Below are 57,193 nucleotides of genomic sequence, written 5' to 3' on the forward strand. Positions count from 1 at the left end.
CGAACAATCAGGCAGTTAGCGGCGGCGCCGTGGGCCCAGACGGCTTCCGGCCGCTCGACTTCCGGTGCCCGATTCGATTATAAGGCATTGTTCTTGCGATTGAAAACGACTTTCCGTCCAGGCACTACTGTAAGGTACTGCACAATCCCATGTAGTCCAAGGGCTTGTTCTTGCCTCGTCGAGGACGAGGGGTATGGCGGGGCCTCCTTGCCCCGCGCGGGTGACTTGAATCTTTCAAGGTGCCCTGCGATTCGCCTCGGGCAACCACACCGATGGACTGGTGCCCCTCTGGGCGCTGGGCCGTGGCGCCGACGCATTCCTGACCGTTGCCCGTCATGACGAAGTCGCGGGCCGTCTGTGGGGTCGCGGGGCACCCTACGATTGGGATGGCGCCGATGTGGACAACACTCCGGAATGCCAACCGCTGGAGTTCCGACCAACCGACGATCGATTCGGTCCGCTAGCTGGTCGAGCACGACGAGCTGGCGCTGGTCTCCGCCACCCCGAATCGCGATGGCCGCGACCTCGACGAGGCGGGGCTGGCCTGGGTCGAGGAACGGGGTGGGTCAGCCCCTGGGCGGCCGGTGGCGAGGCCTGGGCCCGCGAGTTCACGATCGAGGACGAGCCGAGTCCGCCGCGCGTGGGCCTCGGGGCCAGCGCCGGGGAGTCGCGGCGCAATGCGCGTCTCCATCCGCTTGAATCTTGATTTGCGGCTGCCTACGCTAGGGGCTCGTGTCAGATTCGGCCAACGCGGATGAAGCACAGACTCCAACGCAGGTGGCGGACCATTTCGGCGGGGGGCGGGCAGGCGCGGGCCATCGTGGCCGCACCGCGGCCGCCGCTCGGCTGGACGCCGGGGCAGCGCGGCGACTCCGGCTCGGCCCTGCCGCCGGGCGACGTGCGAGAGGCCCCCAACCCTGTCGCCATCCTCGACCATGGCCAGCGCCGGTCGGCGGCGACTGAAGTCCCTTCTGGTTCCGTATGACACTCGCCTTCATCGCCGTGGTGCTTGGCTTGGCGCTCCTCGTCTGGAGCGCCGACCGCTTCGTCGAGGGGTCGGCGTCCACGGCCCGCCACTTCGGCATGCCGCCGCTGCTGATCGGCATGGTGGTCGTCGGCTTCGGCACCTCGGCGCCGGAGATGGTGGTCTCGGCGCTGGCCGCATCCCAGGGCAACCCGGGGATCGCGTTGGGCAACGCCTACGGCTCGAACATCGCCAACATCGCCCTGATCCTGGGGGTGACGGCGCTCATCAGCCCCATCGCGGTCCATTCCCAGGTGCTGCGCAAGGAGCTGCCGATCCTCGTGGGGGCGACCGCGTTGGCGGCCTGGCAAGTCTGGGATGGCGAGGTCACGCGGCTCGACGCCCTGGTCCTGCTCGCGGTCTTCGGCGGGCTGATGGGCTGGACCATCTGGCAGGGCCTGCGAACGAAAGGGGACGCGCTGGGGGGCGAGGTCGCGCACGAACTGGAAGCGCACGCGATGCCGATCCGCCGGGCCGTCTTCTGGCTGCTGGTGGGCCTGATACTGCTCATCGCAAGCTCGCGCATCCTGGTCTGGGGCGCGGTGGAGATCGCTCGCGGCATCGGAGTCAGCGACCTGATCATCGGCCTGACCATCGTCGCGGTGGGCACCTCGCTGCCGGAACTGGCCTCCTCGGTGATCGCCGCCCGCAAGGGGGAACACGACATCGCGCTGGGCAACATCCTGGGTTCCAACCTGTTCAATACCCTGGCGGTGGTCGGCATCGCCGGGGCGATCCACCCGATGGCCGTGGGGCCGGAAGTCTTCAACCGGGACATGCTGGTGATGGCCACCCTGACCCTGTCGCTGTTCGTCATCGGCTACGGCGTCCGGGGGCTGGGCCGTATCAACCGCATCGAAGGCGCGGCGCTGCTCGCCTGTTATCTGGGCTACACGGCCTATCTGGTCAGCACCCTCTTCGGGCAACCGACCTAGGGCCTCGCTCCAGAAATCCCGAGGCCGCTTTCATGTCGCCCTATGATGCGAGCACCGTAGGAGCCCGCTTGCGGGCGACTACGACGCGCTCGTGGCGGCCAAGGAAAGGGTCAGAAACAAACGACACAAGCGCGAAGACGACAAGAAACCACGAAATACACGAAAGTCGCGAAAAAACGGCAGATTCTTGTGTGTCAGTTCGGCCCTTTCGCGTGTTTCGCGTGTTTCGTAGTTCCCAGAAGATGTACCGGCTATTCTTGAATCGTCACTCAGATCGCCCGCAAGCGGGCTCCTACCACGCGCCACGCGGGGATTGCAGGCAGCGACGCTGCGGTCTCGAGAATTCCGCGGTCTTGCACTAGCCCCCGATGTCGGGGCACGCGCGCCGTCACCCGACAGGCGGCGGATCGATCGTTCGCAAAGCCGGTAGATGAAACGGGATACGACGATGAATGACATCCAGCTGCTCGTCGACCTCCACCGCCATGCCGTCCGGCAAGGACCGGGCGGAGAGGCCGAAACGAAGCGGGCCATGGCGCTCGCCGGACTCGACCGATCACGCCCGTTGAAGATTGCCGATATCGGCTGCGGCACGGGTGCCTCGACCATCCTCCTCGCCGAGGAGTTGGATGCCGACATCACTGCCGTGGACTTCCTGCCGGAATTTCTCGACGAGCTCCGATCCAGGGCGCACGACCATGGTGTGGCCGACAGGATCGCCACGCTGAACTGCTCCATGGATGCCCTGCCGTTCGCCGACGGGGAGCTGGACCTGATCTGGTCCGAGGGGGCCATCTACAACCTGGGCTTCGAGGCCGGGGTCTCCGCGTGGCGCCGGTTTCTGAAGCCGGGGGGAAGGCTCGTCGTTTCCGAAATCACCTGGCTCACGGCCACGAGACCGCCGGAACTCCAATCCCATTGGGAGCAGGAGTACCCGGAGGTGGACGTCGCCTCGGCGAAGATCGCGATCCTCGAGCGACATGGCTACAGCCCCGAGGCCTACTTCGTCCTGCCAACCCATTGTTGGCTCGATAATTACTACCGGCCCCTGCAGGGGCGCTTCGACGCCTTCCTCGAACGGCATGGCCGCAGCGAACAGGCCAAGGCGATCGTCGAAGCGGAACAGCACGAGATCGACCTCTACGAACGATACGGCGACTACTTCAGCTACGGCGTCTACGTGGCCAAGAGGCAGGCCGACGGCGGCGCGCTCGACCCATAGTCGGCGCGGCGCCCAGGCGGCGGCCGATGTGCGCAGTGCACGCCGCTGCGAGACGGTCCCGGGCGCGCCGCCATCGGCATTCTCCCTGCTGTGTCAGCGGCCCTTGGCCGTGAACCTGGGCAGGCCGATCTCCCACTGGATGGCCGCCATGCGGAGCAGAAAGATGGTCGAGCCGGCGACCGACGCGGCGACCCAGCCCACCACGTCGAGGGCCATCAGACCGAGCAGGATCAGCGCCCCGGCCCAGGCGGCGGTCGCGTAGAGGGTGCCCTTGAAGACCAAGGGGTCTTCATTGCACAGGACATCCCGCAGGATGCCGCCCATCACGCCGGTGATCACACCCATGAAGCTCGCGACGAGCCATGGGGTACCCCAGGCCATGGCGGCCTTGGTGCCGATGATGGTGAAGAGCGCGAGGCCGGCGGCGTCGGCGACCAGGAAGAATCGGGCCGGCAAGACGACGAAGCGCGCCAGGAAAAAGGTGGCGCAGGCGCTCAGCAGGGCACCGATCAGATAGGTCTGATCGATCACCCAGAACACCGGCCTGTCCAGCAGCAGGTCCCGCACCGAGCCGCCGCCGAGGGCGGCGGCCAGCGCGACGATGACCATGCCGAACAGGTCGTAGCGCTTGCGCCCAGCCTCCAGCACCCCGGCCGCCGCCATCAGGGCCACGGCGCTCTGGCCGATCCAATACATCAGCTCGTCGATGGGGGGCGACACGCGGGGTTCCACGGGGCATCGAGGTGAACCGAGCATACAGGAGGCGTGAAGCGAAGCGGAAATCGCATTTTCGCTTCGCGTCTTGAAAATTGCCCGGATGGCAATTCTTCAAGCTCCACGAAAAAAGGGCAACGCCAAGGCATCGGACCGCATCGGTCTCCCGCGTCTCGCTCACGCAGGCCACGCGGTGCTGATGACGGGCTCGGATCGTCGGTGCCCGGCACTCGACAGGGATGCGCCGCGGCAGGCACACTCGCGGCCGACCCTGCAACAGCGGCGGTGACGAAGGCCCACCAGACCGCTTCGAGCCCCTCGCCACCGCAACCTGCCGGGGCGCGACCATGGCGCCAGATGCGGACCGATTCGCTCGCAACGATGGACCACACGACCCTCGCCACCCTGCGTGACCGACATCCGGCCTGGCGGCTGCTGGCCTCGCCGCACGCGCCGCTGATCGCGAGCTTCCTGCACCGCGTGTTCGTCGCGCCCAACGTGCGGATCATGAGCGAGGCGGACCTGACCGAGGCGCTGGAGGATGCGCTCTTCGCGTTGCGCGAGCAGCTCGGCGCCGAGGCCTACCCCAAGGGGGCATCGGAGTACCTCAACGACTGGGCGGCGCCGGACAAGGGCTGGCTGCGCAAGTTCTACCGGCCGGGCACGGATGAGGCGCAGTTCGACCTGACGCCGGCCACCGAGAAGGCCATCGCCTGGCTCGCGTCGCTGACCGAGCGGCCCTTCGTCGGCACCGAGTCGCGGCTGCTGACCCTCTTCGCGCTGCTCGAGCAGATCGGTGCCGGCACAGAGGTCGATCCCGCCAAGCGCGTCGAGGATCTGCGCCGCAAGCGCGACGCGCTCGATGCCGAGATCGCCCGCGTGCTGGCGGGCGACGTGCCGCTGCTCGACGACACGGCGGTCAAGGACCGCTTCCTGCAATTCCAGCAATTGGCCCGCGAGCTGCTGGCCGACTTCCGCGAGGTCGAGCACAACTTCCGCGGCCTCGACCGCAAGGTGCGCGAGAAGATCGCGCTCTGGGAGGGGGCCAAGGGCGCCCTGCTCGACGAGATCATGGGCGAGCGCGATGCCATCGGCGACTCGGACCAGGGCCGCAGCTTCCGCGCCTTCTGGGACTTCCTGATGTCCAGCCGCCGCCAGGAGGAGCTCTCCGAGCGGCTCGATCAGGTGCTGGCCCTGCCCGCGGTGGCCGCGCTGAACCCCGACCCACGCACCCGCCGCGTACACCACGATTGGCTCGAGGCCGGCGAGCACACCCAGCGCACCGTGGCCCAGCTCTCGCAGCAGCTGCGCCGCTTCTTGGACGATCGGGCCTTCTTGGAGAACCGTCGCATCCTGGAGCTCCTGCACGGCATCGAGGGCAAGGCGCTGGCGCTGCGCGAGGCCATGCCGAGCGGAACAGTGACGCACATCGATGCGATGGGCGCCGACATCGAGCTGCCGCTGGAGAGACCGCTGCACACGCCGAGCGCGAAGCCGCACCTCACCGAGTTGGTCCTCGAGGCCGGCGACGACGAGATCGACACCGCGCGCCTCTTCGACCAGTTTGTCGTCGACAAGGCGCGCCTGCGGGCCGGCGTGCAGCGCGCCCTGCGCGGCGCCGGGCAGGTCACGCTGCGCGACCTGCTGGAGGCCGAGCCCCTGCAACAGGGCCTGGCCGAGCTGGTCGCCTATCTGGAGCTCGCCCACGCCGGCGATGCCGGCGACGGCCTGCGGGCGGTCGTCGATGACAGGGTCGAGGAGCCGATCCGCTGGCAGGGGCGAGCCGCCGACGGGGAGCCGGTCGAGCGCTGCGCCCGCCTGCCGAGGGTGATCTTCGTGCGCTGAGCGTGGCGACCACGGGGGAGACGGAGCGGCCTCGACGGGCACCGCATCGTCGGCCGTCGGGTTACGCCCCTAGGGGGCTAACCCGACCTACGGCGCTACGGCGCCGGCGACATCGGCACGGCCCGTAGGTCGGGTTAGGCACGCCGGCACGGCGGTCGCCGACAAGGAACGGGCCAGCGCGCGCCGTAACCCGACGCGACCTCGGCGAGCGCCACATCGCCGGCCGTCGGGTTACGCCCCGAGGGGCTAACCCGACAAGCGGCCTCGACGGGCGGCCGGTTGTCCGCCAGCAAGCTCATGCCGCGATCAGGATCGCGTGATCGGTCTGGATGGCCGCGTAATCGAGAGCGGCAAGGATGTCCTCCTCTTCGAGAAAGGGATAATCCCCGAGAATTTCCGCATGGGAAGCACCGGCACCAAGCAGGCTCAGAATGTCGCTGACGCGGATGCGATAGCCCCGGATACAGGGACGCCCCCCGCATTTGCCGGGCTCCAGGGTAATGCGTTCAAGCCTGCTCTGGTTCATCATCAACTCCAGTCGATTGGAACGCCGCCCGAAATGTAGAACCTTCTCTCTGCGCTGACCGGGCCGCGCCATCGCTCAGCGATGCGGAAGACAATCGGCTCGAATGCCGGGCGCGTCTCGCGCGGGATGACGGGCCGGCAGCGCCTCTCCCGGCGATTGGCGGAACGACACGGACTCACCGATCCGTCATTCGCCGAGCCTGGCACGACCCGGTTACGGCGAGCGAAAGCGGCACGCCGCCCCGGCAGATCCGTCACCCTGTGTTCTGGGGAGCGACCGGCATCCGCAAGACTCCGCAACGCAACGCGACCGGGTGCCGATGTGGCGGACCAACCAGTCCGAGCGCCACCCCAGCAGGTTGATCGTGAAGAAATAGGTCCCGCCCGGGCCCCGGAAGCGTCGGTAGTCCGGCTACCCGCAGGTTAGCCGATTTCCCGTAGGGAGGATGCCCGCCAGGGCGATCCGCCATTCTGGCGCCGACCAGGATGCCGGAGCCTTCGGGCACATGCCCGAGCGAACGGCCGGCGCCGTGGCTCCCGACACGTGGCGGAACCTCCTCTCGGAGTTCCGCCTTACGTTACGCGTTACGCGTTTATGCGGGTTGCACGCGATCCCGCCAATATCCAGGAAGACGGCGCTGATGCGCGATCGCAAGGATTCGAACTCCACCGTGACGCTCATAATAGACGACATTGTAGGGGAATTTTCGCATGGGCAGCTTCCGCGTCCCTGCGTGCCAGGGTATACCGAGCCCAGGCCGCTCGCGCAATAGCTCGACGGCCCGGTCGAATTCGGCCAGAAAGCGCTCTGCAACCGGTTTGCCCGCATTCTTAGCGTAATAGACGGCTGCCGCTGACAACTCGGCATCCGCATCCGGGTGGAGAGAGACCCTCATTCGATAGCCGTACGAGCGCGGGCGATAGCCTCGGCGTAGGACACGGGCGTGACGTCGCCAGACTCGAGCGCCGCCAAGCGCCGCTCTATCTCCACGGACCAGGCCTCATCCACCGCCGAATCGTCGGCGAGGCTGGTCAACAGGCGATCGGCGAGGCGCACACGCTCCTCTGGCGCCAGCGCAAGGGCTTGAACCTCAAGATTCGTAATCGAAACGGACATCCAACGATCCTCCAGTAGGAAATATCTTGGGAAACATAGTCCAGTGACGCGCGCGTCTCAACAACTGCGGGACCGCTTGCACCCCGCCTCGCGCGGTAAGCCGGTTGGTGGAACCGGTCCATGGTTCGGCCTTACCCATTCCCCGCGCGAAGCCACTCCGAGGGCGGATGCCCGAAGGGCGATCCGCCATTCCGCCCGCCGACCGGGGTGATGCCGGGGCCTGCCGACAGACGCCAGATCAACCGGCCGGCGTCGTGGCTCGCGGCACGTGGCGGAACCTCCTCTCGGAGTTCCGCCTTACGCGGGTTTTGCGCTCCGCCTGTGAGATTCCATGGTCGCCGGAGGACTGGAAGATGCCTCTGGAGATTGCCAGAATGGCGGGGCTACAGGGAGACGGAGATGAACGATACGGCGCACGACGCCGACGCCCGACCGATGGACAGCCCCGCCGGCGCCCTGCCGGCCGTGCCCGAGCTGTCACAGCTGATGGTGCAGTTGCTCAAGGGGGTCATCTATCGCGAAGACGACGAACGCCTGTGGGCGTACCTCCTGCGCTTGCAGGCGCGGGTGCGGGAGCAGGCGGCGGTGCTGCTGCTCGACCTGGTGCTCGACGAGGCCGAGGGCTATGCCTTCCTCAAGGGCCGCCCGGATCCGGATCAGGCCGAAGGCGCGCCCCGCCTGCCGCGGCTCGTCGTGCGCCGGCCCCTGTCCTACCCGGTCAGCCTGATGCTGGCCCTGCTGCGCAAGCGCCTCGCGGAATTCGACGCCGGCGGCGCGGACACCCGGCTCGTGCTCTCGCGCGATGAGATCGCCGAGCTGATCCGGGTCTTCCTGCCCGACGGCACGAACGAGGCGCGGCTGATCGATCAGGTGGACGCGACCGTCTCCAAGGTCGTCGATCTGGGGTTCCTGCGCCGGCTCAAGCCCGCCGCCGGCGGCCAGGACAGGGGGCACTTCGAGGTGCGCCGGATCCTGAAGGCCTTCGTCGATGCCCAGTGGCTGGCCGATCTCGATGCGCGCCTGGAGGGGTACCGCACGGCGTTCTCCGACGGCTCCCCGGCCAAGGGGCCCGATCGTGATTGAGATGCCGAGCCTCGCGCTGGACTTCGTCGGCGATGACAGCCGGGTCGGCTTTCGCTTGGCCACGCTGGAGGTGCTCAACTGGGGCACCTTCGACAAGCGGGTCTGGCGCCTCCAGCTCGACGGGCGCAACGGCCTGCTGACCGGCGACATCGGCTCGGGCAAGTCCACGCTGGTCGACGCCCTCACGACCTTGCTGGTGCCGGCGCAGCGCGTCGCCTACAACAAGGCCGCCGGGGCCGAGGCGCGCGAGCGCAGCCTGCGCTCTTACGTCCTCGGCCACTACAAGAGCGAGCGCAACGAGGTGACGGGCAGCGCCCGCCCGGTGGCGCTGCGCGACGCCTCCTGCTACTCGGTGATCCTGGGTGTCTTTCGCAACGAGGGCTACGACCAGGCGGTGACGCTCGCCCAGGTGTTCTGGCTGAAGGACCCCCAGGGCCAGCCGGCGCGTCTGTTCGTCGCGGCCGAGCGGGCCATGGCCATCGCCGAGGACTTCAGCGGCTTCGGCCCGGACATCGGCGCCCTGCGCAAGCGCCTGCGCGCCTCGGGCTGCGACCTGTTCGACAGCTTCCCACCCTACGGGGCCTGGTTTCGGCGGCGCTTCGGCATCGAGCACGAGCAGGCGCTGGAGCTCTTCCACCAGACGGTCTCGATGAAGTCGGTCGGCAACCTCACCGACTTCGTACGCAGCCACATGCTGGAGCCCTTCGACGTGGGCAGCCGGATCCTGGCGCTGATCCATCACTTCGACGACCTGGACCGCGCCCACCAGGCCGTCCTCAAGGCGAAGCGGCAGATCGAGCTGCTCGCGCCGCTCGTCGCCGACGGCCAGCGCCACGCCGCGCTCACGGCCGAGATTGCGGCATTTCGCGACGGGCGCGACGCGCTGCGGCCCTATTTCGCCCGGCTGAAGGGCGAGCTGCTGGAGCGGCGCCTCGCCCTGCTCGGGCAAGAGGCCGAACGGCTCGATGCCCAGATCGAGCGGCTCGGGGCGCAGCGCGACGGCGAGCGCGGCGCGGTGACCGAGCTGGAGCGTGCGTTGCGCGACAACGGCGGCGACCGGCTCGAGCGGCTCGCCGACGAGATCCGGCGCCAGGAGCAGGAGCAGGCGCAACGCCGGCAGCGGGCCGAACGCTACGGAGACCTGCTGGCCCGCATCGACGAGGCGCCGCCGGGCGACGAGGCGGCCTTTCTCGCCCAGCGGCAATCGATCGGCGCGCGCGCCGAGTCCCTGCGCGGGCGCATTGCCGACCTCACCAACCGCGAGCGCGAAGAAGACTTCGCCTTCCGCAAGGGACGGGAAGCACGCGACGCCTTGGCGGAGGAGATCGACAGCCTCCAGCGCCGCAAGAGCAACATCGACGCCGCCCAGATCCGCATCCGCGAGGCGCTCTGCGGGGCCCTCTCGATCGCCGAGGACGAGCTGCCGTTCGCCGGCGAGCTCATCCAGGTACGCGAGGACGAGCGCGATTGGGAAGGCGCCGCCGAGCGGCTGCTGCGCGGCTTCGGCCTGTCGCTGCTGGTCCCCGATGCGCACTACCGGGCGGTGGCCGACTGGGTGGACCGCGAGCACCTGAGGGCACGGCTCGTCTACTTCCAGGTGCGACCGAAGAGGCGCCCCCAGGGCGCCGGCCTGCACCCGCAGTCGCTGGTGCGCAAGCTCGCGATCAAGCCGGATTCCCCGCACTACGAATGGCTCGATCAGGAACTGCGCAGCCGCTTCGACGTCGCCTGCTGCGACAGCGCCGAACAGTTCCGCCGCGAGGCGCGCGCGATCACCCGCGCCGGGCAGATCAAGGACCCGACCGGCCGCCACGAGAAGGACGACCGCAGCCGGATCGACGACCGCAGCCGCTACGTGCTCGGCTGGAGCAACGCCGACAAGCTCCGCGCACTGCGCGACCGGCTCGCGTCCTTGGAGACCGATCTGGCCGCGACGGGACGGCGCATGTCCGAGATCCAGCAGGCGCGTCAGCAGCTCCAGGACCGGCTCGAGGCCCTGGCCAGGCTCGAGGAGTTCACGCGCTACGCGGAGATCGACTGGCAGAGCCTCGCGCGCGAGATCGCGGCGCTCGCCGAGGAACGGGCGCGCCTGGAGGCCGCGTCCGACACCTTGCAGGAACTGGGTCGGCAGTTGCAGGCGGCGCGCGAGCGGCTGACAGAACTGGAGTCCCACCTGACCGACGCGGTCGGCAGACGGGGCGGGGTCAAGACCAAGATCGAGACGGCCCAAGAGCAGCGGGGGCAGGCGCGGGCCATCAGCGATTCGGTGCCGCTCGATGAGGCGCAGACGGCCCGGCTCGAGGGTTGGCGCCGCGAGGCGCTGGGCGAACATCAGCTCTCGGTCGAGTCTTGCGACAACCGCGAGCAGGAGGTGCGCAAGTGGCTCCAGGACCGCATCGACGCCGAGGATCACAGACTCAAGCGGCTGAATGAGCGGCTCATCCGGGCGATGGCCGCCTTCAAGGACGAGTTCAAGGCCGAGACCGTCGAGATGGACGTGAGCCTGGCGGCCCTCGGCGAGTACGAGCGGTTGCTCGACGGCCTACAGCAGGACGACCTGCCACGCTTCGAGGCCCGCTTCAAGGAGCTGCTCAACGTCAACACGATCAACGAGATCGCCAACTTCAACGCCCAGCTCGCCCGCGAGCGCGAGACGATCAAGGAGCGCGTCGAGCGCATCAACCAGTCCCTGCAGGCGATCGACTACGACCCGGGGCGCTTCATCAAGCTGGTCGCCCAGCCGAGCCCCGACGCCGAGATCCGCGACTTCCAGCAGGACCTGCGCGCCTGCACCGAGGGCGCGGTGACCGGCTCGGGAGACGAGCAGTATTCGGAGACCAAGTTCCTCCAGGTCAAGGCCATCATCGACCGCTTTCGGGGCCGTGACGGGCTGACGGAGGCCGATCGGCGCTGGACGGCCAAGGTCACCGACGTGCGCAACTGGTTCCTCTTCTCGGCGAGCGAGCGCTGGCGGGCCGACGACGCCGAGTACGAACACTATTCGGACTCCGGCGGCAAGTCCGGCGGCCAGAAGGAGAAGCTCGCCTACACGGTGCTGGCCGCGAGCCTCGCCTACCAGTTCGGCCTGGAATGGGGCGCGGTGCGCTCGCGCTCGTTCCGCTTCGTCGTCATCGACGAGGCCTTCGGGCGCGGCTCGGACGAATCCGCCCAATACGGCCTGCGCCTCTTCCAGCAGCTCAACCTGCAACTGCTGATCGTCACGCCGCTGCAGAAGATCCACATCATCGAGCCCTTCGTCGCGAGCGTCGGCTTCGTGCACAACGAGGGCGGGCAGGACTCGCGGCTGCGCTGCCTCACCATCGAGGAGTATCGGGCGCAGAAGGCCGGCAGCGGCGAGGCGGCGCGATGACCTGGACCAGGCCCGCCGACCTGCGCGCCCAGGTCCAGCGCCTGTGGGAGCGCGGCGAGCTGCTGCGGGCCAGCGTGACCGAGACCATCGAATGGCCGCTGCGCCTAACGCTGAAGGCGCCCGCGGCGGCCGACCTGGCCGAGCGCTTCGAGGCGGTCCGCGACTGGGTGCAGGCCCTGACCGCGACACCCCAGGTGCGGATCGAGTGGCGCGAGCGCACCCATCGGGTGCAAGGCCGGCAGCGACTGCCGGCCGCCGTCTGGGTCGATTCGCTCGAGGCGGCCCTGGCCCTCGTCGGCAAGACGCGGCAGGTCGAGCACTACCGGCACCTCTGGCAATGGACGGGCACCGCGCAGCCGGCGCTCCTGCCCTGGCTGACCCGGCGACCGCTCCAGGCCCTGGAGCTGGCCGAGCGCTGGGAGCGGCTGCTCGCCGTCGTCGCCTGGCTGCAGGCCCACCCACGCCCGGGCCTGTACCTGCGTCAGGTCGACCTGCCCGGGGTCGACAGCAAGTTCATCGAGGCCCATCGCGGGGTCCTCGCCGAGTGGCTGGACCTGGCCCTGCCGCCCGAGGCGATCGACGCCGCGGCGACCGGGGTCGCACAGTTCACGCGTCGCTACGGCTTCCTGGACAGGCCCATCCGGATCCGCTTCCGGCTGCTCGACCCGGCGCTGCCCAGTCTGCCCGGCTGCCGAGGCCTCACCGACATTAGCCTCGATGCGGCGAGCTTCGCCGCCCTCGCGCTGCCCATCGAGCGGGTCTTCATCACCGAGAACGAGACCAACTTCCTCGCGTTCCCGCCGGTGCCACGCGCGCTCGTCCTCTTCGGTGCCGGCTACGGCTGGGAGGCCCTGGCACGCGCCGCCTGGCTGCAGCGCTGCGTCCTCCACTACTGGGGCGACATCGACACCCACGGCTTCGCGATCCTCGACCAGCTGCGCGGCCACTTTCCCCAGGCCGCCTCGTTTCTGATGGACCGCGAGACCCTGCTCGCCCATCGCCCGCTCTGGGGCGAGGAACCGCAGCCCGCGCGCCACGACCTGCCGCGCCTCACCCCAGAGGAGGCGGCGCTCTACGACGACCTGCGCCTCGATCGGATTCGCCCCGGTCTGCGGCTCGAGCAGGAACGTGTGGGATTCGGCTGGCTGATGGAGCGACTTGGCCCTTCGTCGCGATGAGACCAGGATGACGGCATGGCGATCGCCCGTCCACAGCCAGGCACCTGGATGAAACCCCGCGGCCCTCGCGCCCACGCGCTCAAACCCGCCAATACCGGCGAGGTCTGTCGCGCAGGCCCTCCTCATCGGCAGGGAGAGAACCGCCGTCCACTGCGATCTCTGCGTTGGCGATACGAGAGGACGCACAGCACGCACCGCTGAAATTGCTGGCGCCAGCCCAAACAGAGGAGGGTCATCGCCAAGCGAACCAGAAAAGGGGGGCTCTCCATCATGCTGTCACGGTCCAAGGCCGCCTGGAGCGCATGTGCCTCCCTCGTGTTACTGGTCTGCACCGCTTGTGGATCCAACGAGCAGGCGACCGCAAGCACACCCGATACGGAGACGAATTTCAGCTTCATCGGCGATTGGGCGGGGCTCATCGGGTGCCGGGGGCGCGACTTTCCGATCGACATCGCGATCCGCGATTCCGGGGGCAGCGGCCTCTCTGCGGCGGCGACGATCGCGCCCGCCCTCTCGCACGCGCGCGTGGCATCGCCCTGGAATCGCGCTGTCGACGGTGCGCCCTTCGCGGTCACCGCGGATGATGGGCTGCGACTCATCTCTCTGGTGGAGGAAGGGGGTGGACGACGCGGAATTCGCCTCGACGTCATGGCGTCGGAGGACGGAGCACAGGCCGTCCTCGCCTCAACGGACTGCGAAGATGGTGTGCTGTTCGGCGGGACGAACGCGGCCGCCGCCTTGGCCGAACTGCGCGCCGAGTTCACCGCGATCCGCGAGCCGCTTGTCATCACGCAGGACGATCAGGCGAAGGCATGCCCCGACCACCTGCGGCGCTGGATCGACGTCGGGATGGCCGCACCGCTCGACGACTGGGGCCGCGGCGACGCCACGAGCCTCTGGAAGGACGACACGACGACCCAGGTGTTCGGCAAACCGCTCGATCGACTTTCGGCCGAGGAGCGCCGGGCGGCCCGCCTCGCCCTGACGGCGTCCTGCGGCGAACGGGGGAATCGGAAGCAGCTCGCAATCATCAATCTCCTGAGCCGCATAACCGACGAGCGGAGTTTTCGGGCGCAGCACTACGATCGCGTCAAGCGCGCCGTAGTGAACGAATGGGTCCGGCACGTCGACGGGATGCTCGCCGCCGATGCGCCGCTGAACGGCGACGCTGCGAGCGCCGCGATGCGCGCACCGCTGCGCTTCGACTTCGTGGCCCTGGGTCCGCTGGACAACGGCGAGGTCTTCGATGGGCAGGCCTTCGCTGAGCGGCTGAAACCGGCCCTCGACGCGGCACACGCGCGCGCCCATGAGGCGTCTTTCCTTGACCTGATGGCCAGCCGTGCAGGGCGTTTCCGCGAGCTGGTCGCCAACTACGAGGACGCGCGACGCGATGAACGGATTGCCGACGACAAGGCGCGGGCGATCTTCGAGGCGAACATCGTCGCCGCGGCCGAGTCGTTTGCCACAGCCGCCGACGACCTTCGCAATGCTGCCGAGATGCGCGACTGGATCGCCGGCGTCGATGCAGGTCTCGCCTGCGGCCGCCCCCCGTCCGCGGCCTGCACCCGCGCCCGCAGGGTCTTCGACGACCGTCTGACGCGGCTGGCGAGCGAGTTCGCCGCGCGCCTGACCGACGAGCTCGGACAGTTCGACGACACGCCCCCAAGCCTGGACCTGCTCTCGCACACCGTCGAGCGCAGCCGGGCGATCGATGCGCAATACGCCGGCCTGTTCGACTACGGCAAACTCGGTGCGGCGAAGGCGGCCTGGGATCGCAAGCGCTGGTCGCTCCAGGACCGGCTCGCGCGGCAGATCCGCGAAGAATTCGAACCACTCGCGCTCTCGAGCGAGATCACCGGGCTTCGGCAGGCCTATTATTCAGACACGGACCTCGATCGACGCAAGGCACGGCCCGTCGCTGCGCTGATCTCGGAGAAGATGCGGGATACGACGCCCTTCAACGGGACAGGGGCAGACGACTACCTCAACGCCCTCTACAACCAGGACTTCCCGACGCTCGCCGCGCTCGACCAGCAGGCAACGGCCGGCCTGCGCCCCACCTTCGCCTTCCTCGCCCGGCAGATCGCGGCGTACGACGCCATCGCTGACGCGATGCTAGGCCGACCCACCGGGGTATTCGCACCGATCGTCGGCGAGCTGATGAATCCCTCTGCCGTCACGCCGGTCGCCATGACCTATCTGCTGGCGTTCGAAGAGGCGTTCCCGGATTGTCTGGGGGCAGATGCAGTGACCTTCACCTTCTCGGAGCGCACCGACACGGTGAAGCGCAACGCCTTCGGGACGGAGCTCTACCGCATCCAGGGCGTGACGACAACGGAGCACTACCGGGTCAAGCGCGAGCTGGCACCACTATTCCGCGCGGTCTTTTCCAAACCCGACGACAGCGGGGTCGGCACCGCATTCGACCGCATGTTCAACGACGGCGGCATCACCCGATTGACGGGCGGCGTGCGGACGATGATGAAGAGCGCCGATTGCCGATCGCCCGAGATTGCCCGCCTCGAGTCGGGACTGCGCGCCTACTACGGGAACAGACAAGACGCCTGGTCGCGACGATCACGCTGACGGGAGGCCTATCCGGGATGAGTGGACACGGCCCCCTCGTCCCCGGGCGACTCGGCAAGTCCCGCAGCTATCCACATCGCACACCTGGGGCACTTGTCCGATCCGGTGGACGATGGGTTCGCACCCGTGATCCGCGCCGGCACGATGCCCATCGCGCGTCTCGGGCTTGGGCGAGCAGGGCACGAGGGGGCCAAAGGCGGACGATCACGCAAGGCCGACATCGCTTTTCCGCGCGGCGTCTTGGAAAATCGTCCTGAGGAAAATCCTTCGAGGTCCCAGAGGTGTCGGCGAACGGCACGGACGAATCCGGTGGCGGAACATGGTCCCCCCGAACAATGACCCGGCGCTGAACAGGAAGGAGGAATTGCGGCGGCTGCGCGAGGAGAACGCCCGCCTCAAGGCGCTCCTGACCCGGCACGGCATCCCCTGGGAAGGACCCGGCACCCCGGAGCCCGTGTCCACGAGCCCGACGCTCGCCTCGGCGCGAACCCGCTTCACCCCGGATGCGAAGATCGCGCTGTTTCGCCGCCTGTTCCGCGGCCGCGAGGATGTCTATCCGCAGCGCTGGGAGTCGGCCAAAGGGACCTCGGGCTGGTCACCGGCCTGCGGCAACGAATGGCGACCCGGCGTCTGCCACAAACCGCGAGTCAAATGTGGCGACTGCCAACAGCGCCAGTTGCTGGCGGTGACCGATCAGCTGATCTACGACCACCTGGCCGGCAAACGGACCATCGGCGTCTATCCACTCCTCACCGATGACAGCTGTCGTTTCCTGGCGGCCGACCTCGACGAGGCCGACTGGCGGGAGGATGCCAAGGCCGTCATCCAATCCTGCCGGGCGCTTGGCATCCCGGCGGCGCTGGAGATCTCCCGCTCCGGCAATGGCGCGCACGTCTGGATCTTCTTTGCCGAGCCGGTGCCGGCCCGCGAAGCCCGGCAACTCGGTGCGGCGCTGATCAGCCACACCTGCGAGCGCACCCGGCAATTGTCCCTGGCCAGCTACGACCGCCTGTTTCCGAACCAGGACACCATGCCCAAGGGCGGCTTCGGCAATCTGATCGCACTGCCGTTGCAGCGACGGCCAAGGCAACAGGGCCGCACCGTCTTCGTCGATGAGCAACTGCGGCCCTTGCCGGATCAGTGGGCCTTACTTGCCTCGATTCGTCCCCTGTCCCGGCAGGACCTGGATGACGCCATCCTGCGCGCCTGCGGCGGCCGCCATCCACTGGATGTGACCTTCGCCCTGGAAGAGGACGACGGCAGACCCTGGCAACGCCCGTCGCCGGAACCGCCACGGCTGACCGGCCCCCTCCCGGCCTCGCTGACGCTGGTGTTGGCCAACCAGATCTTCATCGCCAAGGCCGATCTGCCGCAGCCGTTGAGCAATCGCCTGATCCGGCTCGCCGCCTTCCAGAATCCCGAATTCTACAAGGCCCAAGCCATGCGTCTGCCGGTTTGGGACAAGCCGCGCATCATCGGCTGCGCGGAGAACCATCCGCGGCACATCGGCCTGCCGCGCGGCTGCCTCGACGCGGTGCTGGACCTGTTGCACGCCCACGCGATTCGCCCGCAACTCCAGGACGAACGCGCACCAGGACAGCCGGTGTCGGCCAAGTTCACCGCCACCCTGCGCCGGGACCAGAGGTCGGCCGTCCAGGCGATGCTCAGGCACGATACGGGCGTACTCTGCGCCCCGACGGCCTTCGGCAAGACGGTCGTCGCCGCGGCCCTGATCGCCCGGCGCAAGGTGAGCACCCTGGTGCTCGTACACCGCACCGAGTTGCTGCGCCAATGGCAGGAGCGATTGACCGGATTTCTGGAGCTGCAACAAGGCGATCTGGGCCTCCTCGGGGGCGGCGAGAAGCGGCCTGCCGGGAAGATCGATATCGCAGTCATGCAATCGCTGTCACGGCGGGAGGATCTGGGCGAGTTCCTCGACCGATACGGGCAGATCATCGCCGACGAGTGCCATCACCTGTCCGCCTTTTCCTTCGAGAGCCTCCTCAAGCAGGCCACGGCCAGATACGTCGTGGGCCTCACCGCCACACCGACCCGCCGGGATGGTCATCAGCCGATCATCTTCATGCAGTGCGGACCGATCCGCCACAGCGCCGCCACGCCCGAGACCGCCCCGGCGCGATTGAAGGTCTGTCCGAAGCGCTGGCCGGCGCCGGCGGTCCCACCGGACATCCCGATTCAGGACCTGTTTCGCATGCTGGCCAACGATGGCGAGCGTAACCGGCGCATCGCCAGCGACGTGCTGGGGGCCTACCGGGAAGGGCGCAAGGTGCTGGTATTGACCGAACGGACGGATCATCTGACGCTGTTGCGGGCGGCACTCGCGGATGAGGTCGAGCACTGCTTCGTCCTCCATGGCCGCCTGACGAAACGACAGCGCACAGCCCTGTTCGCAGAACTGGAGGCCCTGGATGGCGCCGCCCCGAGGGTGCTGCTGGCCACCGGTCGCCTGATCGGCGAAGGTTTCGACCATCCGCCGTTGGACACGCTCGTGCTGGCCATGCCGATCTCCTGGAAGGGGACCCTGCAACAGTATGCCGGGCGCCTGCACCGGGGACACGCGACCAAGCAGGATGTGCGCATCTACGATTACGCGGAGACCGATCAGCCCCAACTCGCCCGCATGTGGGAGAAACGCCAGCGCGGCTTCCGGGCGATGGGATATGCGATCCAGGCGCTGGAGCCCGCGCCCCCGACCCTTGCCAAGGGACCGCCCGAATGACTCGCGAATCAGACCGAATCGCCTCGGCCCAGGGCTGCCTGCTGGGCCAACTCGTCGGCGACGCGCTCGGCAGCCTGGTCGAGTTCCGCTCGCCCGAGGAGATCCGCCGCGCGTACCCCGACGGGGTCCGCGACCTCGCCGACGGCGGCGCCTGGAATACCCTCGCCGGGCAGCCGACCGACGACTCGGAGATGGCCCTGCTGCTCGCGCGGATGCTGATCGAACACGGCACCTACGAGGCCGCGGCCGCCCACGCGGCCTATCGGTTCTGGCTCGCCAGCGAGCCGTTCGACTGCGGCATGACCATCGCCGCCGGGCTCACCGGGCGGGCGAACCACGACAGCCAGGCCAACGGGGCGCTGATGCGGATCAGCCCGCTCGGGATCTTCGGCGCCGGCCGACCGCTCCCGCGCATCGCCGATTGGGCCGAACAGGACGCTGCCCTCACCCACCCGCATCCGGTGTGCCGCCAGGCGAACGCCCTCTTCGCGATGGCCATCGCGCACGCGATCGACACCGGCCCCACGCCCGACGCCCTGTACCGGACCATCCTCGGGTGGGCCGAAGACCTCGCGATCGAGCCGACCCTGATGGACGCCATCCGCCAGGCCGCCGACGCGCCCGCGGCGGACCATGTCCGCCACCAGGGCTGGGTGCTGATCGCGATGCGCAACGCCCTGTGGCAGCTCCTGCACGCCCCGAGCCTCGAGGCCGGCATCATCGACACCGTCATGCGCGGCGGCGACACCGACACCAACGCCGCGATCTGCGGCGCCCTCCTCGGTGCCGTGCACGGCCTCGCCGCGATCCCCGACCGCTGGGTCGCCCCAGTCCTCGGCTGCCGCCCCGCCGCCGGCCAGCCCGAGGTCCGCCGCCCGCGCCCCGAGTGCCTCTGGCCGGTCGATGCGTTGGACCTCGCCCGCAGGCTCGTCACGACGAGATGAAGTAGGCGCCCTGGCGGGTTACCCGACCCTGACTCATGGCGGGTCGAGCGTCCTGGAGGTGGCGGTGCCGTTCACTGAGAGGCGTCGCCATCGAGCGACATTTGCGGCGCGGCTCCGGGTTGGCTAGGATTGGCTAAACAGCGTTTTGGAGCTCGCCCATGCAGGTCAACATGCTGGAGGCCAAGAACCAGTTATCGAGTCTGATCGTCGCGGCGGAGCGTGGCGAGGAGGTACTGATCGCCCGCAACGGCGTTCCGGTTGCCAGGATCGTTCCGTATTCACCGTCGAAAGTGAAACCGCCCGGCGCCTGGAAGGGTCAGATGCCCTATTCAACCGAGTGGCGTTCGGGAGAGACCGATCAAGCGGTTGAACGACTCTTCGCGGGTGAGGACGATGCGCCTGCTGCTTGATACCTGCATCCTGTATGACTGGATGATGGATGCCCTCGCGGATGCCGATGTGGTGGCGCTGGTGCAGGACGCCGGGGCCTTCGTCAGCGCGGTTTCGGTCTGGGAAATAGCGATCAAGCACGCATTGGGAAAGATGCCATTGCGCTCGCGCCGGATCGTCGAGGATATCGGCGCACAGGGATTCGGCTGGATCAATGTCACGCCGTTGCATGCCCAGGCCGTGCTAGAGCTTCCCGCGCACCATAAAGACCCCTTCGATCGCCTACTGATCGCTCAGGCTCAATGTGAAGGGATGCAGATTCTCACCTATGACCGGCTGTTTCTCGACTACCTGCCAAACACGCGCCTCGTGCACTCGACTTCACCGAGTCGCTGATACCCGATAAGGACTGGCCCGATGGTCACCAAGAAGTAGCGCGTCACGCAAGCCGTAGCCCACATCGAGGACTCGCGCCTCCCGATATCGACAAGCCACGCGAAGGGTGACGGACGACCATGAATCATGTGGTCCACAACAGCATCGTGAATTTCATCTGGGGGCATCGCCGGCCTTGCTCATAATTCTGGCCAAGGCTAGCCCTCGTGATACGAGATCGGAAAATATGTCTTTTATATCAGTTACTTACTGATTAACTTCGGCAGGCGGCCACCCTCGATGGCCGGAGTTGTGAGCAAGCCCACACGGAACCGTCGCGGTGCTCAGATGATCCACGGCTGAAACGCCTCCGGCCGGCCACCGACGAGATTCCCGACCCCATGGCCAGATACCAAGCCACGCGACGCCGCCGCGATCGCACATCCCCAGGGCGAGGGCCGCACATCGTCCTGCCCTGGCTCGCGCTCGCCCTCATCGGGGCGCTGCCGGCCCCGCTCGGGGTCGGCATCCTGACCGACGCGGCCGAGCGCCAGCGGCGCGATTTCCTGATCGCCGAGGCGGGGCTCGCGCGCGGCGAGCCGGCGGCGGTCGAGGACCTCGTCGCCGGCCTGCGCGACTATCCCCTCTTCCCCTACCTGCGCTACGCCGAGCTCGCCGCCGACCTGGACGCGGCCGAGCCCGGCGAGATCACCGCCTTCCTCGCCGCCTATGCGGGGACCCCGCTCGCCGAGCGGTTACGCAGCGCCTGGCTCGAGCGGCTCGCCCGGCAAGGCCGCTGGTCGGACTATCTGGCCCACTACCGGCCCGGCGGCGCCACCACCGAGCGCTGCCACTACCTGCAAGCCCTGATCGCGACCGGTCGGGGCGACGAGGCCCTCGAGGCCGTCGAACCCCTGTGGCTCGTCGGCCGCTCCCAGCCGGCGGCCTGCGACCCGGCCTTCGACGCCTGGCGCACCGCCGGGCGCCTGACGCCGGCCCTCGTCTGGCAACGGATCGCGCTGGCGATGGCCGCGGGCGACCGTCGCCTCGCCGCCTATCTCGGGCGCTATCTGCCCGAGCCACCGGCGACCGACCGGGAATGGCTCGCACGCTGGCTCGCCGTGGACATCGACCCGGCCCTCGTCGAGGACCCCGCCGGCCTCCCCGCCGGGCACCCCGAGCGAGAGGAGGTCATCGCCCATGGCCTCGTGCGGCTCGCCGCCGAGGACCCGGAGCGGGCCGCAACCGCCTGGGAGGTCTGGCGGCCGCGGTTCGCACCCACGGCGGCGCCGGCCGCCGCCGTCGAGGCAGCCATCGGCCTGGCCCTTGCGCAGCGCGGGGACGCCCGCGCCCTCGACCATCTCGACCGGGTACCGGCGGGCGACGACAACCAGCCCTTCCAGGAGCGGCGCCTGCGGGTCGCGCTGGCCCGCGAGGACTGGCCGCGCATCGCCGACTGGATCGAGCGGATGCCGCCCAGCGAACGCAAGACCGAACGCTGGCTCTATTGGCAGGCGCGGGCCATCGAGGTCCTCGGGGACACCGAGGCGGCGGAGCGCCTCTATCGCCAGGCCGCCGAGGTCCGCGGCTTTTGGGGCTTCCTCGCCGCCGAGCGGAGCGGCCTGCCCTACAACCTGACGCACCAGCCGATCGCGGCCACGGACCGGCTCCGCGACCTGGTCGCCGACCCTGCCCTGCGACGCATCGAGGAGCTGACCGCGCTCGGGCGCGAGGCGGACCTGCACCGCGAGTGGGCGCATCTCACCGCCGACCTCGACGGCGATGGCCTCCAGGCCGCGGCCGTCATCGCCGCGGCGCTCGAACTGCCCGATCTCGCGATCCGCACGCTGGCGAGAGGGGGCCACTGGGACGACCTAGAGCTGCGTTTCCCGACGCCGCACCGCGACCTGGTCCAGGCCGAGGCGACCGGGACCGGCGTACCGGAAAGCTGGATCTATGCCGTCATGCGCCAGGAGAGCCTGTTCCGTACGAGCGCCGGCTCGCAGGCCGGGGCCGTGGGCCTGATGCAGCTCATGCCGGCCACGGCCCGCTGGATCGCGCCGCAGCTGGGCCATCCCCCGCCGACCCGACCGGAACTGCTCGACCCGGCCACCAACATCGCCCTCGGCGCCGGTTATCTGGCCTATGTGCACGAGCGCTTCGCCGGCGACCCCGTGCTCGCGACGGCCGCCTACAACGCCGGACCCGGCCGGGTCCGCAGTTGGCGTCCGACGCGTCCCCAGGCGACCGACCTCTGGATCGCGACCATCCCATTCGACGAGACCCGCGACTATGTCGAGCGCGTGCTCGCCTATCGCCTGATCTATGCCGCACGCCTCGGTCTCGGCGACGGCCCGCTCGGGGACTGGCTCGCACCGCTCGCCGGCGAACAGACCGGCAACCGGGCCCCGGCTCCGGCGGCGGCTCTGCTAGACTCCTCGACACCATGAAGACCCATCTCGCTGCGCTGATCTCGCTCGCCCTGGCGCTGCCGGCCGTCGCCGCCGCGCAGGCCGACGACGCGAGCCGCAACCGCGCTGCGATGGCCGACGCGATGACCCGGATGATGGAGGCGATGGGTTTCCTCGGCCAAGGCGGCCCGTCCCCGGGTACCGGCTGGTGGGGAGGCCCCGCCGGCCTGCCCACGATGCCCTCGCTCGGCAACCCGGTGCCCTACTACGGCATGGATGGCATGGACGACATGTTCGAGCGCCTGCCGCAAGGGGTGCCGATGCCGGGCGAGAGCGCGACGCCACCCTGGCAGGCCGGCCCCCTCGAAGGGCTCTGGGAGAGCCCGGACGGCGGCCTGCTGATCGTCCAGGGCAACCACTACCGCCTCTATCGGCCCTGCGCCGGCCATGTCGACGGCACGCTCCAGGTCGGCGCCGACCGCCTCCTGCTGCGCAATCGCTCCCAGGGTATCGAGCACAGCTTCGACATGGCACGGCAGGACGGGCGCCTCGCACTGCGCGGCGCCGACGGCCAGATCTACGTCTATCGGCGCCTGCGGTTGGAGGCGCCCCGCTGAGGCGATCGATCCGCGACCGGACGACCGCCACCAAGAAACGTAGGGCGGGAAAGCGCAGCGCATCCCGCCATTCAAACGTAGGGCGGGAGAGCGCAGCGCATCCCGCCATTGACAGGTCGCCAACCCATTGCGCAACGCCCGCGCAACCAGGCCACGGCATAAGAATGACCAGGTCGGAGAATTGTCCGGAATCATCGCGCGCAACGCGACAAACCCGGTCTATCGACGGCGGGAGACACCGTCATGGCTGTCTCGGCGTGCCTGCTCGGGAGCGGCGGGATGCGCTGTGCTTTCCCGCCCTACGGCTTTGCGCTGGCCATTGGCGCTGGTGGCGGGATGCGCTGCGCTTTCCCGCCCTACGGCTTTGCGCTGGCCAGCGGCGCTGGTGGCGGGATGCGCTGCGCTTTCCCGCCCTACGGCTTTGCGCTGGCCAGCGGCGCTGGTGGCGGGATGCGCTGCGCTTTCCCGCCCTACGGCTTTGCGTTGGCCATTGGCGCTGGTGGCGGGATGCGCTGTGCTTTCCCGCCCTACGGCTTTGCGCTGGCCATTGGCGCTGGTGGCGGGATGCGCTGTGCTTTCCCGCCCTACGGCTTTGCGCTGGCCAGCGGCGCTGGTGGCGGGATGCGCTGCGCTTTCCCGCCCTACGGCTTTGCGTTGGCCAGCGGCGCTGGTGGCGGGATGCGCTGCGCTTTCCCGCCCTACGGCTTTGCGCTGGGCTCGGGCGAGGAGACCGACTGACCGATGGCACGCCAGCGATCCGATGACCGGCGACGGCCCGCGACGGCCGCCCGCCGCCGTTCGGCCCGACCCGGGCGCCGGGGCATCGGGCGACTGAAGGCACGCCTGGCCGCGATGATGCGCCGCGTGCCGCTCGGGCGCGACGGCGCCGCGCGGGTCGCGCAGCGCTACATCTTCATCCTGCCCACCGGCGCCGGGCTGATGCTCGCGCTGGTCCTGTTCGTCACGCTGGCCGGTTCGCTGAACTACCAGAACAACCTGGGGCTGCTGTTCACCTTCATCCTCGCCGCGGCCGCCGTCGTCAGCATGCACCAGACCTGGCTCAATCTGCTCGGGCTGGAGGTCTGGGCGACGCCGGGTCCCGGGGTCTTCGCCGGCGACGACGCCCAGTTCACGCTGACGCTGCGCGACCCCGGCCAGCGGGCGCGGGCCGACCTGCGGCTGCGCGGCTGGCTCGGCCGTGTCCACCCAGTGGCGCTCGCCGCCGGCGCCCAGGAGCGGGTCACGCTGACGGTGACGACCGAGCGGCGCGGCCACCAGGCCCTCGGCACGGTGCCGATCGAGACCGAGTTCCCGCTCGGACTGTTCCGCGCCTGGTGCCTCATCGAGAGCGATGCCCGGGTCGTCGTCTACCCGCGCCCGGCGCCGGTCGCACCGCTGCCGCCGCCGGTCGCCGCAGCCGGCTCGGCGCGCGCCCAGGGTGATCGCGGCGAAGGCGCCGACGACTTCGTCGGGCCGCGCGGCTACCGCCCCGGCGACTCGCCGCGACGCCTCGACTGGAAGGCCCTGGCCCGCGAGCGCGGCCTGATCGTGAAGCAGTTCGGCGGCGATCGCGCCGAGGAGCTGTGGCTCGACTGGGAGCAGGTCTCGGCGGCCGATGTCGAAACCCGCCTCAGCCGGCTCGCCCGACAGGTGCTCGAGGCCGCCGAGGCCCACGTCCGTTATGGCCTGCGTCTACCCGGGCGTACGCTGCCGCTCGACTCGGGCGAGCCCCACCGACAACGCTGCCTGGAGGCGCTGGCGACCTTTGGCCAAGACCCACTATAGCGAGCACCTCGCCCCGGGACAGGTCGGCGCCGTCACGGCGCTGCTCGCGCTCGCGTATCTGCCGCTCGCCCAGTGGCTCGCGCTCCAGGTGAGCCTCTTCGTCGCCGCGGCGCTCGCGCTGCGTATCGCCGCGCTGCGCTGGCCGGTGCTCGCCCCCGGCCGCTGGTTGCTGCTGCCGCTGACGGCGGCCGGCCTACTCAACGTCCTGAGCGCCTACGCGACCGTCTCGGGGCGGGCCGCCGGCACGGCCCTGCTCGCGACCATGCTGGTGCTCAAGCTCCTGGAGATCCGCGGTCGGCGCGACGTGCGGCTGCTCGCGATCCTGTTCGGCTTCCTGCTCGCGAGCCAGTTCCTCTTCGACCAGTCGCCGTTGCTCGTCGTCTACCTACTCGTCCTGCTGGTCGCGGACCTGGCCCTGATGGCCGACCTCACGGCCCGCGCCCGACCGCGCCCGCTCGCCGGCGCACTGCGTGCGGCCGGCCGCCTCTTCCTCTTGTCGCTACCGCTCGCGATCGCGCTCTTCGTCCTCTTCCCGCGGCTCGACAACCCGCTGTGGAGCCTCGGCAACGACGAACAGATCGGGGTCACCGGCCTCTCCGATCAGCTGGAGCCAGGCAGCATCTCGGAGCTGGTCCTCTCCGGCGAACCGGCCTTCCGCGTCTGGTTCGACGGCCCACCCCCGCCGGCCGAGCAGCTCTACTGGCGCGGCCCCGTGCTCTGGCGGATGGACGGGCGCCGCTGGGCGCCACGCCCGGACGAGGCGGCGGGGACCGGCGCCCCCCTGGCCGAGGCCGACGGGCGGCTCGGCTACCAGATCGTCATGGAGCCGAGCGACCAGCGCTGGCTCCTGGCCCTGGACCTGCCCGTCGAGATCCCCGACGGGGCCCACCTGACCGACGACTACCAGGTCCTCGCCAAGGAGCGCCTGACGACCAGCGAGCGCTACCGGATGGTCTCGGCGACCCGCTACCGCACGACCGCGCCCGACCCGGTGACGGCCGCGGCCGGGCTGGAGTTGCCGCCGAACGTGACGCCGCGGATGCGCGCCCTGGTCGCCGACTGGACGCGCGACGGGGCGGACGCCGCCCAAGTCGTCGCCCGGGCGCTCGCCCACTTCAACCGCGAGCCCTTCTACTACACGCTCGCGCCCCCACTGCTCGGCGGCAATCCGACCGACGAGTTCCTCTTCGAGACCCGTCGCGGCTTCTGCGAGCACTACGCGAGCGCCCTCGCCGTGCTGCTGCGCATCGCCGACATCCCGACCCGCGTCGTCCTCGGCTACCACGGCGCCGAGCTCAATCCGCTCGGCGACTACTACATCGTGCGCCAGTCCGACGCCCACGCCTGGGTCGAGGCCTGGCTGCCGGGCGAGGGCTGGCGGCGGATCGACCCGACCGCGGCGATCGCCGCCGAGCGCATCGAGCGCAGCCCGGAGCTGAGCGGACTCGGCGCCCGGGCGCCGCTGCGCTTCGGCAGCGAGGAGCTCGACCGCATCGCCCGCCTCGCCCACGGGCTGCGCCTCGTCGCCGACGCGCTGGAGGCCGGCTGGCAGAATTGGGTGCTCGACTTCTCCAACGCCGACCAGCTGGCGCTGCTGTCGGCGATCGGGCTGGGCTACCTGAGCAACTATGGCCTGGCCGTCGCGATGATCCTGGTCGGTGCGACCGTCCTCGGTGTCACGGTCCTGTATCTCGCCCGAGGTCGGCCGCGCGACCCGCTGGAGGTCCTGTTCGAGCGCTTCGCCGCCCGCCTCGCCCGGGTCGGTCTCCGACGCCGCCCGCGCGAGGGTCCGCGCGACTTCGGCCAGCGGGTCGCGGCCCGCCGCCCGGACCTGCGGCCGCAGATCGAGCCCTTCCTGGGGCTGTACCTGCGCCTGCGCTACGGCCGCGCCGATCCGAAGGTCGGCCTGCCGGCGCTCAGGCAGCGTCTGCGGCGGGTCCGTCCGCGCCGGCAGCGCCGCTGACGGGTCTCAACTCGCCGCACCGGCGCCGCGGCGCAGCAGCCGGCGCCCGTCGAGCGCCGCGACGACCGCCAGGTAGAAGGCCATGCACAGGGTCCCGGCGAGCGGCGCACCCCAACCGAACTGCGTCACCAGCACCCGACTGCCCAGATAGAGGGCGACGCCGAAGGCCAGATAGCCGAGGACGCGCCCGACCTCGTAGGGTACCGGGTAGTAGCGCCGCCCGAGCAGGTAGGAGATCGTCACCATCGCGCCATAGCAGGCCAGATGCGCCCAGGCCGCCCCCGCGTAGCCCCAGCGCGGCACCGACCACAAGAGCAGCGCGACCGTGATCGCCGAGCCGATTAGCGCGACGCCGGCCCCCAGCAGGGTGCGATCGGTCAGCTTGTACCAAATCGAGAGATTGACATACACGCCAAGCAGGGCGTTCGCGAGGAGCAGCACGGGCACCACATGGAGCCCCTCGCGGTAGGCGGCGCCGACGAAGTACTGGAACAGGTCCAGATAGAGGGTCACGAGCAGGAACAGGAAGACGCAGCCGATCACGAACCAGTTCAGCACCAGGGCGTAGATCTCGCGCGCGTCGCGCTCCTTTGCATAGCTGAAGAAGAAGGGCTCACCGGCGTAGCGGAAGGCCTGGATGAACAGCATCATCAGGATCGAGAGCTTGTAGCAGGCGCTGTAGATCCCGAGCTGTGCCATGTTGGTCTCGGGGTCATGGGGCAGCAGGTACTTGAGCGCCGCGCGGTCGAGCATCTCGTTGGTGATGCCGGCGAAGCCGATCACGACCATCGGCAGCGAGTAGCGCAGCAGGACCCGCAGCAGCCCCGGATCGAAGCCGCCGAAGCCGCCGCGCAGCTGCGGCGCCAGCAGCAGGAGCTTGAGCAGGCTCGCCGCCAGGTTGGCGATGAAGACATAGCCGACGCCGATCCGAGGATCCCACAGCGAGCCGAGCAGGGACTCGGGGTCGGCCTGCCAGGCCTGCCGGCAGAGGTAGACGAAGAACAGGGTCAGCCCGACATTGGCCGCGATCTCCAGGAGCTTGATCGTCGCGAAGCGCAGCGCCCGCTCCTCGGCGCGCAGCCGCGCGAAGGCCGCGGCCCCGATGGAGTCCAACGCCAGGATCGCCGCGCACCACCAGATGTACTCGGGGTGCTCGGGGTGGCGCAGCAGGTCCGCGAGCGGCCCCTGGTAGAGGAGCACGAAGACCAGGAAGGCGCCGTTGACGAGGGCGAGGAAGCGCAGCACGGTCCCGTAGACGGTCGCCGGCGCCCAGTCCCCGCGCGAGCGGAAGCGGAAGTAGCCGGTCTCCAGCCCGAACAGCAGGACCACGGCCAGAAAGCCCATGTAGGCGTAGAGCTCGGCGACTACCCCGTACTCGGCCGGGGCGAAGGTGTAGGTCAGCAGCGGGACCAGCAGGTAGTTGAGCAGGCGGCCGAAGACGCTGCTCAGGCCATAGATGGCCGTCTGGGAGGCGAGTCGCTTGAGCGGATTCAATGCGGGGATCCTGATCGCAGCCGTCTCCGGCCGGGTGTCGACAGAGTTTACCCGCAGACCCCGGGGTCACGGCAGGGCGATCAGGTACCCGGCCCCGGCGACATCGGCCCGGGCCGCCGGGTTAGGCGCGCCACCACGGCGGTCGCTGAACAGGCACGGGCCGGCACGCGCCGTAACCCGACAGCGGCCTCAGCGGGGCGGCCCCCCGCGCCAACCGGAGTGACCGCACCGCCCCTGCTTCCAGAGGCCGGGCGGGCACGGGCCATCGGCATAATAGCGGGGCGGTGGCGGGCCCTTGTGGCGATAGCTGCGGTCATCCTCGCCGGCCGTGGCGACCGCGGCGGCGGCCGCCCCGCCGAGTCCGCTGCCGAGGATCGCCCCGTCACGGCCGCCGAGCTCGCCACCGACGATCGCGCCCAGGGCGGCGCCGAGCCCACCGCCGATGGCGGCGCGGGTCGTCGTATCAGCGGCCGGCGCGACCGTCGGCAGCACCGTGATTGCGAGCGCGATCGTCAGTAGGCGAATGGGGCTGATCATGACGGTACCTTCCTGTCTCGGTCGGGGACGGCGATGATGCCGGGGCGATTCCGAACGTCTGCTGAACGCCGCCTAACGCCGAGGCCATGCGACCGGGCGGACACGACCCGTCGGCCTGACGACGGGCCGGCAGCGGTGGCGGGACCATCGGCGAATTCAGTCATCATCATCGTCGTCATCCGGTTCGCGACCGCGATGCCGGTAGCGATCGCAATCGCGATAGCGCGCCTGATAGCGGTCGTCGTGGCGATGCCGGTGGCGACGATCGTCGTCGAGCGACGTGGCAAGCGCGGCAGCCGCCGCGCCGCCGAGGCCGCTGCCGAGAATCGCCCCGTCACGGCCGCCGAACTCGCCGCCGACGATGGCGCCCAGGGCGGCGCCGAGCCCACCGCCGATGGCGGCGCGGGTCGTCGTGTCGGCGGCCACCGCGACCGCCGGGAGCACGGCGGTCGCCAGCGCGATCGTGAATACGCGAATGGGGGTGATCATGACGAGGCCAACTCGTTTCGGTCCGTGGCAGCGATGATGCCTCGACGATTCTGAACGTCCGCTGAACCCCGCCCGGCGCGCGGGCGGCTCGCCACGACCGAGCCGCGCCTTCCTTCCACCGAGCCGCACTGTTACCCTTCCGGCCAATCGAGCCCATCGCCGGCGCCACCGGCGGGGCCGGCCCCAACCGCGACCAGCCTGATGTACGAGCAGATCTCCCACGCCCTCCTCAACGACATCCTCGACGAGTTCCACCCGGACCTCGGGCGCGAGGACCTGCGCCACTTCTACACGCGGCTCGGCGCCAACTTCTATGCGATCCACTCGCTGTTCGGCCACCTCTACGGCCACCGCGACGACTTCAAGCAGCAGATCGTCCGTCTGACCGAGCGGCTCGCCCGGGCCTACGTCGACCGCTCCGACGTACTCAAACAGCGCGACATGGCCCGCGAGAAGGACCACAACTGGTTCCTCAGCCAGGAGTGGGTCGGCATGGCCCTCTATTCGAACGGCTTCGCCGACACCCTCCAAGGCCTCACCGAGCGGCTGCCCTATCTCACCGAGCTCGGCGTCAACCTGGTCCACGTGATGCCGATCCTGAAGTGTCCGCTCAAGGCCAGCGACGGCGGCTACGCGGTCAGCGATTTCCGCGACATCGACCCGCGTGCCGGCACCCTGGAGGATCTGGCCGTCCTCGCCGAGTCGATGCGCAGACGCGAGATCCTGCTGACGCTCGACGTGGTCGTCAACCACACCTCCGACGAGCACCCCTGGGCGCAACGCGCGCGCGCCGGCGAGAAGACCTACCAGGACTTCTACTACCTGTTCCCGAACCGCGACGTCCCGGACATGTTCGAGGAGACGATGCCGGAGGTCTTCCCCGAGACCGCCCCCGGCAACTTCACCTGGGACGAGTCGCTGCAACGCTGGGTGATGACGGTCTTCAACCACTACCAGTGGGACCTCAACTACACCAATCCGGCGGTGTTCATCGAGATGGTGGACATCATCCTGTTCTGGGCCAACCAGGGCGCCGACATCGTGCGCCTCGACGCCGTCGCCTTCCTCTGGAAGAAGATTGGCACGACCTGTCAGAACAACCGCGAGGCGCACCTGATCCTCCAGCTGATGAAGGACTGCTGCCAGGTCGTCGCCCCGGGGGTGCTGTTCATCGCCGAGGCGATCGTCGCCCCGCTGGAGATCATCAAGTATTTCGGCGAGGACGCGGTGATCGCCAAGGAGTGCGAGATCGCCTACAACGCCACCTTCATGGCCCTGCTCTGGGACGCGATCGCGACGAAGAACGCCAAGCTCCTCACCCAGGGGCTCAAGAGCCTGCCTGGCAAGCTCGACCGGGCGACCTGGCTCAACTATGTACGCTGCCACGACGACATCGGCCTCGGCTTCGACGATGCCGACATCCGCGCCTGCGGCTATGAGCCCCATGCGCACCGCCGCTTCCTCGTCGACTGGTTCACCGGCAACTACGAGGGGTCGCCCGCCCGCGGCCGGCCGTTCGGCGTCAACGCCAAGACCGGCGATGCCCGCATCGCCGGGGCGCTGGCCTCGCTCGTCGGCCTCGAGGTCGCCCTCGAGCAGGGCGACACCAAGGGGATCGACATCGCCATCGAGCAGATCCTGACGCTGCACGCGATGATCATGTCCTTCGGCGGCATCCCGCTGATCTGGTACGGCGACGAGGTCGGCACCCTCAACGACAACACCTTCCTCAACGACGAGGCCAAGGCCGGCGACACCCGCTGGGTCCACCGCCCGCATATCGACTGGCTGCGCAACGATCGGCGACAGCAGCGCGGCGCCGTCGAGCAGCGCATCTTCGACGGGCTCAAGCGCCTGATCGCGGTGCGCAAGACGACGGCGGCCTTCGCGGACTTCAACAACCGCGAACTGATCGACGTCGCCAACCCGCACCTGTTCGTCTTCCTGCGCACGCACCCGATGATGCCGACCGACACGGTGCTCGTCGCCGCCAACTTCAACGAGGTGCCCCAGTACCTGGACATCGGCGACCTGGGCCATCGCGGGCTGTTCCGCCACGGTCAGCCCCGCGACCTGGTCACCGGCGAATCCCCGGCCATCTTCAACGGCCGCCTGGTCATCCCGCCGTTCCGCTTCTACTGGCTCACCGACCAGCGCCCGGGCATCGCGCTGTAGGGCGCCCGTCCCGTCTCCCGGCGACTCGGGGCATAATGGCACGATCGACCAACCCGGAGCAGCGCCCGACCATGGCCCCGACCCACCGCCCCAAAGCCCCGAAGACCGACCCGACGGCCTCCGCCCGACTCGACCGCATCGTCGCCGACGCGCGCCGCGCCCGCGACGAGCGCGAGGCCGGCTACCGCGAGCAGGCCCTCAAGCTCTACCCCTGGGTCTGCGGACGCTGCGGCCGCGCCTTCGAGCGCACCAACCTGCGCGAGCTGACCGTCCACCACAAGGACATGAATCACGACAACAATCCGCCCGACGGCAGCAACTGGGAGCTCTTGTGCCTGTACTGCCACGACAACGAGCACCAGAAGTACGAGGAGCACATGGCCGCCAAGGCCGCCGGTGCCGCGGGCGGGCGCGACCAGGGAAGGCAGACGACCTACCGGCCGTTCGGCGACCTCGGCGCACTGCTGAAGCAGGACGACGACCCGAAGTGACCCCCGCGGCGCGGGCCATCGCATCGATGATCGGTCCCAAGCCAGGCCCCGATGGGACCGAGCAGGGCAGCCGGTTGACTCATCGGTATGTCCCGCTATGCTCTGAGGCGATTGCCGGAAACAAACCGACCGGATGACGCCGGACTTTCGTCTGTCTTCCCGGACTTTCGTCTGTCTTCAAGGAGCGAGCGCAGGAGCCTAGCCCAGCGATGTGAGTGCGCTCGCGACACAGAAGGCGGGCGAAAAGACAAGCCAGACGGTTTGTTTGTTGACAGAAATCGCCTGAGGTCGTGGATCGCGCGTCCCCGTCCGTTCCCGGCAAGGCCCCCGGCCGGCTCAGGCCCGCGACATCGCGCTTGCCATCGCCATGAACGACCCGACACCCGACGAACGCTCGCTCCTCGAGGCCCGCTTCGATCATGTCGTCCGGCGCCTGATCGACTGCTGGGGCGACCCCGAATACTTCGAGCTGGTCTTCGACGACCTCATGTACGACAAGCGCGGCGACCGCAGCGGCTGGCCGTTCGACGCCTTCGAAGAACTCCAATTCCTGCGACGGCTCCATGATGCGGTCTACGGCGTCTCGCCAACCCATACCGACGTCTGGGACAAGATGACGCCGGACGACTGACCCACGGCGGCTCGGTTGCGATCTCGGTCACGCGCCCCCACCGTTGCGCGGCAGACGCGACCGACAATGACCCCGACGGGACGAGGGAGACCAACGATGACCCACTCCGCGCACCACTCCGCCGGCCAGGCCGGAGGTGCCCCCGACGATGCGCGCTGGACGATGCGCTCGATCCTCCAGCGCATCGCGACCGGCCCCACCCTCAGCAAGGACATCTCGCACGATGAGGCGCAGCTGGCGATGGAGGCGATCCTCGCCGAACGGGTCGATCCGGTCCAGGCCGGGATCTTCCTGATCGCGTTGCGGATGAAGCGCGAGACCGACGACGAGCTGAAGGGCATCCTGGACGCGATCCGCGCGACGACCCATTCGGTCACCGCCGACGTCGACGAGGTCGTCGACATCGCCGACCCCTACGACGGCTACAACCGCTGCCTGCCGGCGGCACCCTTCGTACCGGCCGTCCTCGCCGCCTGCGAGGTGCCGGCCGTGACCCACGGCCTCGATCGAGTCGGCCCCAAATTCGGCGTCACCCACCGCCACGTCCTGGCCGCCGCCGGCGTGCCGGTCGACCTCGCCCCGGAGGAGGCCGCGGCGCGCCTCGCCGACCCCGGACTCGGCTGGACCTACCTCGATCAGCGCGCCTTCAACCCGGCGCTGCACGGCCTGATCCACCTGCGCACGACCATCGTCAAGCGCCAGGCGATCACGACGACCGAGGTCCTCGCCAAGCCGATCCTCGGGCGGCGCCGCACCCACTACGTCACCGGCTACGTGCACAAGCCCTACCCGCGCATCTACGCACTGCTGGCCCGCCACGTCGGCTTCGACTCGGCGCTGCTCGTGCGCGGCGTCGAGGGCGGCATCGTGCCGTCGCTGCGCCAGCCCGGCGTCTGCGTCGGCTACCAGCACAGGGGCGAGGAGCAGACCTACGACATCGACCCGACGGCCCTCGGCATCGAACAGGTCGTGCGCTCGGTGCCCCTGCCCGACGACCTGCCGCAGACGACGCGCCCGGGCGACGAGATCGCCGTGGCCGTCGACGTCGGCGCCACCGCACAGGCCGCCGCCCGCGCCGGGCTTGCGGCCCTCGGCGGCGCCAAGGGACCGACCTACGACAGCCTCGTCTTCAGCGCGGCGCTGATCCTCTGGCACCTCGGGCGCAGCGACTCGCTGCGCGCCGCCGCCGAGCGGGTCCGGGCGGTCTTGGACAGCGGCGCGGCCGCCGAGCGGATCCGCTAGGGGGCGCGATGGACAGCCCCTTCGTCGCGGTCGCCCGGGCGGCCGATATCCCATCGGGTGGCTTCACCAAGGTCGAGATCGCCGGGCGCGCCTTCCTCGTCGCCCACGTCGGCGAGGACTGGTACGCGGTCGAGGACCTGTGCAGCCACGAGGACTTCCCCCTCTCCTACGGCTGCCTCGAGGGCGGGCGCATCAAGTGCTCGCTTCACGGCAGCCGCTTCGACCTGAAGAGCGGCCGGCCGCTCGAAGAGCCGGCCGATACGCCGATCGCGACCTACCGGGTCGCGCTCGCCGACGGCCAAGTCTGGCTCGACCCGACGGCGCCGACGAACCGAGGCTGACCGCGGACGCCGGCCCGCGCCGGATCGCCGGCAAGCCGGCTCCCACGCCGAGAACGTAGGGCGGGAAAGCGCAGCGCATCCCGCCATTCACGGGTCTAGATCGTCGCGCACACCGCGACAGCCCCCATCGGCCGCGTGAGGCGATGATGTTGTGGATGAGGGGAGGCGGGGTCGCGAGCGCGGGGGGCGCGCTGCGCAAACTACGCGGCTTCGGCAGCGGCGGGGGCGCTTCATCAGCGGCGGGATGCGCTTCGCTTTCCCGCCCTACGCCTGACAAGCCCATCGGCCTTCAAAAAGGCCGCCCGGGCTGGCAGGATGGGCCGATGTCGCAGCGCCACCTGACCATCCGCGCCATCGCCACCGGGGTCCTCTTCGGCGCCCTGCTGACGCCGTGCAACGTCTACTCCGGGCTCAAGATCGGCTGGTCGTTCAACATCTCGATCATCGCCCTGCTGCTCGGCGCCGGCCTCTGGGGCCTGCTCGCGCGCCTGGGCCTGGCCCGGGCACTCACCCGCGGCGAGGGCAACATCGCCCAGACGGCCGCCTCCTCGTCGGCCAACATCATCTCCGGCGGCCTGGTCGCGCCGATCCCGGCCCTAGCGATCCTCACAGGTGCGAACCTGCCGGCGCCGCAACTGATCGCCTGGGTCTTCGTCGTCAGCTTCCTCGGCATCTGGGTCGCCTGGTACCTGCGCGACTCACTCCTCCTGCGCTCGGGCCTGCCCTTCCCGACCGGGCGGGCGACCGCCGAGACCCTGCTCGAGATCTTCAACGAGGGGCGCGAGGCCGCGCTGAAGCTGCGCGTGCTGCTGACCGCCACGGCCGTCGCCGGCACCCTCAAATGGCTCGACAGCGGCCCGCTCGCGCTACCGCGCCCCAGCCTCGGCTTCACGCTGCCGGCCGGCGGCGCCTTGGTCGGCCACGGTGGCATCACGGCCAAGAACCTGACCTTCACCCTCGACCCGTCGCTGATGCTGGCCGGCTTCGGCGCCATCATCGGCCCGCGCGCCGGCCTCTCGCTGCTCATCGGGGCCATCGTCGCCTGGGGCCTGCTCGGCCCCTGGGGCCTCGCCGCCGGCTTCATCACCCCGGGGCCGGCCGACCCGAGCGCGAGCTGGTTCCCGGCGATGATCGAGTGGCTCCTCTGGCCCGGGGTCTCGCTGATGGTCGCCTCGGCCCTGACCAAGTTCGCGCTGCACGCGCTCGGCACGCACCGCCGGGGCGCCGCCGTCCCCGGCCCGACGCGCGACGGCGCCGCCCGGTGGCGCCTGCTCGGCCTCGGCCTCGCGAGCGCCCTGGTCGTCATCGCCCAGGTGGGCATCTTCGGCATCCACTGGGTCATCGCGACGCTCGCGGTGCCGATCGCCTTCCTGCTCGCGATGGTCGCCTCACGCGTCGTCGGGGAGACCGGCATCCCGCCGATCGGCGCGATCGGCAAGGTCTCGCAACTCGGCACCGGCGTCACGGCCCCGGGCGACATGACCTCGAACCTGATCGGCGCCAACGTCGCCGGCGGCGCCGCCGGGCAGAGCGCCGACCTCCTCAACGACCTCAAGGTCGGCCAGGCGATCGGCGCCCCGCCCGAGCGCCAGATCATCGCCCAGGTCTTCGGTGTGGCGACCGGCAGCCTGGTCGGCAGCCTCGTCTACCTGCGCCTGATCCCGGACCCGGGGGCGATGTTGATCACGGAGGAGTGGCCGGCCCCGGCGGTCGCGACCTGGAAGGTCGTCGCCGAGACCCTGAGCGCGGGCCTCGGGTCGATCCCGGCGAGCGCCCTCGCGGCGGTCGCCGTCGCCGGCACGCTCGGCATCGTCATCTCGATCCTCGAGCACCGCCACGGCGCCCGGTGGCTACCGAGCATGCCCGCCGTCGGCCTGGCGATGGTGATCCCCGCCTCGCTCTCGTTGACCATGTGCCTCGGCAGCCTGATCGGCGCCCTGCTGACGCGCTGGCGGACCTCCCTCGCCGAGCGCTTCCTGATTGCCGCCGCCTCGGGCCTGATCGCCGGCGAGAGCCTGGCCGGGGTCGGGCGCGCCCTGCTCGGGATCCTCGAGTGAGCGCGTCGGCGAGGCGACCGAGACACGACGCCCACCGGCCCAGCCCAGCACTGGAGGTGCGGCTTCAGCCGCAGGCAGGCTAGGGCAAGACGGCAGAATTCCCGAGACCGCGCGTCGCTGCCTGCAATCCCCCGCGTGGCGCGCGGTAGGAGCCCGCATCAGAGGGCGACATGAACGCGGTCTCGGTATTCTGGAGCGAGGCACTAGGGCCGTGGGCGCGTTGCGTTGCGGCTGAAGCCGCACCTACAGCGAATCGGTCGGCAGCCCCCGCGACGAACACACGAGCTTGGGCTAGTAACCCGACATCGGTAACCGATCGGTCGCCGAGTCGTGCCGCTTGTCGTGGAATCCTTCCTAGGTGTCGTTCGGACTCTTCGCCGGCCGCGCCAAGGGCGTCACGGTGCCGCCGGCCGCCGGGGCGCCGGCCTTGACGTGCAGCGCGTACAAGACATCCTCGTCGGCGATGTGGTCGATCAGCCAATCCTGGGTGATGTCGAGGGCCCGATCGGCCAGGCCCTGGCTGGGGCCGATCAGCGTCAGATCCTGCTCCAGCTCCTCCAGGCGCAGGAAGAAGGCGACGTGCTCCTTCATGTGCGCATCGAGCCCCGGGTAGGCGTGGCGACGCATGAAGGCCTCCTCGGTCTTGAAATGCCGCTCGGCATAGCCCCGCATGAAGGCGACCACCTCGGCGACGACCTCTTTTCCCTTGAAATCCACGATGGCCTCGTAGAGGCGATGCGCCGCATCGAAGAACCCCTGGTGCTGCTCGTCGATCTCGGCGATGCCGATCCGATACGCGTCCGACCACTCTTTCAACATTGTGCCACTGTGCCTCGAATCTCAGTCACCGCCCGGCGCGTCACGATGACGGCCGCTCGCCAAGGCAGCGAGGCTAGCACGACCGTGCCCCAGCTCCAACCAACTCGGCGACAAGGCAAATCCGTTCCGATCAGCGAACGCACACAGACGCGGCGACCGACGGGGCCCGCTGGGCGCTCCGGACGGCGGACCACCCATCGCCGGCAAGCCGCCCCTTACGGGCGCAGCCAGGTCGGGTTACGCCCCGAGGGCCAACCCTACCGCCCGGCAAATGACAGCACGGCCTCGGCGGGGCTGCGTTGCCGGCCACCCTGCGCCACCCCGGATGCTGCTCGCCGCCCCGTTGGAGAGCGCCCGACAAGTCGCTCGCAAAGACGGTCGGCTGATCCAGGAAAAACCTTGCCACACCATGGCTTGCTGCCTAAACTTCATCATCGCCGAAATCGACGGATAGTGACGCGCTGGAATCCGTCGCGACACGGCGGGCACCACGCCGACGGCGGCGTCCCGACGAACCTCCCGCCCCCGTCGACGAAACCCACGAAGAATCAGACGGATCGCCGTCGTCCACAGCATCGCCAAACAGCCGAGGCGCCGACGGCGAAGGGGCAGACAGATCATGGCAGAGCCGGACAAGGCGACAACCGACGGGCCGAACGTCGACGAGCGATTCTCGACGACACGGCGCGACCTCCTGACCGGCGCCGCCGCACTCGGCCTCCTGTGGGTCGCGCCCTCGCTGCCGGTCGCCGCACAGCCCACCGCCTCGCTCGAGGCCCAGGTCAACGACTACATTCAACGACTGCGTCGCCAAGGCAAGATCAGCAGCGACGAACGCACCGCCTGGTCCGTGTACGACTTCACCCGCAGCGCCAAACTCGTCTCGATCAACGAGGAGACGCCCCTGCAAGCCGCCAGCATGATCAAGCCCTTCATCGCGCTGGCCTACTTCTACCTGGTCGAGAGTTCCGGTGGCCGGATCCGCTACACGAGCGAGATCCGCCGGCTGATGGAACACATGATCTGCCACAGCAACAACTGGGCGACCAACCGCCTCATCGACCTCGTCAGCCAACACAGCTACGGCCGCGGCGCCCAAGACGTCGAGCGCGTGCTCAAGAACAACGCCGCCGGCATCTTCCAGCAGACGCGCATCGTCGAGCGCATCCCGAACGGCGGGCGCACCTACCGCAACCTCGCCTCCGCCCGCGACTACAGCCGCTTCCTCTGGGCGCTCTGGAACGACCGCCTGCCCTACGCCGGCGAGTTGCGCGACCTGATGGCGCTCCCCAATCGCGACCGCATGGCCCGCAGCGTGGCCACCATCCCAGACTCGGTGCGCGTCTACCACAAGACGGGCTCCACCGCCCACCTATGCGGCGACATGGGCATCATCGAGGCACACGACCGCAACGGCCGCCGCTACCCCTACACCTTCATCGGCATCATCCAGAAGACGAACCGCGCCAACTCCTACGGCACCTGGATCTCCTCGCGCGGCAACGTCATCCGCCAGGTCTCGGACATCGTCTACCGCGCCATGCGCGCACAGCACCAGCTCGTCTGACCGACCCGGCCGCGGCCGAAGCCGTCGGTCGTCTGGCGGCGGCCCAAGGTCGCACGGCGGGCCGCAGACCGTACGCCGGGCTCATGCCCGACCGGGCCGATCGGCGTCGGACAGCACCTGGTCAGCACTCCCCGCCGGCCGGCCGCGGAGATTCGGGTCAACGCCCCGCGTGGTGCCGTTGGCGGAGGACGTGCTTGGCCAACATTCCAAAACTATTTGGAATGCGCGAATGAACAAACCGCAATGAACAAACCGCAGATCAAGGCGTTGCTCTATGAGCAAGTCGCTCGGATCAGTAAGGCGTTGTCGAGCCCGAAGCGGCTGGAATTGCTGGAGTTGCTGGCGCAGGGCGAGAAGACGGTGGAGTCCCTGGCGCGCGAATCTGGCGACGATGTCAAGCTGGTCAGCGCCCATCTGAAGGCGCTTCGGGAGGCGCGGTTGGTCGTGGCCCGGCGCGCGGGCCGTTTCATGGTCTACCGCGCGAGCGGGGCCGATGTCGGCGCCTTGCTGGCGACCCTGCGCGACGTTGCCGAGACCCATCTGGTGGAGCTTCGGCTGGCCCTGGCGCAACTGATCGACGCCGAGGCGCAGCTGACCGGGGTCTCCCGCGAGCAGTTGCTGGAGCAGGCCCAGCGGGGCGAGGTACTGGTGCTCGACGTGCGCCCGGAGACCGAGTATCGCAGCGCCCACCTGCCCCATGCGCGCTCGATACCGCTCGATGAGCTAGAAGACCGGCTGGAGACCTTGCCGGCCGATGTCCCGATCGTCGCCTATTGCCGTGGGCCGTTCTGTCTGATGTCCGAACAGGCCGTGGCCTTGTTGCGCACACGGGGCTTTCGCGCCGCCCGCATCGAGGACGGCGTCAACGAATGGCTGGCGCACGGCCTGTCCGTCGAGCGACTGGAGGCATAGGCCGCGCTCGACGGCCACATCGCCACCAGTCGTTTCCGCGCCGTCGGCAACGGCCATCACCCGCCACAGCCGGATAGGAGAGGGGCGACCATGAGCATCCTGATCATTCTCAACCGCGAGCCCTACGACAACACGGACGTCACCTGGAACGCGTTGCGCCTAGCCAAGACCCTGACCGATCAGGGCCAGGGCGTGCGTATCTTCTTGATGAACGACGCGGTCGATCTGGCGCGCGATGCCTGCAAGGCGCCGGAGCACTACGACCAGGATCTCTCCCAGATGCTCAAGGAGCTGATCGGGCGCGGGGTGCCGGTGCAGGTGTGCGGCACCTGCATGGCGCGCTGCGGGATCTACAAGAATCACCCCTATTTCGCGGGTGCCGAGTCCTCCACCATGGCCGCGTTGGCCGAGTGGGTGGTCGACAGCGACAAGGTGCTGACCTTCTGAACGAGCGGCGGGCGATGCCGACGAGGCGTCTAGTCCTGAGGCATCGCGAGGGGCACCGGGACGCCGCCCGCGTTGGTTCGAACCGCAGGCCCCTGACGAACGACAGGCCACGGTGATGTCAGACATCGTCTATCTCGACCACAACGCCACCACGCCGGTCGCGCCACAGGTGCTGGAGGCCATGCTGCCCTGGCTGCGTGAGGGCTTCGGCAACCCGACGAGCGCGCATCCCCCTGGGCGGGCCGCGCGGGACGCGCTGGCGCGGGCGCAGGTCGCCGCGCTGATCGGCGCCGCGCCCGCGGAGACCCTCTTCACGGCCTCGGCGACCGAGGCGAACAACCTGGCCCTGCTCGGCGCGGCGCAGGCGCTCGCCGCCGCGCTGCGCCCGGACACAGTGCTGGTGTCGATCATGCACGCCAACAACGAGGTCGGGACCATCCAGCCGATCGCCGAGCTGGCGGCGCTCGCGCGGGTCCGGGGCGCCCTCTTCCACTGCGACGCCGCCCAGTCGGCCGGGAAGATCCAGGTCGATGTCGACGCGCTCGGCGTAGACCTGCTGACGCTCGCGGGGCACAAGTTTCGCGCGCCCAAGGGTATCGGTGCCCTGTATCGGCGCACCGGCACACCGCTCGCGCCCATCCTCTTCGGCGCCGCACAGGAGGGCGGGCTGCGCCCCGGCACCGAGAACATCCCCTATGCCGTGGGGCTCGGCGCAGCGGCGGCCTTGGCGGCCGCCCACCTGCCGGCGCTCGCCGAACGGCTCGTCGGCCAGCGCGACCGCCTGCATGCCGAGCTGGCGGCAGCCATCTCCGGCCTGTCGCTCAATGGCCATCGCGCCGAGCGATTGCCCAACACGCTGAGCCTGGCCTTCCCAGAGGTCACCGGTGCTGCCCTGCTGGCCCGCACCCCGGTCCTGGCCGCCTCGCTCGGTTCGGCCTGTCACGCCGGGGAGGCCACCGTCAGCGGGGTCCTGGCCGCGATGGGGCTGGCACCGGCGCGGGCGCTCGGGACGGTGCGTCTGAGCCTGGGCGCCGAGACGACCGGTGCCGAACTCGCCACCGCCGCGGCAGCGCTCATCGCCGCCTGGCGGGCGCTGACCGGGCGCGCCGAGGCCACCTCGTCACCGCGATGAGCGACGCCCGCGCCAACGCGGCGACTCCCCCGGAGGAGCGGGATCTGTGGCCGTCGCCGGGCTATCACCGCCAGGTCGAGCGGCTGCGCGCCGCGGTCGGCGAGACCATCTACCTGGTCGAGCTGATCGAGAGCGCCATCCAGCTCGGCGTGCATATCGGCGCCACGCCCCACGAACTGCTCGGGGTCATCGACTTCCCACGCCCAGACCCCTCGCGCGGGCTGGCCCCGCACCTGCTCCTGCTCGATGATGGCCGCGGGGTGAATCTCGGACGCATCGCCCGCGTCAGCCGCCGGCCGTTCGACCCGGCCCCGACGGATCTGCTCTATCTCGACCGAGCCGCGCACGAGCACCTGCTCTTCGCGCAGCGGCGCCTATCGCCCGCGTTCATCGCGGAACGCACCCGGCTCGCTCTGGGCGCCTGTCTCGGCCAGGTGGCCTCCGAGGACGCCCCGCGGCTCGCCGACGCGCGCCGCGACGACCCGAAGACCTGATGAGGGGACCTTGAGCGATCGCCTCGCCGACTGCCACGCCCGGTACGCGACCCCGCGCGGCGCCCGGATGGAGGATCAGGAGCGACGCCTGATGCTCAGGCGCCTCGCCCTGCCGCCTGGCGCACCCGTGCTCGACCTGGGCTGCGGCACCGGTATCAGGGCGCGCGCCGCAACCCGCCGACCTCAGAGCCTCAATCCGGCCCCCGCACCTCGAGCAACCGGGACTCCCCGGGCAAGAGCCCATCGAGCCCCCAGCGCCCCACCGCGACCCGCACGAGGCGCACGAGGCGCACGAGGCGCACGAGGCGCAGCGTCGGCAACCCGACCGCGGCCGTCATCCGCCGCACCTGGCGATTGCGCCCCTCGCGGATCGCGATCTCGATCCAGGCAGTCGGGATCTGCCGGCGAAAGCGCACCGGCGGATCCCGTGGCCAGAGCGCGGGCTCCGCGAACGGGCGGACCCGCGCCGGGCGCGTCGGACCATCGTTCAACTCCACCCCGCGCCGCTCGAGCCCGTAGGTCGGGTTAGCCCCCGCGGGGGCGTAACCCGACGGCCGACACCGTGGCGCCCTCTGAGGCCCCTGTCGGGTTACGGCGCGCACGGGCATGTTCTTTGTCGGCGACCGCCGTGCCGGCGCGCCTCACCCGACGGTCCTGGCTGGTGATCAGGGCTCACGTAAAGCACCGGTGCGGCTTCAGCCGCAACACCATCCGCCCGGGCCGTGGCCTTTGTGCGGCTGAAGCCGCACCTACAGCGAATGGCCCGTGCGCCGCGTCGGGTTGCGCTGCGACTAACCCGACGTACGACTTCACTCGGCGAGCGGCTTGGCCAGACGGGTCGGGTCGGTCGCTTGGTGTTCGCGCAGTTGGAGTTCCCACATGGCCGCGTAACGGCCGGCGGCGGCGAGGAGTTCGCGGTGGGTGCCCTGCTCGACGATGCGCCCGCCGTCCATGACCAGGATGCGGTCGGCGTCGACGACGGTCGAGAGCCGGTGGGCGATGACGAGCGTCGTGTGGTTGGCCGCGACCTCGGCGAGGGTCTGCTGGATGGCCTGCTCGGTGTGGCTGTCGAGCGAGGAGGTCGCCTCGTCGAAGACCAGGATCCGCGGCTGCTTGAGGATGGCCCGGGCGATCGCGACGCGCTGTTTCTCGCCGCCCGAGAGCTTCAGCCCCCGTTCGCCGACGACCGTCTCCCAGCCCTGCGGCAGCGACTCGATGAAGGCGCGGATGTGGGCCATCTCGGCGGCACGCTCGATCTCCGCGCGGCTCGCGCCCGGGCGGCCGTAGGCCAGGTTGAACCAGATGCTGTCGTTGAAGAGGACCGTGTCCTGCGGGACGATGCCGATCGCCGCGCGCAGGCTCGCCTGGGTGACGTCGCGGATGTCCTGGCCGTCGATCAGGATGCGCCCGCCGGCGACATCGTAGAAGCGGTACAGCAGTCGCGCCAAGGTCGACTTGCCGGCCCCGCTGTGGCCGACGACGGCGACCTTGGCGCCGGGCGCGATCCTGAAGTCGACGCCATGCAGGATCGGTCGCTCGGGCTGGTAGTGGAAGTCGACCCGCTCGAAGCGGACCTCGCCGCCGGCGAGCGCGAGGGGGCTCGCCGCGGGGCGATCGGTGATCTCGGGGGTGCGCTCGAGCAGCTTGAAGACCAGGTCCATGTCGGCCAGCGCGTACTTGATCTGGCGGTAGACGATGCCGAGGAAGCCGAGCGGGATGAAGAGTTGGAGCAGGAAGGCGTTGACCAGGACCAGGTCGCCGATCGTCATCTCCCCGGCGACGACCGACCGGGCGGCGAAGATCATGATCGCGGTCACGCCGACGGCGATGATCGCGCCCTGGCCGAAGTTCAGCAGCGACATCGAGCCCTGGCTCTTGACCGCCATCTCCTCCCAGTGCCCGAGGGTGCTGTCGTAGCGCTCCAGCTCCATGCCTTCGTTGCCGAAGTACTTGACCGTCTCGTAGTTGATCAGGCTGTCGAAGGCCTGGGAGTTGGCGCGCGAGTCGAGCCGGTTCATCTGGCGGCGGTAGTCCATCCGCCACTCGGTGATCGCGAAGGTGAAGGCGGCGTAGATGACGACGGTGACGAAGGTCACCAGCGTGAAGATCAGCGCGTACTGGGTCAGCAGGATCGCGACGACCAGCGAGAGCTCGACCAGGACCGGGATGACGCTGAAGACCAGGTAGTTGAGGATGGTTGCGACCGAGCGGGTACCGCGTTCGAGGTCGCGGCTGATGGCGCCGCTCTGGCGCTCCAGGTGGTAGCGCAGCGAGAGCCGGTGCAGGTGGGCGAGCACCCGGGTCGAGAGGCGGCGCATCGCCCGGTAGCGCACCCGGGCGAAGACCACGTCGCGCAGTTCGGTGAAGAGGGCGGAGGAGAGCTTGAGGGCGCCGTAGCCGAGCAGCAGGCCGAGCGGCAGGATCAGCGCCTGCGCCTCGGCGGTGTCGAAGCCGTCGATGATCGCCTTGAGCGTCAGCGGCACCCCGACATTCGCGAGCTTCGCCAGCACCAGGCACGCGAGCGCCAGGGCCGCCCGACCGCGGAACTCCCAGAGGTAGGGCAACATCGCACGCAGGTTGTGCCAGTCGCGGCGGTCGGCGTGGATGCCGTGGGTGGCTGGCGGCGGCTTCAGCATGGCAATGGCCCTGGCTCGTTTGCGATCATGACGTCCTGCGCGGGCGCGGCGCGCACCGCCACCCCCGCCCTGCCACCCCCGACGAGGAAACGCCGATGTCCGAACCCGCCACCGAACGCCCGCCGCTGGAAGGCCCCGGGTGCAGCCTCCACGAGCCCTTCGCGCTCCAGGTCCTGGGCGACGAGATGGAACCCGAATTGCCCGATCGCTGCGTGATCATCGTCGAGCCGACCGATCGTTGCCGCGACGGGATGTTCGTCTTCGTCGAGGTCGAGGGCGTGCGCTGGCTGCGCCAGTACCGGCACGACGCCGACGGTGAGCGGCTCGTCGCCTGCAATCCGCTCTATCCGCAGATCGATCTGAAAGGGCTGGAGTGGCAGGTGCTGGGGGTGGTCATCCAGCGCAACATCCGCCGGCAGGTCAAACACTACAGGTATACGGCCGAGCCCGAGGCGGACCCGGGCGGGATGACGGACGCCACGGGCAGCGCCTGAGGACGCCAAGGGGGCGGCGCCCCGACCGCCAAGCGGCCGGGGCCGACACTGCCCGGCCTCAGTGGATCTCTTCCTGGAGCAGGCGAAGGATGCGCTCGGCCGTTTCGGACTGCTCGCGCCGCCCGGCGGCGTCGAGGACGGTCACCCGCGTCTCCTCGCCGCTGCCGACCAGCTTCACCTGATACTTGGCGACCCCGTCCTCGCCCTCGCCGCGCCAGAACGCAAGCTTGGAGACGAAGCCCTTCTTCTCGGGCGCCTTGTCCGTGTCGGCGTAGCGCACGAAGAAGACGCCGTTGGTGTAGTCCTGGTCCTCGACGGCGAAGCCGACCCGATCAAGGGCGAGCCCCGCCACCCGCCAGGCGCGGCGGAATTCCTCGGCGATGACCAGTTCCGGACCTCCGGTGCCGGCGACCAACCGCGCGAGCGAGGGCTCCTGCGCGCCCTGGGCGATCATCCGCTTGGCACCCTGCTCGCTGACGCCGAGATAGATCATCAGCCGGCGCAGCATCTCGGCTTCTTTATCCGGGTCGCTGCCGGCCGGCTCCCAAATGGTGTTGGCCCCCTCGCCGGCGGTATTGCGCACCAGCCGCTCCTCCATACCCCGATGGGTCAGGTAGAGATCGGTCGTACCGCTCGTGAGCCCAGGCTCGATGCGCACGCGGTATTGGTCGCGCGTCGAGGTCGCATAGAGACCGTCGACGACCTTGCGCAGCGCGTTGGTGACGAAGTCCCGGCGGATCTCGGCGCGGTTGTCGAGCCAGTCGGTGCGCATGGTGCCGGTCGTCGGGTCCTGGTCGACCAGCAGGATGCCCTGCTCGCGCCAAAAGGCGACGACCTTCGGCCAGACCTGTTGCGGGCTGGCCTCGACCTCGAGCCAGCGGTTGCCACCCTCGCGACGCAGCTCGACGCCCTTGACCTCGGGCAGCACGGCGCCGCTCGTGGTCGCGGCCATCTGCTGGCGGCGGCTGCGCTGGCCCTCGAACTCCGAGTAGGTCGTCGCGCCGCCGCCCGCCGCGGGGATGTCGAGGGCGTCGTCGAAGGTCGACGTCGTCAGATCCGGCGGGATCTCGAGGTTCTCGGCGGCCTCTTGCTGGCGCTTGTAGGCCAGACGCTGGTCGGGGGCGATATTCTTCAACTCGGACGAGCCGCAGCCGGCCAGCAGCAGTCCGATGAGCATCAGGGCCCCCAGTCGGTGCGGTTTGCGCATGGATTTCGTTGAATCCTCGTAAGGAGAGAATGCCATTGCCCGCCACGGGCAGGGGCCGGGTGGCCCGGGTCAGATCACCCCGGCCTGGGCCATCGCCTCGCGCACCTGGGGTTCGAGGTCCTCAGGCAGCCAGATCAACGGCAGTCGGATACCGGTCGGCGCCAAACCGAGCTCGGCCATCGCCCATTTTACGGGGATCGGGTTCGCCAGCACAAAGAGCTTGCGGTGTAGACCGTCGAGCCGGGCGTCGATCTCCTCGGCCGCGGCGCGATCGCCGGCGAGGGCGGCGTCGCAGAGGGCGCGCATCGCGCGCGGGGCGACGTTCGCCGTGACCGAGATGACCCCATCGCCGCCGCGCAGCAGGAACTCGCAGCCGGTCGCGTCGTCCCCGCTGTAGAGGGCGAACCCCGATCCACAGAGTTCGCGCAGCCGCGGGACGCGCTCCAGGTCGCCGGTCGCCTCCTTGATGCCGACGATGTTCGGCACCTCGGCGAGGCGCGCGACCGTCTCGGGCAACAGGTCGCAGGCCGTGCGGCCCGGCACGTTGTAGAGGATCTGCGGGATGTCGACGGCCTCGGCGACCGCCTTGTGATGGCGGTAGAGGCCCTCCTGGGGCGGCTTATTGTAATAGGGTGTGACGAGGAGCGCCGCATCGGCGCCGGCCGCCTTGGCACAGGCGGTGAGGTGGATCGCCTCGCGCGTGTCGTTGGCGCCGGTACCGGCGATGACCGGCAGGCGCCCGGCCGCGTACTCGACGGTGCGGCGGATGACCTCGCAGTGCTCGCGGGCATCGAGGGTCGCCGACTCGCCCGTGGTGCCGACCGAGACGATCGCCGAGGTGCCCTGCTCGACATGGAAATCCACCAACCGGCGCAGGCTCTCCTCGGCGACGGTCCCGTCTGGGTGCATCGGCGTGATCAGGGCCACGATACTGCCGCGAAACATGGCTTGGACTCCCAAGTCGCAAAACTGCATGTTAGCTTGGGCCATTCGCGAGTGACAACCCGCGCCGACCGGCCGCCCAAGCCGGATCCGTGCTGAACAGCGGGAGAGTTCAGACGAGGCGGAGCGGCGGCTTCCGCCGGCGGCGCCTGCGCCGGTAGGGGCCCGCTGGCTGGCGATCCGGGCTGGCGATCCGGGCGGGCGATTCCGGGGCGCAGCCGTGCAGCCAATCGCCGGCAAGCCGGCCCCTGCGGCGCGCAGTCGGCCGCTCAGGGGACGCCATGCACCCGCTCGACGCCGACGAAGAGGGCCGCAGAACAGGTCGGACCCCGAGAGGTATCCCCACAAGATCGGCCTCGACGGCGAGTCAGTACGAACTGGGAGCTACGAACTGGGAGCGCCGGCTTTCAGCCGGCTTCGCGCGCGGGGGGCTCGATGCCCCCGGCGCGCGACCTGCGGCGCTGGCGCCAGGAGATCACCGATAGGCGCGGCTGGATGGCCGCTGCGCACGTGCCCTTCTACCGGCCCAGACGCCGCCGACGCGGCATCGAGCCGCGACGGCGACGAGCCGGCTGGAAAGCCGGCGCTCCCAGTCAGCCGCGCGACGGCGAGATGGCTCAGCTTGCGAGCGCCGGCTTCCGTCGGTCAGTCGACCTACGCCACGGCGGTTTAGGCCTTTTTTCCTGGGATACCTCAGGGTCGGACCTGAGCGAACCCTGCACGGCGGTTTCAAGGCCGCGCGACGCGCGTGCTACACTCCAAGACCCTATCGGCTTCGGCCCCAGCCTTGCGAGCTTGCAGATATTCGGATATGGCCACGCAGAAGACCTTTCTCGTCATCTCCGCCCTCGGCGAAGACCACCCCGGCTTAGTCAATCAGCTCTCGCGCGCCATTCTCGATTACGGCTGCAACATCGAGGACAGTCGCATGACGGTCCTCGGCGGGGAATTCGCCGCCATGCTGCTGGTCGAGGGGCGCTGGAACGCCCTCGCGAAGGTCGAGAACGGGCTGCCCGAGATCGGCCGCCAGCTCGGCATGACGGTGCTCTGCAAACGCACCGGCGAACGCGCGACGGGCAAGAACCTGCTGCCCTACGCGGTCGATGTCGTGGCGATGGACCACCCGGGCATCGTCAACAACCTCGCCGCCTTCTTCGCCGAGCGCAACATCAACATCGAGGACATGGCCACCAGCACCTATGCCGCGGCCCACACGGGCACGCCGATGTTCTCGGTGCACATGACCGTCGGCATCCCGGCCGACCTGCACATCGCCGGGCTGCGCGAGGAGTTCATGGACTATTGCGATGGGCTGAACCTCGACGCGGTGCTCGAGCCGCTGAAGGGCTGAGCCGCCGGCCGCCTGGGGCTGCGCCGAGGGGGCTGCGCCGAGGCCGTCCTGGCCCTGCCGGAAGTCCGCTGGCGCCCGCCCGCCGCCTCCCTTCACCCACCCGCCAGAGAGGTCTCGACGATGACGCTTGCGATCGGTGACCGGGTACCGGACCTGGCCTTGACGGCCACCGGCGAGAAGACGGTGCGGCTGTCGGATTACCGCGGCCAGCGCCTCGTGCTCTATTTCTTCCCGCGCGCCAACACGCCGGGCTGCACGCAGGAGGGGCAGGACTTCCGCGACGCGGCGAGCGACTTCGCGGCCCACCAGACGGCGGTCCTCGGCGCCTCGCGCGACAGCCTCAAGGCCCAAGAGAACTTCAAGGCCAAGCAGTCGTTTCCGTTCGACCTGATCGCCGATACCGACGAGGCCCTGTGCCAGGCCTTCGACGTCATCAAGGTCAAGAAGATGTATGGCAAGGAGAGCCGCGGCGTGGAACGCAGCACCTTCCTCATCGATACCGACGGTACGCTGCGCGCGGCCTGGCGCGGCGTCAAGGTCAAGGGTCATGTGGCCGAGGTCCTGGCCGCCGTCGAGCGGCTCGCCGCCGGTTAGGCGCCCGAGCGTGGGCTGCGCCGCGACCGCCCCCCTTCCACACTCCCGTCGCGCCCGCCGCTCGCCGGCCGGGCGACGACCCGCTGACCCGCACCCGTCATGATCAAGCGCCAAGAAGACAAGCCCTGCCTGTTCGTCCTCGATACCAACGTGCTGATGCACGACCCGACCGCCCTCTACCGCTTCAAGGAGCACGACATCTTCCTGCCGATGGCCGTGCTCGAGGAGCTCGACGCCGCCAAGAAGGGCATGTCCGAAGTCGCGCGCAACGTGCGCCAGGTCAGCCGCTTCCTCGATCAGTTGATGCGCGACGCGACCAAGGAGGCGATCGACCACGGCCTGCCGATCAGTCCGTTGAGCGAGAACGGCGGCGGCTACATCGCCCCGGCCACCGGCCGGCTCTTCTTCCAGACGAGCCTGATGGAGCCCTCGCTGCCGACCTCGCTGCCGGGCACGCTGGCCGACAACAACATCCTCGCCACCGCCCAGGCCCTGCAGGCCCAGGACGCCGGACGCACCGTCATCATCGTCTCCAAGGACATCAACCTGCGGATCAAGGCGACGGTGCTCGGGCTCCCGGCCGAGGACTACATCAACGACAAGGTCCTCGACGACGTCAATCTGCTCTACACAGGCCACGAGGTCCTGCCGGCCGACTTCTGGGACAGCCACGAGAAGGCGCTCGACTCCTGGCAAGAAGAGGGCCGCACCTTCTACCGGGTCAAAGGCACCGACCTGCTCGACTGGTACCCGAGTCAGTGCCTGACGATCGAGGGCGATGAGAGCTTCGAGGCGATCGTGCACGACAAGCCGAGCCCCGAGGAGGCGGTCATCGAGCTCGTCGAGGACTACCGCAGCGCGCGCCACAACGTCTGGGGGATCAACGCCCGCAACCGCGAGCAGAACTTCGCGCTCAACATGCTGATGGACCCGGACCTCGACTTCGTCACCCTGCTCGGGCCGGCCGGCACCGGCAAGACCCTGCTGGCGCTGGCCGCCGGCCTCGCCCAGGTGCTCGAGCGCAATGCCTACCGCGAGATCATCATGACCCGCGTGACGGTCCCGGTCGGCGAGGACATCGGCTTCCTGCCGGGCACCGAAGAAGAGAAGATGACGCCCTGGATGGGCGCCCTGATGGACAACCTGGAGGTCCTCACCCAGACCGAGGGCGGCGACTGGGGCCGCGCCGCGACCCAGGACCTGGTGCGCAACCGCATCCGCATCCAGTCGCTGAACTTCATGCGCGGGCGCACCTTCCTCAACAAGTACATCATCCTCGACGAGGCCCAGAACCTGACCGCCAAGCAGATGAAGACCCTCATCACGCGCGCCGGCCCGGGAACCAAGATGGTGTGCCTCGGCAACATCGCGCAGATCGACACCCCGTACCTGACCGAGACCAGCTCCGGCCTCACCTATGTCGTGGACCGCTTCAAGGGCTGGCGCCATAGCGGGCACATCACCCTGGTGCGCGGCGAGCGCTCGCGGCTGGCGGACTTCGCGTCGCAGGAGCTGTGATGACCGGGCGGGAAACTTTCCGCCGCGCCGCGCCCCTAAGGGACGGATCCAAGGACGCGCGACGCGATTCGGGCGTCGAAGTCGGGTTACGCCCCCAGGGGGCTAACCCGACCTACGGGCCGGCGAATATCGGCACGGCCGCGTAGGTCGGGTTAGGCGCGCCCGCACGGCGATCGCTGAGCGGGAACAGGCTCGCGCGCGCCGTAACCCGACATCGGGGGCTGAACAGATCACATCGCTTGCAGGCCGCACCCCTTCTCGGCGGTGCCGATTGACTGTTTTTCCGAAAAAACGCATCTCGACCTGGAGGAGAGGCCCATGACCCTGAACCGACGCCGTTTCAACTCGTGCCTGATCGCCGCACTCGGCACGGCTGCGCTGCCCGCTTGGGCGCCCGCGGGGGCCGCAGCGCTCGAAGAGGGCCGCGACTGGCGTGCGGTCTCGCCCCCGCAGCCGGGCGACGCGCCGGGCCAGATCGAGGTACTGGAGTTCTTCTCCTACGGCTGCCCGCATTGCCGGCACTTCCACCCGCTCGTCAAGGAGTGGGCCGCATCGCTGCCCGATGACGTCACCCTGCGCAGTGTGCCGGTGACCTTCGGCCGGGGTCCCTGGGAGAACCTGGCGCGCCTGCATTTCGCACTCGATCAGCTGGGCGAACTGGGGCGGCTCGACCAGGCGTTCTTCGATGCCTTGCACGAGGAGCGCAAGCGGCTCTTCACCGAGGAGGCGATCGCCGACTGGGTCGCCGAACAGGGCGTCGATCGCGAGGCGTTCGCCACCGCCTTCAACTCCTTCGGCGCGCACACCCGCCTCGCCCGCGCCAACCAACTGGCCGCGGCCTATCAGATCAACGCCGTGCCGACGCTCGCGGTCGGCGGGCGCTACGTCGTCGTCGGCGAGGGGGCGAAGACCTATGGCGATCTGCTCGCGATCGCCGACGGTCTGATCGCCAAGGCGCGGGGCGAGGCGGCACCGACCTGAGGGTCCGGTTCCCGCTGACCGGGGCCGGGGGGACGACCGGCGGGCACGATGCTCCGCGCCCGCAGACCCGCCGCGCGACGGGGCCGACGGTGAACGACCTCAGAGCGGCAGTGCGGGGCCGCCCTCGCCCCAGCTCAAGAGGACCCCGCAACCCGGGGTCTGGTGCAGATCGAGGCGCTCGAGTTGCGGCAGGGCAGCGGCCGCCTGCTCGCGGATCCAGGCGGCGAGGCCCGCCGGGTCCGCATCGCCGAGGTACGGCAGCGCGTTCAGCGGGTGGTGATCGAGCCGCTGGTAGACGGGCTGGAACAAGGCCTTGACGTCACCGTAGTCGACGGTCCAGCCGAGCACCTCGTCGAGCGGCGCGGTCAGGTGCAGACGCAGCAGATAGCTGTGCCCGTGCCAGCGCCGACGCGGGTCGCCAGTCGGCGCGCGCTTCAGCTGGAGCGCGGCCTCGAAGCGCAGTTCCTTCCAGATGCGGAACCGCTCGCCGTCGTAGTGACAGCCGGCCGTCGCGGTCTCGTAGACGCTCACCCAGGACAGGGCCGGCAACTGCGGCTTCAGGCGCTGCCAGAGCCAGCGGGCGAGCAGCTCGCTGGTCGGGTTCTCGAGCCCTGGGATGTCGTTCAGACAGGCCTGGTGGAGCTCGTCGTGCAGCGGCGCCCAGAGCGCGGCGAGCCGGTCGTAGTCGATGCCCATGTCGTCGCCGGCCAGGTCCTGGTCGGCATGGAGGATGACCTCGAAGCCGTGGCCGTGCAGGCGCCCGCACTGGTGGTCGGCCGCGACGCGGGGCAGCCAGTGGGCGGCCTCGAAGCGGAACCGGCGCCAGACGTGGACGTGGTCGCCCCCATCGAGATCGGCGCCCTGCTCGCGCGTGCTCTGGATGCCGACCGACGCGAGCCCCGGCACCCCGAGCGCATCCCGCAGCCAGCGGGCCAGATTCTCGTCGGTCGGCACCGGCAGGTGCTCGTTGAGGTCGCGGTAGTCGAGGCGCGCGACGCACTCGCCGAGCGCCGCCGCCAACGCGTCGACCTCGCCCCCGGGGCAGGCCGCCCAACCAGGCGGGATCTCGGCGCGCACCCGGGCGATGAAGCTGTGGCCATGCAGGCGCCGCGCGCGATGCCCAGCCGGCAGGATCGCGACCCGCCGGGCCGCCTCGAACGGGGCCGCGGCGACCTGGAAGAGCCGTTCGCTCATCGGGCCGCCCCGTGGCGCGCGAGGAGCGGGTCGGCGAGACCGGCCTCGGCGAAGCCCTTGGCCCGCAGCAGACAGGAGTCGCACTGTCCACACGGGCGGTCGTCGGGGCCCGGGTCGTAGCAGCTGCTGGTCAGCCCGTAATCGACGCCGAGGCGGGTCCCGAGGCGGATGATCTCGGCCTTCGAGAGCGCAATCAGCGGCGTGCAGATCTCCACGCGCTGACCGCCCGAGACCCCGGCGGCCGTGGCCAGGTTGGCCATCGCCGCGAAGGCCGCGATGAACTCCGGCCGACAGTCCGGATAGCCCGAGTAGTCGAGGGCGTTGACGCCGACGTAGATGAGGCCGGTGCCGAGCGTCTCGGCCCAGGCGAGCGCGAGCGACAGGAAGATGGTGTTGCGCGCCGGGACATAGGTGACCGGGATGCCGTCGGCGATCTGCGCCGGGTCGCGGCCCTTGGGCACCGCGATATCGGCGGTCAGGGCCGAACCGCCGATGCAGCGCAGGTCGAGGTCCATGACCCGATGCTCGGCGGCGCCGAGCGTCGCGGCGACGCGCGCGGCCGCACGCAGCTCGAGCGCGTGGCGCTGGCCGTAGCGCAACGACAAGGCGTAGGGTTCGACGCCGTCGGCCCGGGCAACGGCCAGGGTCGTCGCCGAGTCGAGCCCGCCGCTCAAGAGGACGACGGCGCGCGTCATCGTCGCCCCACCATGACGGGGCGACGCGCGGGTGTCTCGGCTGCGCTCAACGCAGCTCCTCCAGGCACTGGCGCAACGACTGGCGCCAATCGGGCAACTGGATGCCGAAGGTCTCCCAGATCTTGGTGTTGTCGAGCACCGAATAGGCCGGACGCCGGGCCGGCGCCGGGTACTCGGCGCTGGAGATCGGCCGCAGGCGACACTGATCGCCACGCGTGCCGAGGATGGTGCAGGCGAAGTCGTACCAGCTCGCCTGGCCGGCCCCGGTGACATGGTAGACCCCCTTGACCCGCTCGACCTCGAGCTCGCCGACCAGCAGGCGGTGCAGCACGAGCGAGGTGACCTCGGCGAGCATCCGGCTCCAGGTCGGCGAACCCGTCTGGTCGTTGACGATGCGCAGCTCCTCCTTCTCGGCGAACATCCGCCGCATCGTCAGCAGGAAGTTGCTGCCGCGGGCGCCATAGATCCAGGCGGTGCGCAGGATCACGGCGTTGGCCCCGGAGGCCAGCAGGCGGCGCTCGCCCTCGAGCTTGGTCGCACCGTAGACGTTGAGCGGGCCGGTCGGGTCGTCCTCCTTGTAAGGCAGGCTGGTATCGCCGGCGAAGACGAAATCGGTCGAGTAGTGGATGATCGGGACGCCCCAGTCCTTCAGCAGCGCCCCGAGCATGCCCGGGGCATCGGCATTGATCCGCTGGGCGATGGCCTTCTCGGTCTCGGCCTTGTCGACGGCCGTATAGGCCGCGGCGTTGACCACGGCATCGGGCCGGGTCTCCTGGATCAGGCGACTGACCGACTCCGAGTCGGCGAGGTCGACCCAATAGTCGGTGCCCTTCTCCACCGAGGCGGTGATGACCCGCCCGATCGGGGCCAGGGTCCGACACAGCTCCCAACCCACTTGGCCATTGGCGCCGATGAGGAGGAGGCGGGGCGATTTGGTGGTCAACGCGGTCATTAAAGGCGATCCCCTTCAGAAACAGGTAGGCGCCCGGGCGCCCTAGCGGCAGGCCGTGCAGGGCGGCGAGCCCACCCCGCTGATCGGGGCGGGCCGCCACCTGAGCGATCGACGGACGAGGACCACCTCGTCCCGGCGCACCCCAGGCCCGGTCTCGGGTCGATAGTAATCCCTGCACGCCGGGGCGAACAGGGCCACGGCGCCCGGCCGGGGCGGCACCTCGTCAGAAGGGCACGTCGTCAGAAGGGCACCTCGTCGTCGAAGTCATCGTAGCTGCGGTTCGGCGCCGCATCGCCCTGCCCGCCCCCGCCGCCGGCACCGCCTGAGCCGCCACCGTAACCGGCCTGGCCCTGGGGCGCGCTGCCGGAGCCGCGGCCGCCGGACTGGGCGGGCGGGCCGTCGTCGAACGGGACCGAGGAGCCGCCGCCCGCCCGCCCGTCGAGCATCTGCATGGTCCCGTTCATGTCGACGACCACCTCGGTCATATAACGATCCTGGCCGCTCTGGTCCTGCCACTTGCGGGTCTGCAGCTTGCCCTCGACGTAGATCTTCGAGCCCTTGCGCAGATACTGCTGGACGATCTCGGCGAGCTTGCCGAAGAACACGACCCTATGCCATTCGGTGCGCTCCTGGGGCTCGCCGGTGTTGCGATCGCGCCACTGCTCGGAGGTCGCCAGGCGGACGTTGGCGACCGCGCTGCCGCCCTGCGTATAGCGCACCTCGGGGTCGGCCCCGAGGTTGCCGATCAGGATCACCTTGTTGACGCTTCCTTTGGACATCGCTTGCCTCCGCGGCCGCCGCCGGCGGCCTCATCTGAAATCTATGATCGAAGGGCACCTCGCAAGGGCCCAGGTGCCCGAACAGGACCGGGATGCCCGCCCTCCCGGAGATTATCGAAGACCGGCCGGCGCACCGCACGCCGGCACGCGGCGCAGCCCGCTCAGGTCGGGCCCGCGCCGGCAGCGGCCGCAGCGTCGCCCGCCGGTCCGCGCAGCGAGGCGACGATCGCCAGCCAGAGCAGGGCCGCCACCGCGCAGGCGAGCAGGACGCCGCCCTGCCCGTGGGCCTGGTAGAGCCAGCCGCCGAGCAGCCCGCCGGCGAAGACCCCGGAGAACTGGAACATGGTGTAGACACCCATCGCCGTGCCCTTGACGCCGGCCGGCACCCGCTTGGCGACCAGCGACGGCAGGATCGCCTCGAGCAGGTGGAACAGGGTGAACAGCACGACCAACCAGGCACCGAGCGCGAAGAGGCTCGCGTGCCAGAGGAGCAGGCCAACGAGGGTCCCCGCCAAGGCCGCGACGGCGCCGACCAGGACCGGCTTGGCCCGTCCCGGACGCTCGGCGAACAGGATCAGGGGCACCATGCTCGCCAGCGCCACGAGCACGACCGGCAGATAGACCTGCCAGTGGCGCGCCGGCGCCAGGCCGGCGGCGACCAGGGCCAGCGGCAGGACCAGGAACAGGCTCGTCATCACCATGTGCAACAGGAAGGCGCTGAGATCGAGGCGCAGCAGGTCTGGCCGGCGCAGCACTCCCCAGAGCTGGCCCGGTACCGGTTCCAGGTCGCCGTGCACGACCGAGCGCTGCGGGTCCGGAACGACCAGCGCGAGGATCAGCATACCGGCGATCGCGAAGGCCCCCGTCAACCAGAACAGGCCCGACAGCCCGATCCAGTGGGCCAGCGTCGGGGCGAGCACGAGCGAGATCGCGAACGTGAGGCCGACGCTGACGCCGATGCCGGCCATCGCCCGCACCCGCACCGCCTCGCGCGTCAAGTCCGCGGTGAGCGCCATGACGACGGCGGCGATCGCCCCGCTGCCCTGGATCGCCCGCCCGATGATGACGAGTTCGATGCTCTCGGCCAAGGCCGCTAGCACGCTACCCAGCGCGAAGAGCACGAGGCCCGCGTAGATCATCGGCTTGCGCCCGATGCGGTCGGAGAGCACCCCGAACGGGATCTGGAGCAGGGCCTGGGTCAACCCGTAGGCGCCGATCGCCAGGCCGATGCCGAGCGGCGTCGCACCGGCCAACTCGCCGGCGTAGATGGCGAAGACCGGCATGATCAGGAAGAGACCGAGCGTGCGCAACGCAACGATGCCGGCCAGCCCCACGGCAGCGCGCAGCTCCGGGGGCCTCAGCGGCGGGATCGCGGGCGCGGCGGCGCGGCGCTTGGTTGCGGTCATGCGGGCGGCTCTAGGGGAAGGGCGACGGGCCGCCTATGGTAGCAGTTCGGCCCCTGGATGGGTCCAGCGCGACGGCGCCGCCGCTGTCGGCCGCGGCGAGGCGACCGCCAGCCAGCGGTTCCGGTCCGCACCGGTCCACGCTGGGCCCCATTGCCCTCGTCGCCGCGGTGATGGATGATGCGCATCACCATGGCCGTCGCACCCCCGGCGCCCACCGCCGCCCAGCTCATCGACACCTGCGCCGTCGTTGCCGCGCGGGGAGCGAAGCAACCCCTGCCGCCCGCGCCGCGGGCGGAACGGCGAGGCAACCCGCCTCGACCGACGGCCCGTTGACATCCGTCGAGCCACTGCTGTCATCCGCATGAAGAGCTGCGCCATCGTCACCGCCTCGGACCGCAAGTACGGCGACTTCCTCGTCGAGCACTGGTTGCGTTCGCTCCAGGAGAATGTTCGCCTCGAGGACATCGACATCGTCGTCCTCGACTACGGCCTGTCGCTCGCCCAGCGTTACTATCTGGAGCACCACGGGGTGCGGCTGCACCCGGGCCGGCGCGACGGACACGTCACCGTTATCCGCTACCGCGAGACGCGCGACCTGCTCGATGCCTGCCCCTACGAGCAGATCTGCCTCTGCGACAGCGGCGACCTCATCTTCCAGGACGACATCTCCGGGGTCTTCCAGCATCACCCGGAGTGCTTCCGCGCCGTCTGCGAGGACTCCAAGCCCGTCTTCTCCTTCTTCATCAAGGACGACTTCTTCCTCCCCGAGGACCGCCAGCGGATCACCGATTC

Annotated in this window: 49 protein-coding genes and 1 pseudogene (1 of these 50 cut by a window edge); 33 read left to right on the forward strand and 17 right to left on the reverse strand. The window is 69.7% G+C overall.

Going from position 1 to position 57,193, the window contains the following annotated elements:
• Positions 1-981: 981 nt before the first annotated feature.
• Positions 982-1,959, forward strand: coding sequence for a calcium/sodium antiporter (locus CKO41_RS05910; RefSeq protein ID WP_200381535.1), 978 nt, complete (start codon positions 982-984; stop codon positions 1,957-1,959).
• A gap of 448 nt (positions 1,960-2,407) precedes the next feature.
• Entirely contained in the window at positions 2,408-3,181 is a 774-nt protein-coding gene (locus tag CKO41_RS05915; RefSeq protein ID WP_200248650.1) for a class I SAM-dependent methyltransferase, read from the forward strand.
• A gap of 93 nt (positions 3,182-3,274) precedes the next feature.
• Here CKO41_RS05915 and CKO41_RS05920 read toward each other — a convergent pair whose 3' ends face one another.
• Positions 3,275-3,901, reverse strand: coding sequence for a trimeric intracellular cation channel family protein (locus CKO41_RS05920; RefSeq protein WP_338113691.1), 627 nt, complete (start codon positions 3,899-3,901; stop codon positions 3,275-3,277).
• 375 nt (positions 3,902-4,276) lie between these two features.
• Between CKO41_RS05920 and CKO41_RS05925 the strand changes: the two genes are divergently transcribed.
• Positions 4,277-5,740 carry a DUF3375 domain-containing protein gene (locus CKO41_RS05925; protein WP_200381536.1) on the forward strand — a complete coding sequence of 488 codons (1,464 nt, stop codon included), beginning with the start codon at positions 4,277-4,279 and terminating at the stop codon, positions 5,738-5,740.
• A gap of 295 nt (positions 5,741-6,035) precedes the next feature.
• Here CKO41_RS05925 and CKO41_RS05930 read toward each other — a convergent pair whose 3' ends face one another.
• The 3 genes from CKO41_RS05930 to CKO41_RS05940 all read right to left on the reverse strand — a co-directional run bounded on the left by CKO41_RS05930 (position 6,036) and on the right by CKO41_RS05940 (position 7,382).
• On the reverse strand, positions 6,036-6,266 hold the full coding sequence (locus CKO41_RS05930; RefSeq protein WP_200248771.1) for a DUF433 domain-containing protein: 231 nt from the start codon (positions 6,264-6,266) through the stop codon (positions 6,036-6,038).
• A 592-nt stretch (positions 6,267-6,858) separates the two neighbouring features.
• Positions 6,859-7,161 carry a type II toxin-antitoxin system RelE/ParE family toxin gene (locus tag CKO41_RS05935; RefSeq protein WP_200248645.1) on the reverse strand — a complete coding sequence of 101 codons (303 nt, stop codon included), beginning with the start codon at positions 7,159-7,161 and terminating at the stop codon, positions 6,859-6,861.
• Complete coding sequence (locus CKO41_RS05940; RefSeq protein WP_200248643.1) at positions 7,158-7,382, reverse strand: addiction module protein; 225 nt, start codon at positions 7,380-7,382, stop codon at positions 7,158-7,160. Before CKO41_RS05940 ends, CKO41_RS05935 begins: the two co-directional genes overlap by 4 nt.
• Positions 7,383-7,781: 399 nt before the next feature.
• On the opposite strand from CKO41_RS05940, the gene CKO41_RS05945 reads away from it, so the two are divergent.
• From CKO41_RS05945 to CKO41_RS06005, 13 genes are all read left to right on the forward strand, one after another.
• Complete coding sequence (locus tag CKO41_RS05945) at positions 7,782-8,465, forward strand: DUF4194 domain-containing protein (protein ID WP_242464010.1); 684 nt, start codon at positions 7,782-7,784, stop codon at positions 8,463-8,465.
• A gap of 1 nt (position 8,466) precedes the next feature.
• The gene (locus tag CKO41_RS05950) at positions 8,467-11,835 is read left to right on the forward strand and encodes an ATP-binding protein (RefSeq protein WP_200381586.1); all 3,369 of its coding nucleotides are present in this window, start codon (positions 8,467-8,469) and stop codon (positions 11,833-11,835) included.
• The gene (locus CKO41_RS05955) at positions 11,832-13,013 is read left to right on the forward strand and encodes a DUF3322 domain-containing protein (protein ID WP_200381537.1); all 1,182 of its coding nucleotides are present in this window, start codon (positions 11,832-11,834) and stop codon (positions 13,011-13,013) included. The genes CKO41_RS05950 and CKO41_RS05955 overlap by 4 nt, the downstream gene beginning before the upstream one ends.
• Positions 13,014-13,283: 270 nt before the next feature.
• Positions 13,284-15,599, forward strand: a complete 2,316-nt coding sequence (locus tag CKO41_RS05960; protein WP_200381538.1) for a hypothetical protein — start codon at positions 13,284-13,286, stop codon at positions 15,597-15,599.
• Between the two features lie 319 nt (positions 15,600-15,918).
• Entirely contained in the window at positions 15,919-18,339 is a 2,421-nt protein-coding gene (locus CKO41_RS05965) for a TOTE conflict system archaeo-eukaryotic primase domain-containing protein (RefSeq protein ID WP_200381539.1), read from the forward strand.
• Positions 18,336-19,283: an ADP-ribosylglycohydrolase family protein gene (locus CKO41_RS05970; RefSeq protein WP_200381540.1), complete on the forward strand. Its 948-nt coding sequence runs from the start codon at positions 18,336-18,338 to the stop codon at positions 19,281-19,283. Before CKO41_RS05965 ends, CKO41_RS05970 begins: the two co-directional genes overlap by 4 nt.
• Positions 19,284-19,441: 158 nt before the next feature.
• Positions 19,442-19,693 (forward strand): type II toxin-antitoxin system Phd/YefM family antitoxin, encoded by a 252-nt coding sequence (locus CKO41_RS05975; protein ID WP_200248633.1) that lies wholly within the window; start codon positions 19,442-19,444, stop codon positions 19,691-19,693.
• Positions 19,677-20,069: a type II toxin-antitoxin system VapC family toxin gene (locus CKO41_RS05980; RefSeq protein WP_200248631.1), complete on the forward strand. Its 393-nt coding sequence runs from the start codon at positions 19,677-19,679 to the stop codon at positions 20,067-20,069. The genes CKO41_RS05975 and CKO41_RS05980 overlap by 17 nt, the downstream gene beginning before the upstream one ends.
• 380 nt (positions 20,070-20,449) lie before the next feature.
• The gene (locus CKO41_RS05985; protein WP_200381541.1) at positions 20,450-22,498 is read left to right on the forward strand and encodes a transglycosylase SLT domain-containing protein; all 2,049 of its coding nucleotides are present in this window, start codon (positions 20,450-20,452) and stop codon (positions 22,496-22,498) included.
• Positions 22,495-23,076 carry a hypothetical protein gene (locus CKO41_RS05990; protein ID WP_200248617.1) on the forward strand — a complete coding sequence of 194 codons (582 nt, stop codon included), beginning with the start codon at positions 22,495-22,497 and terminating at the stop codon, positions 23,074-23,076. The genes CKO41_RS05985 and CKO41_RS05990 overlap by 4 nt, the downstream gene beginning before the upstream one ends.
• A 243-nt stretch (positions 23,077-23,319) precedes the next feature.
• On the forward strand, positions 23,320-23,814 hold the full coding sequence (locus tag CKO41_RS05995) for a hypothetical protein (protein ID WP_200381542.1): 495 nt from the start codon (positions 23,320-23,322) through the stop codon (positions 23,812-23,814).
• Positions 23,815-23,817: 3 nt separating this feature from the next.
• Positions 23,818-24,861 (forward strand): DUF58 domain-containing protein, encoded by a 1,044-nt coding sequence (locus tag CKO41_RS06000; RefSeq protein ID WP_200381543.1) that lies wholly within the window; start codon positions 23,818-23,820, stop codon positions 24,859-24,861.
• Positions 24,842-26,824, forward strand: a complete 1,983-nt coding sequence (locus CKO41_RS06005) for a transglutaminase TgpA family protein (RefSeq protein WP_242464011.1) — start codon at positions 24,842-24,844, stop codon at positions 26,822-26,824. The genes CKO41_RS06000 and CKO41_RS06005 overlap by 20 nt, the downstream gene beginning before the upstream one ends.
• A gap of 6 nt (positions 26,825-26,830) precedes the next feature.
• Here the strand turns inward: CKO41_RS06005 and CKO41_RS06010 are convergent, their stop codons facing one another.
• The 3 genes from CKO41_RS06010 to CKO41_RS06020 form a co-directional block, all read right to left on the reverse strand.
• Positions 26,831-28,318, reverse strand: a complete 1,488-nt coding sequence (locus CKO41_RS06010) for a polysaccharide biosynthesis C-terminal domain-containing protein (protein WP_200381545.1) — start codon at positions 28,316-28,318, stop codon at positions 26,831-26,833.
• Positions 28,319-28,507: 189 nt separating this feature from the next.
• On the reverse strand, positions 28,508-28,855 hold the full coding sequence (locus tag CKO41_RS06015) for a YMGG-like glycine zipper-containing protein (RefSeq protein WP_200248609.1): 348 nt from the start codon (positions 28,853-28,855) through the stop codon (positions 28,508-28,510).
• A gap of 156 nt (positions 28,856-29,011) precedes the next feature.
• On the reverse strand, positions 29,012-29,344 hold the full coding sequence (locus CKO41_RS06020) for a YMGG-like glycine zipper-containing protein (RefSeq protein ID WP_521963203.1): 333 nt from the start codon (positions 29,342-29,344) through the stop codon (positions 29,012-29,014).
• A 201-nt stretch (positions 29,345-29,545) separates the two neighbouring features.
• Here CKO41_RS06020 and CKO41_RS06025 point away from each other — a divergent pair, with 201 nt between their 5' ends.
• From CKO41_RS06025 to CKO41_RS06050, 6 genes are all read left to right on the forward strand, one after another.
• The gene (locus CKO41_RS06025) at positions 29,546-31,519 is read left to right on the forward strand and encodes an alpha-amylase family glycosyl hydrolase (protein ID WP_200248603.1); all 1,974 of its coding nucleotides are present in this window, start codon (positions 29,546-29,548) and stop codon (positions 31,517-31,519) included.
• A 71-nt stretch (positions 31,520-31,590) separates the two neighbouring features.
• Entirely contained in the window at positions 31,591-32,010 is a 420-nt protein-coding gene (locus CKO41_RS06030; RefSeq protein WP_200254345.1) for a YajD family HNH nuclease, read from the forward strand.
• A 367-nt stretch (positions 32,011-32,377) separates the two neighbouring features.
• Positions 32,378-32,641, forward strand: coding sequence for a hypothetical protein (locus CKO41_RS06035; protein WP_200254344.1), 264 nt, complete (start codon positions 32,378-32,380; stop codon positions 32,639-32,641).
• A 96-nt stretch (positions 32,642-32,737) separates the two neighbouring features.
• Positions 32,738-33,883, forward strand: coding sequence for an anthranilate phosphoribosyltransferase (locus tag CKO41_RS06040; protein WP_200381547.1), 1,146 nt, complete (start codon positions 32,738-32,740; stop codon positions 33,881-33,883).
• A gap of 8 nt (positions 33,884-33,891) precedes the next feature.
• Entirely contained in the window at positions 33,892-34,224 is a 333-nt protein-coding gene (locus tag CKO41_RS06045) for a Rieske (2Fe-2S) protein (RefSeq protein ID WP_200381548.1), read from the forward strand.
• A 323-nt stretch (positions 34,225-34,547) separates the two neighbouring features.
• Complete coding sequence (locus tag CKO41_RS06050; RefSeq protein ID WP_200381549.1) at positions 34,548-36,281, forward strand: OPT family oligopeptide transporter; 1,734 nt, start codon at positions 34,548-34,550, stop codon at positions 36,279-36,281.
• 354 nt (positions 36,282-36,635) lie between these two features.
• Here CKO41_RS06050 and CKO41_RS06055 read toward each other — a convergent pair whose 3' ends face one another.
• Positions 36,636-37,100 carry a bacteriohemerythrin gene (locus CKO41_RS06055; RefSeq protein ID WP_200254336.1) on the reverse strand — a complete coding sequence of 155 codons (465 nt, stop codon included), beginning with the start codon at positions 37,098-37,100 and terminating at the stop codon, positions 36,636-36,638.
• A gap of 619 nt (positions 37,101-37,719) precedes the next feature.
• Here CKO41_RS06055 and CKO41_RS06060 point away from each other — a divergent pair.
• The 5 genes from CKO41_RS06060 to CKO41_RS06080 all read left to right on the forward strand — a co-directional run bounded on the left by CKO41_RS06060 (position 37,720) and on the right by CKO41_RS06080 (position 41,652).
• The gene (locus tag CKO41_RS06060; protein WP_200254334.1) at positions 37,720-38,667 is read left to right on the forward strand and encodes a serine hydrolase; all 948 of its coding nucleotides are present in this window, start codon (positions 37,720-37,722) and stop codon (positions 38,665-38,667) included.
• Between the two features lie 243 nt (positions 38,668-38,910).
• Positions 38,911-39,579: an ArsR/SmtB family transcription factor gene (locus CKO41_RS06065; protein WP_200381550.1), complete on the forward strand. Its 669-nt coding sequence runs from the start codon at positions 38,911-38,913 to the stop codon at positions 39,577-39,579.
• 90 nt (positions 39,580-39,669) lie between these two features.
• Positions 39,670-40,026 (forward strand): DsrE/DsrF/TusD sulfur relay family protein, encoded by a 357-nt coding sequence (locus CKO41_RS06070; RefSeq protein ID WP_200381551.1) that lies wholly within the window; start codon positions 39,670-39,672, stop codon positions 40,024-40,026.
• Positions 40,027-40,141: 115 nt separating this feature from the next.
• Positions 40,142-41,158 (forward strand): cysteine desulfurase family protein, encoded by a 1,017-nt coding sequence (locus CKO41_RS06075; RefSeq protein WP_200381552.1) that lies wholly within the window; start codon positions 40,142-40,144, stop codon positions 41,156-41,158.
• Entirely contained in the window at positions 41,155-41,652 is a 498-nt protein-coding gene (locus tag CKO41_RS06080; RefSeq protein ID WP_200381553.1) for a hypothetical protein, read from the forward strand. Before CKO41_RS06075 ends, CKO41_RS06080 begins: the two co-directional genes overlap by 4 nt.
• A 191-nt stretch (positions 41,653-41,843) precedes the next feature.
• On the opposite strand, the pseudogene CKO41_RS06085 reads toward CKO41_RS06080, so the two are convergent.
• Positions 41,844-42,158 (reverse strand): annotated as a pseudogene (locus tag CKO41_RS06085) (pseudouridine synthase family protein); the annotation flags it as partial.
• 303 nt (positions 42,159-42,461) lie between these two features.
• Positions 42,462-44,288: an ABCB family ABC transporter ATP-binding protein/permease gene (locus tag CKO41_RS06090; RefSeq protein ID WP_200381554.1), complete on the reverse strand. Its 1,827-nt coding sequence runs from the start codon at positions 44,286-44,288 to the stop codon at positions 42,462-42,464.
• Between the two features lie 95 nt (positions 44,289-44,383).
• On the opposite strand from CKO41_RS06090, the gene CKO41_RS06095 reads away from it, so the two are divergent.
• The gene (locus CKO41_RS06095) at positions 44,384-44,782 is read left to right on the forward strand and encodes a S24 family peptidase (protein ID WP_200381555.1); all 399 of its coding nucleotides are present in this window, start codon (positions 44,384-44,386) and stop codon (positions 44,780-44,782) included.
• A 58-nt stretch (positions 44,783-44,840) separates the two neighbouring features.
• Here the strand turns inward: CKO41_RS06095 and bamC are convergent, their stop codons facing one another.
• Both bamC and dapA read right to left on the reverse strand, forming a co-directional pair.
• Entirely contained in the window at positions 44,841-45,989 is a 1,149-nt protein-coding gene (gene bamC, locus CKO41_RS06100) for an NlpB/DapX family lipoprotein (RefSeq protein WP_242464012.1), read from the reverse strand.
• A gap of 69 nt (positions 45,990-46,058) precedes the next feature.
• On the reverse strand, positions 46,059-46,934 hold the full coding sequence (gene dapA, locus CKO41_RS06105) for a 4-hydroxy-tetrahydrodipicolinate synthase (RefSeq protein WP_200251733.1): 876 nt from the start codon (positions 46,932-46,934) through the stop codon (positions 46,059-46,061).
• 808 nt (positions 46,935-47,742) lie between these two features.
• Between dapA and CKO41_RS06110 the strand changes: the two genes are divergently transcribed.
• From CKO41_RS06110 to CKO41_RS06125, 4 genes are all read left to right on the forward strand, one after another.
• The gene (locus CKO41_RS06110; RefSeq protein ID WP_200251735.1) at positions 47,743-48,282 is read left to right on the forward strand and encodes a glycine cleavage system transcriptional repressor; all 540 of its coding nucleotides are present in this window, start codon (positions 47,743-47,745) and stop codon (positions 48,280-48,282) included.
• A 120-nt stretch (positions 48,283-48,402) separates the two neighbouring features.
• Complete coding sequence (locus CKO41_RS06115; protein WP_200251736.1) at positions 48,403-48,876, forward strand: peroxiredoxin; 474 nt, start codon at positions 48,403-48,405, stop codon at positions 48,874-48,876.
• 99 nt (positions 48,877-48,975) lie between these two features.
• The gene (locus tag CKO41_RS06120; RefSeq protein ID WP_200251737.1) at positions 48,976-50,394 is read left to right on the forward strand and encodes a PhoH family protein; all 1,419 of its coding nucleotides are present in this window, start codon (positions 48,976-48,978) and stop codon (positions 50,392-50,394) included.
• A gap of 318 nt (positions 50,395-50,712) precedes the next feature.
• Positions 50,713-51,375: a thiol:disulfide interchange protein DsbA/DsbL gene (locus tag CKO41_RS06125; RefSeq protein WP_200381556.1), complete on the forward strand. Its 663-nt coding sequence runs from the start codon at positions 50,713-50,715 to the stop codon at positions 51,373-51,375.
• A 99-nt stretch (positions 51,376-51,474) separates the two neighbouring features.
• Here the strand turns inward: CKO41_RS06125 and CKO41_RS06130 are convergent, their stop codons facing one another.
• From CKO41_RS06130 to CKO41_RS06150, 5 genes are all read right to left on the reverse strand, one after another.
• A complete protein-coding gene (locus tag CKO41_RS06130) occupies positions 51,475-52,569 on the reverse strand; it encodes a 6-carboxytetrahydropterin synthase (protein ID WP_200381557.1) in 1,095 nt (364 codons plus the stop codon).
• Complete coding sequence (gene queC / locus CKO41_RS06135) at positions 52,566-53,264, reverse strand: 7-cyano-7-deazaguanine synthase QueC (RefSeq protein WP_200381558.1); 699 nt, start codon at positions 53,262-53,264, stop codon at positions 52,566-52,568. The genes CKO41_RS06130 and queC overlap by 4 nt, the downstream gene beginning before the upstream one ends.
• 46 nt (positions 53,265-53,310) lie before the next feature.
• Positions 53,311-54,216, reverse strand: coding sequence for a dTDP-4-dehydrorhamnose reductase (rfbD, locus tag CKO41_RS06140; protein ID WP_200381559.1), 906 nt, complete (start codon positions 54,214-54,216; stop codon positions 53,311-53,313).
• A gap of 239 nt (positions 54,217-54,455) precedes the next feature.
• Positions 54,456-54,995, reverse strand: coding sequence for a single-stranded DNA-binding protein (gene ssb / locus CKO41_RS06145; RefSeq protein ID WP_200381560.1), 540 nt, complete (start codon positions 54,993-54,995; stop codon positions 54,456-54,458).
• 161 nt (positions 54,996-55,156) lie between these two features.
• Positions 55,157-56,401 carry an MFS transporter gene (locus CKO41_RS06150; RefSeq protein ID WP_200381561.1) on the reverse strand — a complete coding sequence of 415 codons (1,245 nt, stop codon included), beginning with the start codon at positions 56,399-56,401 and terminating at the stop codon, positions 55,157-55,159.
• A 361-nt stretch (positions 56,402-56,762) separates the two neighbouring features.
• Here CKO41_RS06150 and CKO41_RS06155 point away from each other — a divergent pair, with 361 nt between their 5' ends.
• Positions 56,763-57,193, forward strand: the 5' portion of a protein-coding gene (locus tag CKO41_RS06155) for a glycosyltransferase family protein (protein ID WP_200381562.1). 472 nt of this gene lie beyond the right edge of the window; the window shows 431 of its 903 coding nt (coding positions 1-431); its start codon is at positions 56,763-56,765; its stop codon lies off the right edge, out of view.

The sequence above is a fragment of the Thiococcus pfennigii genome (assembly GCF_016583835.1).
GTDB lineage: Bacteria > Pseudomonadota > Gammaproteobacteria > Chromatiales > Chromatiaceae > Thiococcus > Thiococcus pfennigii.

Coding starts and splice junctions, on each gene's coding strand:
- CKO41_RS05910 (WP_200381535.1), top strand. CDS start 982: ATGACACTCGCCTTCATCGCCGTGGTGCTTGGCTTGGCGCTCCTCGTC.
- CKO41_RS05915 (WP_200248650.1), top strand. CDS start 2,408: ATGAATGACATCCAGCTGCTCGTCGACCTCCACCGCCATGCCGTCCGG.
- CKO41_RS05925 (WP_200381536.1), top strand. CDS start 4,277: ATGGACCACACGACCCTCGCCACCCTGCGTGACCGACATCCGGCCTGG.
- CKO41_RS05930 (WP_200248771.1), bottom strand. CDS start 6,266: ATGAACCAGAGCAGGCTTGAACGCATTACCCTGGAGCCCGGCAAATGC.
- CKO41_RS05935 (WP_200248645.1), bottom strand. CDS start 7,161: ATGAGGGTCTCTCTCCACCCGGATGCGGATGCCGAGTTGTCAGCGGCA.
- CKO41_RS05940 (WP_200248643.1), bottom strand. CDS start 7,382: ATGTCCGTTTCGATTACGAATCTTGAGGTTCAAGCCCTTGCGCTGGCG.
- CKO41_RS05945 (WP_242464010.1), top strand. CDS start 7,782: ATGAACGATACGGCGCACGACGCCGACGCCCGACCGATGGACAGCCCC.
- CKO41_RS05950 (WP_200381586.1), top strand. CDS start 8,467: ATGCCGAGCCTCGCGCTGGACTTCGTCGGCGATGACAGCCGGGTCGGC.
- CKO41_RS05955 (WP_200381537.1), top strand. CDS start 11,832: ATGACCTGGACCAGGCCCGCCGACCTGCGCGCCCAGGTCCAGCGCCTG.
- CKO41_RS05960 (WP_200381538.1), top strand. CDS start 13,284: ATGCTGTCACGGTCCAAGGCCGCCTGGAGCGCATGTGCCTCCCTCGTG.
- CKO41_RS05965 (WP_200381539.1), top strand. CDS start 15,919: ATGGTCCCCCCGAACAATGACCCGGCGCTGAACAGGAAGGAGGAATTG.
- CKO41_RS05970 (WP_200381540.1), top strand. CDS start 18,336: ATGACTCGCGAATCAGACCGAATCGCCTCGGCCCAGGGCTGCCTGCTG.
- CKO41_RS05975 (WP_200248633.1), top strand. CDS start 19,442: ATGCAGGTCAACATGCTGGAGGCCAAGAACCAGTTATCGAGTCTGATC.
- CKO41_RS05980 (WP_200248631.1), top strand. CDS start 19,677: ATGCGCCTGCTGCTTGATACCTGCATCCTGTATGACTGGATGATGGAT.
- CKO41_RS05985 (WP_200381541.1), top strand. CDS start 20,450: ATGGCCAGATACCAAGCCACGCGACGCCGCCGCGATCGCACATCCCCA.
- CKO41_RS05990 (WP_200248617.1), top strand. CDS start 22,495: ATGAAGACCCATCTCGCTGCGCTGATCTCGCTCGCCCTGGCGCTGCCG.
- CKO41_RS05995 (WP_200381542.1), top strand. CDS start 23,320: ATGGCTGTCTCGGCGTGCCTGCTCGGGAGCGGCGGGATGCGCTGTGCT.
- CKO41_RS06000 (WP_200381543.1), top strand. CDS start 23,818: ATGGCACGCCAGCGATCCGATGACCGGCGACGGCCCGCGACGGCCGCC.
- CKO41_RS06015 (WP_200248609.1), bottom strand. CDS start 28,855: ATGATCAGCCCCATTCGCCTACTGACGATCGCGCTCGCAATCACGGTG.
- CKO41_RS06020 (WP_521963203.1), bottom strand. CDS start 29,344: ATGATCACCCCCATTCGCGTATTCACGATCGCGCTGGCGACCGCCGTG.
- CKO41_RS06025 (WP_200248603.1), top strand. CDS start 29,546: ATGTACGAGCAGATCTCCCACGCCCTCCTCAACGACATCCTCGACGAG.
- CKO41_RS06030 (WP_200254345.1), top strand. CDS start 31,591: ATGGCCCCGACCCACCGCCCCAAAGCCCCGAAGACCGACCCGACGGCC.
- CKO41_RS06035 (WP_200254344.1), top strand. CDS start 32,378: ATGAACGACCCGACACCCGACGAACGCTCGCTCCTCGAGGCCCGCTTC.
- CKO41_RS06040 (WP_200381547.1), top strand. CDS start 32,738: ATGACCCACTCCGCGCACCACTCCGCCGGCCAGGCCGGAGGTGCCCCC.
- CKO41_RS06045 (WP_200381548.1), top strand. CDS start 33,892: ATGGACAGCCCCTTCGTCGCGGTCGCCCGGGCGGCCGATATCCCATCG.
- CKO41_RS06050 (WP_200381549.1), top strand. CDS start 34,548: ATGTCGCAGCGCCACCTGACCATCCGCGCCATCGCCACCGGGGTCCTC.
- CKO41_RS06055 (WP_200254336.1), bottom strand. CDS start 37,100: ATGTTGAAAGAGTGGTCGGACGCGTATCGGATCGGCATCGCCGAGATC.
- CKO41_RS06060 (WP_200254334.1), top strand. CDS start 37,720: ATGGCAGAGCCGGACAAGGCGACAACCGACGGGCCGAACGTCGACGAG.
- CKO41_RS06065 (WP_200381550.1), top strand. CDS start 38,911: ATGAACAAACCGCAGATCAAGGCGTTGCTCTATGAGCAAGTCGCTCGG.
- CKO41_RS06070 (WP_200381551.1), top strand. CDS start 39,670: ATGAGCATCCTGATCATTCTCAACCGCGAGCCCTACGACAACACGGAC.
- CKO41_RS06075 (WP_200381552.1), top strand. CDS start 40,142: ATGTCAGACATCGTCTATCTCGACCACAACGCCACCACGCCGGTCGCG.
- CKO41_RS06080 (WP_200381553.1), top strand. CDS start 41,155: ATGAGCGACGCCCGCGCCAACGCGGCGACTCCCCCGGAGGAGCGGGAT.
- CKO41_RS06090 (WP_200381554.1), bottom strand. CDS start 44,288: ATGCTGAAGCCGCCGCCAGCCACCCACGGCATCCACGCCGACCGCCGC.
- CKO41_RS06095 (WP_200381555.1), top strand. CDS start 44,384: ATGTCCGAACCCGCCACCGAACGCCCGCCGCTGGAAGGCCCCGGGTGC.
- bamC (WP_242464012.1), bottom strand. CDS start 45,989: ATGCGCAAACCGCACCGACTGGGGGCCCTGATGCTCATCGGACTGCTG.
- dapA (WP_200251733.1), bottom strand. CDS start 46,934: ATGTTTCGCGGCAGTATCGTGGCCCTGATCACGCCGATGCACCCAGAC.
- CKO41_RS06110 (WP_200251735.1), top strand. CDS start 47,743: ATGGCCACGCAGAAGACCTTTCTCGTCATCTCCGCCCTCGGCGAAGAC.
- CKO41_RS06115 (WP_200251736.1), top strand. CDS start 48,403: ATGACGCTTGCGATCGGTGACCGGGTACCGGACCTGGCCTTGACGGCC.
- CKO41_RS06120 (WP_200251737.1), top strand. CDS start 48,976: ATGATCAAGCGCCAAGAAGACAAGCCCTGCCTGTTCGTCCTCGATACC.
- CKO41_RS06125 (WP_200381556.1), top strand. CDS start 50,713: ATGACCCTGAACCGACGCCGTTTCAACTCGTGCCTGATCGCCGCACTC.
- CKO41_RS06130 (WP_200381557.1), bottom strand. CDS start 52,569: ATGAGCGAACGGCTCTTCCAGGTCGCCGCGGCCCCGTTCGAGGCGGCC.
- queC (WP_200381558.1), bottom strand. CDS start 53,264: ATGACGCGCGCCGTCGTCCTCTTGAGCGGCGGGCTCGACTCGGCGACG.
- rfbD (WP_200381559.1), bottom strand. CDS start 54,216: ATGACCGCGTTGACCACCAAATCGCCCCGCCTCCTCCTCATCGGCGCC.
- ssb (WP_200381560.1), bottom strand. CDS start 54,995: ATGTCCAAAGGAAGCGTCAACAAGGTGATCCTGATCGGCAACCTCGGG.
- CKO41_RS06150 (WP_200381561.1), bottom strand. CDS start 56,401: ATGACCGCAACCAAGCGCCGCGCCGCCGCGCCCGCGATCCCGCCGCTG.